This is a genomic window from Mesorhizobium sp. B2-7-1, assembly GCF_006440735.1.
GTDB lineage: Bacteria > Pseudomonadota > Alphaproteobacteria > Rhizobiales > Rhizobiaceae > Mesorhizobium.
Window position 1 is genome coordinate 1 of sequence record NZ_VFUA01000054.1, and the last position, 43,682, is coordinate 43,682.

A 43,682-nucleotide genomic window follows, 5' to 3' on the forward strand; every position below is an offset into this window, starting at 1 on the left:
GGCTCGGACCGGACGAATGGCTGATCATCGACGAGGCCGGCAACGATCCGCTCGCCGACTGCGCCAAGGTGACGGTGCTGCATTCGGCGGTCGGCATCTCGCATCGCAATGTCGGGATTTCGGTTGCCGGACCCGCGGCCGCCGTGACGGTCAATTCGGGCTGTCCGCAGGACCTGTCGCTCGAGGCTTTCCCGGTCGGAGCGGCCTCGCGCACCATCCTCGGCAAATCCGAGATCGTGCTGTTGCGCAGCGCGGCCGATGCGTTCCGGGTGGAATGCTGGCGTTCCTTCTCGGACTATGTCTTTACTCTGCTGTCGGAAGCGGCGAGCGACGCGGCGAACTGATCTCCACACTGCGCCGTCGCAAAGCCGCGCGCCAGGAACCATCGCCGGCCCTGTCCGTTTCCGCAGCTTGCGAGGGAGATTGCCGATGCCGTCCAGAACCGCGCCGAAGTCGCCCAAGAAGACAGCGGCAGTCCGTTCGCTGGAGCACGAAAGGCATCGCGAGGTCGAGGAAGAGGAACTCGAGGAAGGCCTCGAGGACACGTTTCCGGCCAGCGATCCGGTGTCGATCACCAGCAGCGCCATCCCCGGCTCGCCGGCGAAACCGGGCAAGGCCAAGACCGTGGCGGGAACGAAACAGCGCAAGAAATAGGTTTTGGGCAGGCCTCAAGGCGACAAAGCTGGAACGAAAAAGGGCGGCCAAGTGCCGCCCGTTTTCGTTGATTGTGCCGATAGCTGTTACAGGCCGGGCACGAACCACGGGCTGACGTCTATGCCGAGGCGTGGGCTCTTGGTCTGGGTCTTGGAGGCGTCCGCCTTCTCGACCGAGCCGGTCGCGGTGCAATCAAGATCCACATTGGCGTTGGTTTGGACGCAGGCGGCCGGGGCATGCTTGACCGGCTGGTTCGTGCCGGCAAAAGCGGCGCCCGAGAAAGCCAGCACGGCGGCGAGGGTGAGGATTGTCTTCTTCATTTTCCGTCTCCAGTCATCTCTTTTCGTACATGTACGATGCAACGTACAAATACGGCCACCGGAAACGGAATTCAAGAGAAAATCTGTACGTGTACGACAAATTTTTTGAACGTAGGAACGCGCCGCCGCGAATCAAGCCGACGGTGGCGCGAGAACGGCGAACCGCTCTAGCCGTTGTTTCACGCAATTCCGGACGGAAAACCGCTCACACTTTTCCTGGAATTACTCCAGGGGATCAGCAGTCGACCGGGGTTTCGGTGAGCGGCGGGATGTCCTGCTCGGACAGCGAGGCCATCATGAAGTTGCACATGCGCTTCACGTAAGCCTCGGGGTCGCCGAAAGGATAGAAGGGAAAGGTGATCAGCAGCGAAATCGTGCCGTGGCCGACCGTCCATAGCATGGTCGCGATGGCGCGCGGATCGCCCTTGAGCCTGCCGGCGGCGACGCAGGCCTCGACCCTGCTGATCAGCACCTTCATGGCCGGATTGCTCTCTTCCATGTCCTCATAGCTGCGGCCTTCCGGCAGCCGCGTTTTCTCGGTCATGAAGACGGTGCGGTACTCATTGGGATTGCCAAGCCCGAAGGCGGCATATTCGGTCATCACCGCCTTGAGCGCCTCGACCGGGTCGTCGGCGGGATGCTCCTCGATGCGCCGCGCGAGCGTCTCGAAGGCGTCTTCGGCCAGCGCGAAGAGGATGTCCTGCTTGTCGGCGAAATAGGAATAAACCGACATCGGCGCGTAGCCAACCCGCTTGGCCAGCTTGCGGATGGTGAGGCCCTCGTAGCCCTCTTCCTGCACCAGCTTGTGAGCCGCCGCGACCAGTTCGGAGCGAAGCTCTGCCTTCTGTTTTTCGCGGCGTTTCTGAACGCTCAGCGTCAATGTCCGCTGCCTTTGTCGTTGGTTGCCTGACGAAATTATATACGCTGTACGGAAACGGACAAGAGAGCGTTCCGGTTCCGCAACGTCCGCTCAAACTCTTCGGTTAACGCGGGTTGCGGGTGCAAGCCGCTCCCGGCATGCTCAGATCGCGCCAATGCCGCCGTCGAGCGCCAGCGCATGGCCGGTCATGAACGAATTGGCGGGGTCGGCGAGGAACAGGATGCCGGTCGTGATCTCGTCGACCTCGCCGACACGCTTCATCGGCACGCCGCGCGTGAGCTCGGCAAGCGCTTCGGCTTCGGGCGCTCCTGTGTGACGCACGAAGCCATCGACCATTGCCGTGCGGGTGTGGGCCGGGCAGACCGCGTTGATGCGTATCCCCTTGCTGGCATATTCCACGGCCGCCGAGCGCGTCAGTCCAACCACGCCATGCTTGGCGGCGGCATAGACCGACAGCTTCGGCGCGCCGGAAAGGCCGGCGACCGAGGCGATGTTGACGATGATGCCGCCCTTGCCGCTTTCCTTGAATTGCCGCTCCATGCGCGGGATCTGGTGCTTCATGGCGTAGAAGACGCCGAGCAGGTCGACTTCCACCACCCGGCGCGCCTCTTCAGAGCTTACCTGCGGCAGGCGCACGAAGCTGTGCACGATGCCGGCATTGTTGACGGCGATGTCGAGCCGGCCGAATTTCTCGACGGCCAGTTGCACCAGATCCTCCGAAAGCTTTTCGTCGGCAATGTTGCCGGCAAGGTGGACTGTCTCGGCGTCCAGCGTTGCGGCGAAACTGCCGAGCGCAGCCTTATCGAGATCGGAGAGCACCAGCCGCGCGCCTTCGGCGGCGAAGGCCTTTGCCGCGCCGCTGCCGAGACCACCGGTCGCGCCGGTGATCAGCACCGTCATCCCATCGAAACGGCCCATCGCTCAGCTTTCCTTTCTTCAGTTCTTCCTGCCGATCAGCTCCGCAGCGCGTATCGCGATCAGCTTCACCGCCTGGCCGTAGGTCTTCGCCTTTTCCGGATTGGAAGCATTGCCGTCTAGCGCGCGGCGATAGACGCCCTGGCAGATCGCCGCCAGCCGGAAAAAGGCAAAGGCCAGGAAAAAGGGCCAGTTGTCGATCGCCTCGATGCCGCGCCTGCGGCAGTAAGCGGCGACATAGGCTTCCTCGGAAGGCAGGCCGGCAGCGGCGCGGTCGACACCGCCCAGACCGCGAAAGCCCGAGGCATGCGGCAGACGCCATTGCATGCATTGATAGGCGAGGTCAGCGAAGGGATGACCGAGCGTCGACAGTTCCCAGTCGAGCACAGCGATGACTTTCGGCGCGCCCGGGGCGAACATCATATTGTCCAGCCGGTAGTCGCCATGGACAAGCGAAACGCGGCCATCATCGGCCGGAATATGCGTTTCGAGCCACGCAATCAGCCCGTCGATATCGGTTATGTTTTCGGTTTCGGAGGCGCGGTACTGGCCGGTCCAGCGCGCGAGCTGGCGCTCGAAATAGCTGCCGGGCTTGCCGAAGTCGCCAAGGCCGACGGCGTCGACATCGACATCGTGCAGGGCGGCAAGCGTCGCGTTCATCGCGTCGTAGATCGCGGCGCGCTCCTCATTGCCGGAAACGTCCGGCAGCGACGGATCCCAGAAGATGCGGCCGTCGAGATATTCCATGACATAGAACATGCGGCCGATCGGCGATTCTTCACCCGACAGATGCAGCATGCGCGGCACCGGCACTGCGGTGCCGGCAAGCGCCCGCATGACCCGGAATTCCCGGTCGACCTGATGCGCGGATTTCAGCAATTGTCCCGGCGGCTTGGCGCGAAGCACATAGCGGCCGCTGGCGGCTGTCAAAAGATAGGTCGGATTGGACTGCCCGGACTTGAATTTTTCAATACCGGCAAGGCCGGCGAAGCCCGGAATACGCGCTTCGAGATAGGGCGCAAGCGCCGCTTGGTCTATGGCACCGGCCTCGCCGCTCATGCGTTCTCGGGCTGGCGTTCGATCAGCGTCAAAGTCAGCCAGCGGGCCGTCAGCGCCGGCTTCTTCGAACCCTCGATCTCGATGGTCACGTCATGCGCCGTCTGCACCCAGCCAGAGGGCCTGACCTTGACGTCGGCAAGCACGAAATGGGTGCGGATGCGCGAGCCGGTCTTCACCGGCGCCAGGAAGCGCAGCGTATCGAAACCATGGTTGACGCCCATCTTGCCATTTTCCAGCGGCGGCATGGTCTCGAAGGTCATGGCCGACAAAAGCGACAGCGACAGGAAACCATGCGCGATGGTGCCGCCGAACGGCGTCTCGCGCTGGGCGCGCTCCGGATCGCAATGGATGAACTGGTGGTCGTCGGTCGCATCGGCGAACTGGTCGATCATGCGCTGCGTCACCGTTCGCCAGGGCGAGACGCCGACCTCCTTGCCGACGCTTGCCAGAAGCGTATCGAGACTGATCGGTTCCACGCTGATGTCCTCCGCACCCCCGCCCGGATTACGATTCCCAGAACCGGACGCCTTATTCCTTGAACCCCGCCCGGATTCCCTGAATCGGGCGTCTTATTCCTTGAATAACGTCATTCCATGCTGCACCGACTGGCCGCCGTCGATGGGCAGGATGGCGCCGGTTACATAGCTCCCGGCACGGCTGCACAAATAAAGCGTTGCGCCGGCAATGTCATCCGCCACGCCGATGCGGCCGAGCGGAACATGGTTACCAACATGTTTCGACTGCTCCTCGGTCGCGGTGGCGAAGGCCGTCATGCGGCTCTGGAAAGGACCCGGCGCAAAGGCGTTGACAGTGATGCGGCGGGCGGCGAACTCGATCGCCAGCGTGCGCGTCAAATGATGCACCGCCGCTTTCGAGGCCGCGTAGGAATAGGCGTCGTCGGCCAGCGGCTGGGTGCCCATCACCGAGCCGAGATTGATGACGCGGGCAGGATCCTGGTCGCTCGCGGCGGCGTCGAGCAACGGCAAAAGCTCCCGCGTCAGGTGGAAGACGGCGGTGACGTTGACGCCGAACACCTTGGCCCAGGCGTGGTAGGGGAAATCCTGCAGCGGCGCGCCCCAGGAAATGCCGGCATTGTTGACCAGGATATGCAGGCGCTGCGTGCGCGCCTTGGCCTCGGCGACGAGCGCCGCGATGCCTGCTTCGCTGGACACGTCGCCGGCAAAGCCGTCGGCATGGCCGGAGCCGCCGAGCGCGTTCAATTCGTTGGCGACCTTGATGCAGTCCTCGCCCTTGCGCGAGGCAATCATCACATGGGCGCCGGCGCGGACCAAACCGGTCGCCACCATGCGGCCGATGCCGGTCGCTGCGCCCGTCACCAGCGCGGTCTTGCCGGCGACCGAGAACAGCTTGTCCAGATAGCTCATTGCATTCCTCCGCACACCTCTGCCAAACGGCGAGGGACTCGCGTTGACAAGGCTAGCCGAAGTACGGTCATCCTTGCCACGGGTAAAGATTTATCTTCGGAAAGGCTGGAAGCGATGGCGGACATGAATCTCGGCATGACCGAGCGGCTGAAGCCGATCCACCAGGGTGTGGCGGCCATGGTGCGCGACGAGATCGCGCCGCTTGGCGAAGAATTTCTCGCCGAAGTCGGCAAGGGGGGCGACCGCTGGTCCTACACGGCCAGGCAGACCGAAATCCTGGAAGGCTTGAAGAAGACGGCGCGGGAGCGCGGCTTGTGGAACTTCTGGCTGACCGATTCCAGGCGCGGCTACGGCCTTTCCACCGTCGAATACGCCTATCTGGCGGAGGAGATGGGCAAGACCCATCTCGGCGCCGAGACCTTCAACTGCTCGGCGCCCGACACCGGCAATATGGAGGTGCTGGAGCGCTACGGCTCGGAAGCGCACAAGCGGGACTGGCTGGAACCGCTGCTCGAGGGGAAAATCCGCTCGGCCTATCTGATGACCGAGCCGGACGTCGCCTCCTCGGACGCCACGAATATTTCGATGCGCTGCGAGCGGCAGGGCGGCGATTATGTGCTGAACGGCGAGAAATGGTGGGCGTCGGGCGCTGGCGATCCGCGCTGCGCCATCTATATCGTCATGGTGAGGACCGGATCGGACGAGGAGCCGCAGCATCGCCGGCATTCGATGATCCTGGTGCCCTCCGACAGCAAGGGCATCACCAGGCTGCGGCCCATGCAGGTCTATGGCGACGACGACGCGCCGCACGGCCATATGCATCTGAGATTCGAGAATGTGCGGGTGCCGGCGGCGAACCTGATCCTCGGCGAGGGCAGGGGTTTCGAGATCGCGCAGGGGCGGCTGGGGCCTGGCCGCATCCATCACTGCATGCGCGCCATCGGCCAGGCCGAGATGGCGCTGGAGATGCTGTGCCAGCGCTCGGTGCGGCGCGAGGCCTTCGGCCAGTCGCTGGCAAAGCTCGGCGCCAATTTCGACATCATCGCCGAATGCCGGATGGAGATCGAGATGGCGCGGCTCTTGTGCCTGAAGGCCGCCTGGATGATCGACCAAGGCGATGCGCGCGCCGCCGCGCCCTGGATCAGCCAGATCAAGGTGGTGGCGCCCCGCGTCGCGCTGAAGGTCACCGACGAGGCGGTGCAGATGTTCGGCGCGCAAGGCATCAGCCAGGACACGCCGCTCGCCCGCTCCTGGACGCATCTGAGGACATTGCGGCTGGCTGACGGGCCGGACGCCGTGCACCGGCGCCAGGTGGCGCGCACGGAACTGAGGAAATACACGCAGGAGAAGGTCTGACAGCCATGGCGCTTCCATCCGAAATGCGGGGCTTGCTGCTCGTCGGCCACGGTTACACCAGGACGCCTTCGGCGGCCGCGCTGGAGGCGATGGAGCCTTACCTCCGGCCCGGCAGCATCGCGGTGCCGGAGCCGGGGCCGACACAGGCGCTGATCAAGGTCAGCCTCGCCTCGATCAACCCGTCCGACATCGCCTTCATCAAGGGCCAGTACGGCCAGCCGCGGGTCAAGGGCCGTCCGGCCGGCTTCGAAGGCGTCGGCGTTGTCGTCGCCACTGGCGACGACGCCTATGCCCGGAGCCTGGCGGGAAAGCGCGTTGGCTTCGCCACCGGCGTGTCGAACTGGGGCGCATGGGCGGATTATGCGGTTGCCGAGGCGGCGTCCTGCATCCCGCTCATCGACACGGTGCGCGACGAGGACGGCGCCGCGATGATCGTCAATCCTCTGACCGCCTTGGCTATGTTCGACATCGTCAAGCAAGAGGGCGAAAAAGCCTTCGTCATGACCGCGGGCGCCAGCCAGCTCTGCAAGCTGATCATCGGGCTGGCGAAGGAGGCAGGTTTCCGGCCGATCGTCACCGTGCGCCGGGACGAGCAGATCCCGCTTTTGAAGGAGCTCGGCGCCGCCCATGTGCTCAACGAGAAGGCGGCGGATTTCGAGGCGACGTTGCGCGAGGTGATGAAGGCCGAGCAACCGCGCATCTTCCTCGACGCGGTGACCGGCCCGCTGGCTTCGACCATCTTCAACGCCATGCCGAAACGCGCCCGCTGGATCGTCTATGGAAGGCTCGACGCCGAGCCGACGGTGATCCGCGAGCCCGGCCAGTTGATCTTCCAGCACAAGCGTGTCGAAGGTTTCTGGCTGGCGGAATGGATGCGGCAGTTCCGCGACAGGCTGGGTCCGGCGGTGCTGGAGGCGCAGAAGCGCTTTTCCGACGGACGCTGGTCGACCGACGTCACGGCGGTCGTGCCGCTGGGTGAGGCGATGGCGCGATTGCCGGCCGAGCTCGCCAAGCCCAATGGAAAGGTGTTCATCAAGCCGTGAAGCAATCCGGCGCCGATCGCGGCCGGTGGGATCGGAGCCGATGCCTTCGAACACAAAGCCGTGATCGGTGAGAGGGCGGCGGAAAAATGTCGTTGTTCCAACGTCCTTTGCGTCGCGCCGGTAACAGTCACGCTTGGATGTTCTATTTCATTTCGTTGTGATATCTCGCCGGCGGTGAAGGCCGGGCGGCGATGGGAAAGCCGCCCTGGTCGGAGCGCGGGGTGTGCTATGACGGTAACCAAGCCGGTTTTCGACCGTTTGGGGTTTTGGCTTTGGGTCGGGGCGTTTGTGATTGTGCTTGGCCTGGCGCTGTGGTCGCCCAATGCGCGTTCGGTGGTCCATATCTATAGACATGGCAGCGAAGCTTTCCTGGACCGCCAACCGCTGTACCAGGTCGAAGTCGCCATGGGCTATCTGTACGCTCCCGCCTTCGCCGTCCTCTATGTTCCCCTGCTGAAGCTCGGGCCGCATCTGGGCAATATTTTGTGGCACATGCTCGGCTTTTCGGTGCTGACCTTTGCCGCGATGCGTCAGGTGCGCAGGCTCGGCGGCCAGGAGCAGACATGGCTGCTGTCCTTCGGTCTTTTCCTTGCCCTGCCGGTGGCGCTGGCAGCGCTTCGCAACGGTCAGGCAACGATCTTGCTCGCCGGGGCGTGCTGGTTGCTGACGCTGTCGACACTCGAGGGGCGCCGGGCCGAAAGCTTCTTCTGGGCCACGCTTGCGATCATCGCCAAGCCGACCGCGATCATCATGCTGCTTCTGGCGGGGGCGCTGCGTCCCAGGCTGATACCGGCGCTGGTGCTGGCGGTCGTTGTCGCTTTGGCCATCCCTTATGGCTTTGCGCCGACCGACTACATCAACGCGCAGTACCATGATTTCTTCCTGCTGCTGACGTCGATGACCGTCGACCCAACCGGCCCCTTCGTTCCGGCCGACTTCACGGCGCCTTTCACGCGGTTCGGGATGCCGATCCCTGAGTCCGTGGCGACGATCGTGCGCGTCGTCGCTGGTCTGCTCACACTTTGGCTGGTGCTCCAGTTCGACCGCAGGCTGGACTCCAACATCAGCGGGCTGGCTATCTTCCTCGCCGCGGCATTCTACATGTGCGTCTTCAATCCGCGGGTCGAGCAGAACACCTATGCCATGGTCGCGGTGCCTGCCGGTCTCTCCATCGCCCTTTTGTGGCGGGAGAAGGGAGCCGGGACCATGTGCTGGTTTTTGGCAATGCTCCTCTTCGTCACCGGACTGACCAGTGTCGATCTGCGACTGCACGATCTTTTCCACCTGTGGTTCCGACCGATCAGCATCAGCATAATTGCCTCGATGCTCATCGGCTGGTTCTGGACGCAAGACAGACGGAAGGTGCCTGCCGCCGGAGCCGTCGCGCATGGCTGAGATGCTCGACATCATCGCGCCGTTCTTCAACGAGACCGAATCCGCGATCGCCTTCGTCGGGTTGCTCGACAGGCTGGAAGTGGCCGTGGCGGAGCGTTTCGGCATGACGGTCCGCAAGATACTCGTCGACGACGGCAGCCGCGACGGCAGCGCCGAGACGTTCGCGGCCGCGCTCTCCGGCTCCTGGGAGATCGTGCGGCTCAGCCGCAATTTCGGCAAGGAAGCGGCGGTGCTCGCCGGCCTTGACCATTCCCGCGGCGACATGGTCCTGATCATGGACTCCGATCTCCAGCATTCCATGGACATCAGTCTGAAAATGATCGGCGAACTGGTCGAGCATCGGGAGATCGATGTCGTCTACGCGCAGAACGACCGGCGCGAGGGAAGCTGGCGGCGCAGCCAGTTGGCGCGGCTGTTCTACAGGCTGATCAACAGCAGCCAGCGTTTCGATATTCCCGAGAATGCCGGAGATTTCCGCGTCATGCGCGGTGCGGTGGCGCGCGCCTTGACCAGCGTGCGGGACAAGCGGCGTTTCAACAAGGGCCTGTTCGCCTGGGCCGGCTTCCGCCAGAAGGCGGTGCTGTACTCGCCGGAAAACCGCGCCGGCGGCACGTCGAAATGGACCAGGTTCAACCTGATCGCATTCTCGCTGGAAGGGTTCACTTCGTTTTCCGTGATCCCGCTGCGCGTCATCAGCCTCATCGGATTGCTGGCGGCGTTTGCCGGTCTGGCCTATGGCGTGAAGGTGCTCTTCGAGGTGCTGTTTTACGGCATCGCCGTGCCCGGCTACCCCAGCATCATGGTCGCCGTCGTGCTTTTGGGCGGCCTCAACCTGGCGCTGCTCGGCCTGATCGGCGAGTATGTCTGGGTCACGCTCAGCGAAAGCAAGGACCGGCCCGTCTACATCGTGCGCGACGTGCTGCACGGCAATGCCGCAGAGCAGGTCGCGCACGACAAATGACCAGGTCGATCCGACTGATCGCCGACGATTACGGCCTGGCGCCGGGGGTATCGAGCGCGATCCTCGACCTCATCGAGCGTGGCCGCCTGACCGGAACCGGATGCATGACCGGTTTTCCCGAATGGGACGAGGCGGCGGCGCGCATCAGGCCGTTCCGCCAACAGGCCGCTATCGGGCTGCACCTGACCCTCACCGACCAGATCGCCGTGACCGGTGCGTCCAGCCTGGCGCCGGAAGGCAAGTTGCCCGGGCTCGCCTCGCTTGCCCTGCCGATGCGGCGCGGGCGCATCGACGAGCAGGACGTCCATGCCGAGCTCGACGCGCAATACAGCCGCTTCGTCGAAGCGCTGGGCGGCCCGCCTGACTATATCGACGGACACCAGCATGTGCATTTTCTTCCAGCGGCACGCCGTTGGTTGCTCGCCCGTTTTGAGCGAAGCGCGCACAAGCCGGCGCTACGAGGCGCGCCCGGGCTCGCCGGCCTGGATGCCAAGATCGCGGCGATCGCCGCTCTGGCCGCCGGTTTCAACAGGTCGATGCAACGGGCCGGTTTCAGCGTGATGACGCCGCTTTCCGGGATCTATGACTGGCGCCAGCCGGAGAAATTCGCCCCAACGCTGCGCGCCGCAGTCGATACTTTGCCCGAACAAGCCGTGTTCATGTGCCATCCGGGCCACGTCGATGACATTTTGCGCGGGCGCGACCCGATGCAGGGCGTGCGCGAAGTCGAATTCGGCTTCCTGGCCTCCGGCGATTTCGGCGCCAGCCTCGACAAGGCCGGAGCCCGCGTCATGGACGGCCGTGCATGAGCAGCGCCGGCCAGCCGCAGCGTTCGACCGGCAACAAGATAGTCCGTTTCGCCCTGGTCGGGCTGGTCAATACCGGCATCGACCTCGTCGCTTTTTTCCTGCTGCTCAAGCTCGCGGTACCGGCTTTGGCCGCCAATATCGGCGCGTGGTTCGCCGCGGTTCTCTTCTCCTTCGTGGCGAATGGCTTCTGGTCGTTCGAACGGGACCCGGATATCCGGCTGCACCGCTCCTTCCTGCGCTTCGTCTCGCTGGGCGCGCTGATTTCGCTTGGCGTTTCCAGTCTTTCAATCGCCGTCCTGGCCGGGACCATCGGCGTGTGGCCGGCAAAGATCATCGGCGTCGTGGTGGCCGCCGTGCTGAATTTCCTGGCGGCGCGCTGGTCGATCGAGGGCCGTTTGTTGAAGTAATCTACTCGGCCGGCTCCGCGTCGATATAGACCGCTTCCTCGAGCTCGCGCTTCAGCCGGGCTTCCTCATGCGCCTTGGGCGTGACGAAGCGGCCAAGCAGCAGATAGGCGACCGGGGTCAAGAACAAGGTCGAGACGGTGGCCAGCCCCAGGCCGCCGACGATGACCCAGCCCAGCGCCACGCGCGCCTCGGCGCCTGCGCCGGCGGCCAGCACCAGCGGCACGCCGCCGAGCACGGTGCAGATCATGGTCATCATAACCGGGCGCAGGCGAATGGTCGACGCCTGTTCGATCGCTTCGCGCACGCCCAGCCCACGGTCGCGCAGTTGGTTGGCGAACTCGACGATCAGGATGCCGTTCTTGGCCATGACGCCGACCAGGAGCACCAGGCCGATCTGGCTGTAGGCGTTGAGGCTGGTGCCCGACAGAAGCAGCGCGAAGATGGCGCAGGCAAGCCCCAGCGGCACCGTCGCCATGATGATGACGGCGCTGACGAAGCTCTCGAACTGGGCCGCCAGCACCAGGAGGATGATGATCAGCGCAAAGCTGAAGACGGCGATCATGGCGTTGTTGCTCTCGCCGAGCGTGGCGGCTTCGGCGAGCGGCAGGATGCGCGCGCCCGGCGGCAGCAGCGGCGTCGCGATCGCCTCGGCCCTGGTCAGCGCCTCGCCGAGCGCGAAGCCGCTGCCGAGGTTGGCGGTGATCGCGACCGAGGGCTGCTGCTGCTCGCGCGTCAGCGACGGCGGTACGGCGCGTTCGGTCAACGTGGCGATGGTCGACATCGGCACGAAGCGACTGTCGGAAGTCTTCAGGAAGATGTTTTCGAGATCCGTCGGATCGTTGATCGGGTTGGTGGTCGAGACCAGCTTCACGCCATAGCTGCGGTCGGCGATGTAGACGTCGACGACATCGTTGCCGTCGAGCATGGCCTGCAGCGTGTCGGCGAGCCCGGTGATGTCGATGCCGAGATCGGAGGCGCGCTCGCGGTCGATGGCCACCGCCAACTGCGGCTGCGTCGGATCGACGGAAAGCCGCGGCGTCTGGAAGCGCGGGTCCTGACGCATCTCGTCGACGACCTTCACCGCCGCTTCGCTCAGCGCCTTGCGGTCGTTGCCGACCAGCGCGAATTGCAGGCCGTTGCCGGCGCCGCGAATGCCGAGGCTGTTCGGCTGCACCGGGAAGACGCGCACGCTCGGCACCTGCTTCGTCAGGCGGCTGATGTCGGCCATGATCTCCTGCTGGCTGCGGCTGCGCTCGTCCCAGGGCGCCAGCGTCATCACCATGAAGCCCGAATTGTAGGAGCCGTTGTTGCCGGCGTTCTCGAAGGTCGAGCGGATCTCGCCGGAATCGCGCAGCGGCTGGATCAGTCGCTCGATCTTGCGCATCTGCTCGGTCGTGTAGTCGAGGCTGACGCCTTGCGGCGCGTTGATGCGCAACAGCACCACGGCGCGGTCTTCCGTGGGTGTCAGTTCCTGGCGGATGGTGCCGAACAGGGTGAAGGCGGTACCGGCGAAAATCAGCGCGACCAGCACCACGATCCACGGCGCGTCGAGGCAAAGACGCAGGCAGCGCTTGTAGAGCCCGTGCAAGGCGCCGCCGATGCCGGTGCCGCCTTCATGGTGAAGCGACGCGGTGGTCAGCATGCGCGAGGCAAGCATCGGGCAGAGCGTCAGCGCGACCACGCAGGAGAGCAGCACCGACATCGCCAGCACGAAGCCGAATTCGCGGAACAGGCCGCCGGTCTGTCCCGGTAGGAAGGAGATCGGCACGAAGACGGCGACCAGCGTCAGCGTGGTGGCGACGACGGCGAAGAACACTTCCTGGGTGCCGAGCACCGCCGCGGCGCGCGGCCCCATGCCTTCGTTGCGGCGGCGCACGATGTTTTCCAGCACGACGATGGCGTCGTCGACGACAAGGCCTGTCGCCAGCACCAGCGCCAGCAGGGTCAGGATGTTGACGGAGAAGCCGGCGAGATAGATGGCCGCGATGGTGCCGATCATGGCCACGGGCATCGATAGGCCGGGGATCAGCGTCGCGCGCCAGTCGAGCAGGAAGGCGTAGATGACGATGAGCACGATCGAGACCGACAGCGCCAGCGCGATCTCGACCTCGTGCACGGCGCCGTCGACGAAGACGGCATCGTCGCTGGTCACCTTGATGGCCATGCCCGCGGGCAGCGTCTCCTGAAGTTTCGAGACGGCGGCCCTCACGCCGGTCGAGATGTCGAGCGTGTTCGATTCCGCCTGGCGGATGATGCCCAGCCCAATGCCGGTCTTGCTGTCGGAGCGCAAAGAGGTCTGGCCGATATCGGGGCCGAGCGTCACGGTGGCGACGTCGCGGATACGAGTGGCGCCGCCGATGACGATGTTCTCGAACTCCTCCGGCGTGGTCACGTCGGCGGTCGTGCGCACGATGAGGTCCTGGTTCGTCGTGGTGATCGAGCCGGCCGGGGAATCGAAGGCGACCGAGGCAAGCGCCTTTCTCAGGTCGGCGACGGTGAAGCCCTGGCTCGCCAGCTTGTTCTGGTCGACGTCGATGCGGAAGATCTTGTCGCGGTCGCCGGAGACCTGGACGTCGGCGACGCCGGGAACCGCGGCGAGCTCGTCCTCGATGCGGTCCTGGACCAGCACAGTCATGTCCTGGACCGACATGGTGTCGGAAGTGACCGCCAGCCGCATCACCGGGTCGGAGTTCGCGTCGGCCTTGACGATACGCGGTGCGTCGGCGGTTTCGGGAAGCTGGTTGGTGATGCGGCTGACGGTATCGCGCACGTCGGAGGCGGCGACGTTGAGGTCGACGCCGTCATTGAACTCGATGGTGACGCGGCTCTGGCCGAAGGAGGAGGTGGACGAAATCGACTTGACGCCGGAGACGCGCGCGACGGCGCCTTCGATCGCGTCCGTCAGCTCGCGGTCGACGGTTTCGGCGGCCGCGCCCTCAAAGGTGGTGTTGACGGTGATGACGGGCCGGTCGACATCCGGCAATTCGCGGATCTCGACGCCCCAGAAGGCGGCAAGTCCGGCAACCGCGATCAGCGTGTTGAGCACGAAGGCCATGACCGGCCTGCGGATGAAAAGCGCGGTCAGGCCCGATCCCGAGGCGGCGTCGCCGGCGCTCATGAGCCTTCGGCCTCGGCGGCGCGATCCTGGCCGGCGATGCGGACATCGCCGCCTTCGCTGACGCTCTGCGTGCCTTCAGTCACCACCATGTCGCCGCTCACGACCGGCGCATCGATCAGCACCGTCTCGGTGTTGCGCTGGATGATGCGCACCGGAACACGCTTGGCCTTGCCGTTGGCGACGGCCCAGACATAGGCGCCGTCGGTGCCCCACTGGATGGCGAGCGGGCTGACCGCCGGATAGGTATCGCCGGGGAACCGCATGCCGATCTGGAAGGACATGCCGGCGCGCAGCGAATCGGCGGGGTTGGCGATCGTCGCCTTGACGAGCAGGGTGCGGCTGTTCTCGTCGATGTGGTTGTCGATGGCCGAGACGGTGCCGGTGTAGACCTGGTTGGGGTTGGCCAAGGGCGTGGCCGACAGCTGGGCGCCGACCTTGACGGCGGCGGCGAAGCGTTCCGGCACCCAGAAATCGACCAGGATCGAGGAGCGGTCATCGAGCGTGGCGATCGCCGACTGGCTGGTGACGTAGTTGCCGGCGGCGATCGGCAGGATGCCGACAGTGCCTTCGATCGGCGCCACGACCGAACGGCGCTCGAGCGCGAGCTCGGCGTCGCGCAGCGCCAGCCTGGCGTTGGCGAGCGTCACCTGGGCATCGGCGACGGCAACGGGCGTGGCCGCATTGGACGCCCTGAGCGATTTTACCCGGTCGAGCTTGGACTGCGCATCCTCGATCGCCACCTGGGCGCGGTCGCGCGCGATCACTTCCGTTTCGGAATCGAGCCTGGCGATGACATCGCCCTTTTCGACATGCGTGCCGGACTGGACCAGCAGCTCCGTCAGGCGTCCGGACGAGTATGGGTTGACGGTGACGGTGGCGTTGGCGCGGCCGGTGCCGATCGCCTGCAGCCTGTCGTTGATGGTGGCGGTGCCGGTGGGAGAAGCGACGATGGTCACGACCTGGCCGGCGCGGTTGCGTCCGGACTGGCCGGTGCCGGCGGCGCTTTCCGTCGCGGGGGGTGTCGCGGCGATGACGCCGTCCATTCCCCAGCGCGCCAGTGTCTCCGGCGCGCCGGGATAAAAGCGCGCCCAGGCGGCCACGGCGGCGACCAAAATCACAAGCGCTGCAACAATCTGTTTCCAGCTCGACATCGACACTCCAGCGGCAGGACTCGTCTGCCGGATTCCCAATGGAAGCAGGCGCTTCGACGATACGGGCTGGGGGCAAAAACCGGCCACGCCACACCCCGATATCAGCGGTTTATGGCAATTATCACGCAATCGTGCACATTAAATCTCGGTAACGTGAGGTCCGGATATGGTTCGGACCCTTGCGTTTTGCCGCGTTTCGCCAGCGGCAACCGGCTTTCACCGGGCTAGGGCGTCTCACCGTTTTTCGGAAACGGCGAACCGCTCTATCTCCTTGTTTTTACGCAATTCCGAACGGAAAATCGCTCACACTTTTCCTGGAATTGCTCTAGCGAAGGCTTTCGAGGTCGCGGATGCGCTTGGCGCCGGCCGCTTCCAACTGCCTGGTCACGGCGCCGATCAGGGTTTCGGCGACCACGAACAGAGCGGCGGACGAATCCCACGCCGAAGGCACCGCAGTCCGCCCGGCGATCACATGGCGGGCAAAACGGGCGATCGGCGACAGCCACTGGTCGGTGAAGAGAATGATCTGCACGCCGCGGTGATGGGCCTTCTCGGCAAAGCGGACCAGGCTTTCCTGGTAACGGCGGATGTCGAAGATCACCAGGACGTCGCGCTTGCCCATGTCGATCAGGCGGTCGCGCCAGATGCTCTCCTGGCCGGCGAGGTGATAGACATCCGGCTGGATGATGGCCAGGTGAGCGGCCATGTAGCGCGCCAGCGGATCGGTGAAGCGACCGCCGATCAGGAAGGTCTTGCCGCGCCGCTCGGCAAGCCGCGCGGCTATGTCGGCAAGCTGTTTGTCGGTCAGGTGCCGGAAGGTCTCGCGCATATTGTCGAGCGTCGCCTCGAGCATCGGCGAGGCTGCGCCGCCGACCGAGCCTGGATTGAGCGTGCGCGAGGCCGGCGATTGCAATTGCGCCGCCAGCTCATCCTGCAGCGCCGACTGGAACTCGGGGTAATTCTGGAAGCCTAGCCTGGCGACGAAACGCAAGATCGTCGGCGAGGACACGCCGGCCGCGGCCGAGAATTCGGCGACCGTCTTCAGCCCGGTCAAAGGATAGTTGGCAATCAGCGTCTGGGCGGCGCGGCGCTCGCCGGCCGGCATCGAGCCGATGCGGTCCGAGATCAGTTCGGCAATGCTGGAAATCATGTTTTCCCCCCGCCCGTTGACCCGCCGCCGCCGTTTTCCCGAATTCGCGTTTGACAAAGCCGGGTAAACTGTATGAAATCATTCACACGGACGCAATGAGACAAAATACGTAACATAAGATACAGCGTTCCGCAGGGGACGATATGGAGAAAGCTCGGCCCGCTAGCCTTGCCCCGTCCGAGACCGCGAGGGTGACCAATCCCGGCGGCTCCAGCCCCTTCGTCTTCACCTGCGATCACGCTTCCAACTTCCTGCCCGCCGAATTTGGAACGCTTGGCCTGCCGGCCGAGGCGCTTTCGCGCCATATCGCCTGGGACCCGGGCGCGCTTCCCGTCGCCAGCCGCATGGCCGAGGCGCTCGACGCGACCTTGATCGAGACGCGCGTGTCGCGGCTCGTCATCGATTGCAACCGGCCGCTCGACGCGCCGGACCTCGTCCCGCCGGTCAGCGAGACGACGGCCATTCCCGGAAATTCGAACCTGTCCGACAAGCAGCGCGCCGCGCGCATCGACCTTGCCTGGCGTCCGTTCCACGACTCGATCGCCGAGATCGTCGAGCGGCGGCTGGCGCGCGGCCAGGAGACGCGGCTGGTGTCGGTGCACTCCTTCACGCCGGTCTACAAGGGCAAGAGCCGGCCATGGCACATCGGCATCATCCATGATGACGACCGCCGCCTGGCAACGCCCCTGGTCGCGGCGCTGCAGCGGCTTGCCGGCGTCGCCGTCGGCGTCAATGAACCCTATTCGCCGGCCGACCGCGTCTATTTCACGCTGGAACGGCATGCGCGTTCGCGCGGCCTTGCCTGCGCGATGATCGAAATCCGCAACGACGAAATCGCCGGCGAGACCGGGCAGCGGAAATGGGCGGATCTGCTCTCCGGCATTTTTTCCAATCTGGAGCCCGAGGAGGCCAGGGGCTCCCGACGAAGCGCAATGGGAAAGTCAGCACAATCGGCCAGCTAAGAAAATAAGGGGACTTCCAGATGGCTACACCGGATCACACCGACAAATCGGAGGATGTAAGGATCCTTCACAGCATGGGTTACGCCCAGGAATTGGCGCGCCGCATGAGCGGCTTCTCCAACTTTGCCATTTCCTTTTCGATCATCTGCATCCTGGCCGGCGGCATCACGTCTTTCCCGCTGGCAATGGCCACCGGCAGCGGTTTCGAGGCCACCGTCGGCTGGATCATCGGCGGCGTCTTCGCTCTTGTGGTCGCTGCTTCGCTCGGCCAGATCGGCTCAGCCTATCCCACCGCCGGGGGCCTCTATCATTGGTCCTCGATTCTCGGCGGGCGTGGCTGGGGTTGGGCGACGGCCTGGATCAACCTGCTCGGCCTGATCTTCGTCGTCGCGTCGGTGAATGTCGGCGTCTATCTGCTCTTTCAGGGTCTCGTCGCGGGACCGATCTTCGGCTGGGACACCTCGACCTGGGGCTTCTGGCAGCAGACGCTGGCGGTCGTTCTCATCACCGTCACCCAGGGCCTCTTCAATCATCTCGGCATCAAGACGACAACGATGTTGACCGACTTTTCCGGTTACCTCATCCTGGTTGTCGCGGTCATCCTGACGCTGACCTTCCTGATCTGGGGCGCGCATGGCTTCGAGCTGTCGCGGTTGACGACCTTCGTCAACACGACCGGCGATCTCGGCGGTGGCTATGTTCCGACGGCCCGCACGGCGCTCGTGGCCTTTCTGATCGGTCTTCTTTATCCGCTTTATACGATCACCGGCTTTGATGCTTCGGCCCACACCGCCGAGGAAACGCACAATGCCCGTGTCGCGGTGCCGAGAGGCATGATCCACGCGGTGTTGTGGTCGCTCGTCTTCGGCTTCGTCATGGCGGTGTCCTTCGTGCTGGCGAGCCCCGATCTGGTGGCAACCGCCAAGGACGGCGGCAATGCCTGGTTCAACCTGTTCAACAACCTGCCGGCGCCGACCTGGCTCAAGGCCCTGCTCGGCATCGCCATTGTGCTGTCGAACTATCTGTGCGCGCTCGCCGGGCTCACTTCGACCTCGCGCATGATCTTCGCCTTCTCGCGTGACGGAGGCCTGCCGGGGTCGTCTTTTTGGAAGCAGGTTTCGCCGACCTGGCGCACGCCGGTGCCTGCCATCTGGCTGGGCGTCGTGCTGGCGATTGCCGCCACGCTCTATTCGCCGGCTTTCGCGGCGCTCGCAGCCGGCTGCGCTCTCTTCCTCTATGTCTCCTACGCCATGCCGATCGCAGCCGGACTTCTTGCGGAAGGCAAGACCTGGACAGAGTTCGGTCCGTTCCGCCTCGGCGTCTGGTCAAAGCCTTTCGCCATCGTCACCGTGCTCGGCGTCCTGGTGCTGATGTATGCCGGCATCCAGCCACCCTTCGACATCCTGATCAACTACGCCGTCGGACTGATCATCCTGCTCGTGGCGCTGTGGTTCGGTATCGAATCGCGCCGCTTCAAGGGCCCGCCGATCGGCGCCGACATCGCTCGCCGCGCGGCGGAGATCGCGGCCGCGGAAAAAGCCGTCGGCCAGACAGCAGGCTAACGGCAAAGCAATATCGCCCGGTCGGCTCAGGTCGATCGGGCATCGATATGCAGGACCGGCCAGCCAAGAACCATAGGGGAATGCCAACATGACGACACCGGGTTATACAGAGTCGGACAAGGCGGAGGATGTAAAACACCTCCACAGCATGGGCTACGCCCAGGAACTGGAACGGCGGCTCAGCCGCTTCTCGAATTTCGCGGTTTCGTTCTCGATCATCTGCATCCTGTCCGGCGGCATCAATTCGCTGGCCCAGGCGACGTCGGGCGCAGGCGGCATCGGCATCGGCATCGGCTGGCTGGTCGGCTGCTTCGTCTCGCTCACCTTTGCCGTCGCCATGTCGCAGATCAGCTCGGCCTATCCGACGGCCGGCGGCCTCTATCACTGGGGCTCGATCCTCGGCAATCGCGGCACCGGCTGGGTGACGGCCTGGCTCAACCTGCTCGGCCTGATCACCGTGCTCGGCGCCATCAATGTCGGCACCTGGACCTTCTTCCTCGGCGCCTTCGGACCGGCGCTCGGCATCGAGGGCACGCTGACCAACCAGATGATCTTCCTGGTCATCATCACCGGCGCCCAGGCGCTGATCAACCATCTCGGCATCAAGCTGACGGCCAGGCTCACCGACTTCTCCGGCTATCTGATCTTCTTCGGCTCGATCCTGATCGCGGTGGTCTGCCTGCTTTCGGCCGAGACTTGGGATTTCAGCCGCCTCTTCACCTTCCATAACTATTCGGGCGACTCCGGCGGCGGCGTGTGGCCGTCTGTCTCGAACGCCTGGGTGTTCGCGCTCGGCCTGCTGCTGCCGATCTACACTATCACCGGCTATGACGCCTCGGCGCACACGTCGGAGGAAACCATCAAGGCGGCGTCTTCGGTGCCGCGAGCCATGGTCATGTCCGTCATCTGGTCGGCCGTCTTCGGCTATCTGTTCCTGGCCGCTTTCGTGCTGATGATCCCGAACATGGACGATGCCGCCAAGCAGGGCTGGAACGTGTTCTTCTGGGCTTTCGACCAGCGCGTCAGCCCCGGCCTCAAGGAGTTCGTGTATCTCGTGGTGTTCGTCGCGCAGCTGCTGTGCGGTCTGGCGACCGTCACCTCGGCCTCGCGCATGATCTTCGCCTTCTCGCGCGACGGCGGCTTGCCCGGTTCGTCGGCACTCGCCAAGGTCAGCCCGACCTACCGTACCCCGGTGGCGGCGATCTGGACGGCGTCGATCCTGTCGGTGCTGTTCGTCTGGGGCTCGACGCTGGTCTCGGTTGCCGGCACCTCTGCCTACACCATCGTGGTGTCCTGCACCGTCATCTTCCTGTTCCTGTCCTTCATCGTGCCGATCGTGCTCGGCATGCTGGCCTGGGGCACGCCGAAATGGGACAAGATGGGCCCGTGGAATATGGGCCGCGGCATCTTCATGCTGTTCGGCGTTCTCTCGATAATCTCGATGATCCTGATCTTCGTCATCGGCATCCAACCACCGAACGACTGGGCGCTCTACATCACCGTCGGCTTCTTCGTCCTGACGGCGATCGTCTGGTTCGCCTTCGAGCGCAACCGCTTCCAGGGCCCGCCGCTCGGCGACATCATCGCGGCCCGCCAGGCGGCGATCAAGGCGGCCGAACAGGCGGTCGGCGAGACCGGCCACTGAGACTTCGCTTCATGGCCATGGCCGGCGCAACGCCGGCCATGGCCATGTTTCTCCCTTTCAATCGAAAAGCGCTGGAGTGCCAAAGGAATGGCCGGGAATTTCTCGTTCGATCAGTTGAAGAAGGCGGTCTCGAATGGCGAGATCGACACGGTGCTGGCCTGCATCGTCGATATGCAGGGCCGGCTCGCGGGAAAGCGCTTCCTGGCTCAGTATTTCGTCGATTCCGCGCATGGCGAGACGCATGGCTGCAACTATCTCTTGGCCTGCGACATCGATATGGAGCCGGTGCCGGGCTACAAGGCGGCGAGCTGGTCGAAGGGCTATGGCGACTTCGTCATGAAGCCGGACCTGGCGACGCTGCGGCGCATTCCATGGCTGGAGAAGACGGCGCTGGTCATCTGCGACGTGCTCGACCATCACACGCATGAGGATCTTGGGCACTCGCCCCGGGCGATCCTGAAGAAGCAGGTCAAGCGACTGCAGGAGCGCGGCTATATCGGCTATTTCGCCTCCGAGCTCGAATTCTACCTGTTCAGCGAGACCTACGATTCCGCCCGCAAGAAGCAATGGCAGGGGCTCGACAGCGCATCGCCTTATATCGGCGACTACCAGATCGGCATCACCTCGAAGGAAGAGGGCGTCATGCGCCGGCTCCGCAACGAGATGGAAGCCGCCGGCATCCCGATCGAGAATTCCAAGGGCGAATGGGGTCCCGGCCAGGAAGAGATCAATGTGCGCTATGCCGAGGCGCTCGACATGGCCGACCGCCACGTCATCCTGAAGAACGGCGCCAAGGAGATCGCCGATTCCGAGGGCAAGGCCATCTCCTTCATGGCCAAGTACAATTATGGGCTCGCCGGCAATTCCAGCCACATCCACAATTCGCTGTGGAGCGCCGACGGCAAGACGCCACTGTTCTTCGACAAGAAGGCGGATTGGACGCTGTCCACGCTTGGCCAGCAATGGGCGGCCGGGCAGCTCAAATACGCCAAGGAGTTCACCTGGTTCCTGGCGCCCTACATCAATTCCTACAAGCGCTTCCAGGCCGGCACCTTCGCGCCGACCAAGATCATGTGGAGCGAGGACAACCGCACCGCCGGCTTCCGGCTCTGCGGCGAGGGCACCAAGGGCATCCGCATGGAATGCCGCATCGGCGGCGCCGATCTCAATCCCTATCTCGCCTTCGCCGCCCTGATCGCTTCCGGCCTCGCCGGCATAGACGAGAAGCTGGAATTGCAGAAGCCGTTCGTCGGCGACGCCTATCAGGCATCGCGCCTGCCGGAGATCCCGAAGACGTTGCGCGACGCCACCGAGACGCTGGCCAAGTCGAAGATGCTGAAGCGGGCCTTCGGTGACGACGTGGTCGAGCACTATGTGCACACCGCCCGCTGGGAGCAGTTCGAATACGACCGTCGCATCACGGATTGGGAACTGCACCGGGGGTTCGAGCGGTACTAAAGCTGTAATCTGCGTTGACCGAGCTTAATTGAGGCTGTAATTATTCAGTTAAGCTTAGGGAGCGCGAAATGGGAAAATATTCGCCTTTGCGTACGTATCTCATGGCTCAGACCCGTGAACGGGTTCCGATGTCGTTCAAGGATATCGAGAGGCTACTTGGTGAGAAGTTGCCGGCGTCCAAGCAATATCCGGCTTGGTGGAGCAACAATCCCAGCAACAATCCGATGACAAAGGAATGGCTCGCTGCGGGGTTTCAGACGGAGTCGGTCAATATCGCCGGCGAAAATCTGGTCTTTCGGCGTGCTCCGCAAGGAAGTGCTCAAGCCTATCGCAAATCTTCCGGCGGGCGAGTCGGGGAAAGGAGTTCGGGGCACCGGCCAGGCTTTATGGAGGATAAGGTGGATTTCAAGAATGCTCCAAATATGAGCGGTAAGAGTGAGGACTATATCGTGCCGACGCGCGGCGCCGATCCGCTGTTTGGATGCATGGCCGGGACGCTCACGCTTCTTCCGGACGTCGACTACACCGCCCCCGCGGATCCGGACTGGGGCAAAGTGTATGACGACTGACGGAATATTGCTGGACACGTGTTTCATGCTGTGGCTGTCGACCGAACAGCCGGTCACAAGAGTGGCGGTCGACAAAGTGGCCAGCACGCGAAAGAACGGTGGCGTCATTGCCGTTTCGATCATGTCGGCTTGGGAGATCGGAATGCTCGTCTCCAAGGGCCGGCTTCCGTTCATCAAGTCGCCGCTCGCCTGGTTCGAAGGGTTCGTGAAAGCGGGCGCAACGAGCGTGGAGGGGATCGACAGCGAGCTTCTGGTGGAGTCCTCGTTCCTGCCTGGCGCCGTTCATAACGATCCGGCGGACCGGATCATCATAGCGACGGCCCGTTCGAGGAACCTGGAAATCATCACCCGCGATCGCGCCATCCTTGCCTATGGCGCGGCCGGCTTTGTCAAAACAGTACCTTGTTGATTTGGAGATGCCTTCTTGGAAACCGTAAAACTCAAATCCCCGATCGACGGCTCGATCTATGCCGAACGGCCGATCGCTACGGACCAGGCGATCAACGCTGCGGTCGAGCGTGCCCGGGCGGCGCAGGAGAAGTGGGCCGAGACACCGGTCGTCGAGCGCGGCAAATACATGCTTGCGATGCTCGAGGCGCTGGTCGCCATGACCGACGAGATCGTGCCCGAGATCGCCTGGCAGATGGGGCGGCCGGTGCGCTATGGCGGCGAGTTCGGCGGCGTCAAGGAACGCACCAACTATATGGTCGAGATCGCCGAAGCAGCGCTGAAGCCTGTGCTGGCTTCCAATCCGAAGGACGGCTTCCGCCGCTATGTGAAGAAGGTGCCGCTCGGCGTCGTGTTGGTGATCGCGCCCTGGAACTATCCCTATCTTACTGCGGTCAACACCATCGTGCCGGCACTGATGGCGGGCAGCGCCGTCATCCTCAAGCACGCAGTGCAGACGCTGCTGGTCGGCGAGCGGTTCAGCCAAGCCTTCGACAAGGCGGGCCTGCCAAAGGGCCTGTTCCAGAACCTGGTCATGAACCACGCCCAGACCGAGAAGCTGCTCGGCTCCGGCAAGATCGACCATGTCAATTTCACCGGCTCGGTCGGCGGCGGCCGCGCCATCGAGAAGGCCGCTGCCGGCACCTTCATGACGCTTGGGCTCGAGCTCGGCGGCAAGGACCCGGCCTATGTGCTGCCCGACGCCAAGATGGACCACGCGGTTGCCAACCTGGTCGACGGCGCCTTCTACAATTCGGGCCAGTGCTGCTGCGGCATCGAGCGCGTCTATGTGCATGAGAAGGTCTATGACGAGTTCGTCGAGGGTTTCATCGCCGAGACGAAGAACTATGTCGTCGGCAATCCGCTGGAGCAGGCGACCACCATGGGTCCGATGGCGCAGGCGCGCTTCGCCGACCTGATCCGCGAGCAGAAGGCCGAGGCGCTGCGCAAGGGCGCCAAGGCGCATATCGCCATGAAGGTCGAGAACGACAGGGCCGGCTCGCCCTATCTGGCACCGGAAGTGCTGACCGGGGTCGATCACCAGATGAGCGTCATGCGCGAGGAGAGTTTCGGCCCCATCGTCGGCATCATGAAGGTGCGAGACGACGAGGAGGCGATCGCCCTGATGAACGACAGCCCCTATGGGCTGACGGCCTCGATCTGGACGCGCGACACCGAGCGCGCGGTGGCGATCGGCGACCGCGTCGAAACCGGAACGGTGTTCATGAACCGCTGCGACTATCTCGACCCGGCGCTGGTTTGGACCGGCGTCAAGGACACCGGCAAGGGCGCGGCGCTCTCGGCCATCGGCTACGACAACCTGACCCGGCCGAAATCCTATCACCTGCGTGAAGCGATCTGACCTTTCGAAAGACAAAAAATGTCCAAGCTCATCTCCAAATGGAACTACCCCACCACCGTCCGCTTCGGCGCCGGCCGCATCAAGGAACTGCCGGATGTGCTGGCTGCCGCCGGCATCAAGCGCCCGCTCTTCGTCACCGATCCCGGCCTGGCCAAGCTGCCGGTCGTCGCCTCGACGCTGAAGATCCTCGACGACGCCAAGGTTCCCTATGGCGTGTTTTCGGAGGTGAAGCCGAATCCGGTCGAGTCCAACCTCACCGCGGGCATCGCCGTGTTCAAGAAGGGCAAGCATGACGGCGTCATCGCCTTCGGCGGCGGCTCGGCGCTCGACCTCGGCAAGCTGATCGCCTTCCAGGCCGGACAGACACGGCCGGTGTGGGACTTCGAGGACGTCGGCGATTGGTGGACGCGCGCCAATTCCGATGCGATCGCGCCGATCATCGCGGTGCCGACCACGGCAGGAACCGGCTCCGAGGTCGGCCGCGCCGGCGTCATCACCAATGAGGCGACCCACACCAAGAAGGTGATCTTCCATCCGAAGCTTCTGCCGGCGATCGTCATTGCCGATCCGGAGCTGTCGGTCGGCATGCCTGCCTTCATCACAGCCGGCACCGGCATGGATGCGCTGGCGCACTGCCTGGAGGCCTATTGCGCGCCGGGCTACCATCCGATGGCCGACGGCATCGCGGTGGAAGGCATCCGGCTGGTGTTCGAGAACCTGCCCAAGGCCTTCGCCAACGGCAAGGACCTCGTAGCGCGTGCCCATATGATGAGCGCCGCCGCCATGGGCGCCGCCGCCTTCCAGAAGGGGCTGGGCGCCATCCATTCGCTGTCGCATCCGATCGGCGCGCTCTACGACACCCATCACGGCATGACCAATGCCGTGTTCATGCCCTATGTGCTCGCCTTCAACAGGGAGAGCATAGAGGAGCGCATCGCCCGGCTCGCCGCCTATTGCGGCATCAAGGGCGGCTTCGACGGCTTCGCCAAGGCGATCATCAAGCTGCGCAAGGAGCTCAAGGTGCCGCACGCGCTGCCCGGCCTGATCAAGGGTCTCGACATGGACAAGAAGCGCAAGGCGCTGATCGCCGACATGGCGGTGGTCGACCCGACCGCCGGCGGCAATCCGGTCAAGCTCACCAAGAAAGCGGCGCTGACGCTGCTCGAAAATGCGATCGCCGGCTCGGTCTGAGAGCCGGCTTTCAATGCCGAAGAGTTGAATGAAGGGGCGTTCCAGAAGGGAAGGGAGATGGCAAAAGGCAAGGTGGCTAACCATTAGCCGGAAAATTAAGCGCGGGCTAATTGCTACAGTCCGTTAAAAAGAGTTAACTTTTTTGGCCGCGGGGCTCCGGTTTCAAAAAGCCTTCATCTGGCTGTCACACGAAAACGATACCCGCATCGCAGGCGCTTAAACGCGCCAGTTCAACGGAGAGAACACATGTTCAAGTTCACGGGGAAAGTGCTTTCCCTCTCGGCCGCGGCGCTCTTCGCGTCGACGGTGATTTCGTCCGCCGACGCGCTGGACGATCTCGTCAAGGCCGCGAAGGCGGAAGGCCAGCTCACCACCATCGCGCTTCCGCATGACTGGTGTGGCTATGGGGCAGTGATCGACGCTTTCAAGGCTAAGTATCCAGAAATCAAGATCAACGAACTCAACCCGGACGCCGGCTCGGGCGACGAGGTCGAGGCGATCAAGGCCAACAAGGACAACAAGGGTCCGCAGGCGCCCGACGTCATCGACGTCGGCCTCTCGTTCGGCCCGACCGCCAAGGCCGACGGCCTGCTGATGCCTTACAAGGTGTCGACCTGGGACTCGATCCCGGACAGCGCCAAGGATGCCGACGGCGCCTGGTACGGCGACTATTACGGCGTGCTGTCGTTCATGGTGAACAAGGACCTGATCAAGGAATCGCCGGCCGACTGGGCCGACCTGCTGAAGCCGGAATTCGCCAACTCGGTCGCGCTCGCGGGTGACCCGCGCGCTTCGAACCAGGCCATCCAGGCGGTCTACGCCTCCGGTCTGTCGTCGGGCGCTGCCGCCGGTGAAGCCGCCGGCACCGCTGGCCTCGACTTCTTCAAGAAGCTCAACGCCGCCGGCAACTTCGTTCCGGTCGTCGGCAAGCCGGCGACGCTGGCCCAGGGCCAGACGCCGATCCTGATCAACTGGGACTACAACGCGCTCGCCGGCCGCGACACGCTGAAGGGCAATCCGCCCGTCGACGTGATCGTGCCGAAGACCGGCGTCGTCGCCGGCGTCTATGTGCAGGCGATCAGCGCTTACGCGCCGCATCCGAACGCCGCGAAGCTGTGGATGGAGTACCTCTATTCCGACGAAGGCCAGATCGGCTGGCTGAAGGGCTACTGCCACCCGATCCGCTTCAACGATCTCGCCAAGAACGGCAAGATCCCGGCGGACGTGCTGGCCAAGCTGCCGCCGGCCGAGTCCTATGCCTCGGCCGCTTTCCCGACGCTCGACGAGCAGGGCAAGGCCAAGGAAGCCATCAGCAAGAACTGGGACGCCACCGTCGGCGCCAACGTCAAGTAAGACTTGAAATGCGCCGGGCGGCCGCTTGGCCGCTCGGCTTTCCCTCGAAGACGGTGCCTGGCGCATGACCGATCTATCGCTTTCAAATCAGTCTATTGCCACGAAGCCCGCGCCGCCGACCGAGGCGACCGCTTTCCGTCTGCCGACGCAATGGATCGGTGTGGCGCCGTTCTTCGTCTTCACCCTGATGTTCCTGATCATGCCGACGCTCTATCTCGTCATCGGCGCGTTTCAGACCGGGGAAGGCGGTTTCACGCTCGACAACATCCTGCAGTTGGTGAGCGATCCTTCGATCAGCAATTCCTATTGGGTTTCGATCAAGATCAGCTTCTGGTCGGCTATCGTCGGCGCATTCGCCGGATTGGCGATCGCCATCGCCATAGTGCGCGGCGGCCTGCCCAGCTGGGTGCGCTCCGCGACGCTGACCTTCTCGGGCGTCGCCTCGAATTTCGCCGGCTTGCCGCTGGCCTTCGCGTTCATCGCCACGCTCGGCCGCGTCGGCATCGTGACGGTGCTGTTGCGCGACATATTCAACCTCAACATCTACGCGTTGGGGTTCAATTTCCTGACCACGTGGGGCCTTATCGTAGTCTATCTCTTCTTCCAGATCCCGCTGATGGTGGTGATCATCGTGCCGGCCATCGACGGCTTGAAGAAGGAGTGGAACGAGGCGGCGGCCACGCTTGGCGCGACCCAGTGGCAGTACTGGCGCATGGTGGTGATACCGGTGTTGTTTCCGAGCTTCCTCGGCACCGTGATCCTTCTGTTCGCCAACGCCTTCGGCGCCATCGCGACGGCCTACGCGTTCGCCGGCCCGCAGCTCAACATCGTCCCCATCAAGCTCTATTCACAGATCAACGGCGACGTGCTGCACAATCCGCAACTCGGCTACGCGATCGCCTTCGGCATGATCGTCATCACCGGACTGGCGAACGTCTTCTACATCTGGTTCCGGACCCGCTCCGAGAGGTGGCTGAAATGAAGTCGGGCAAATTCTGGGCCTGGGTCGTCTTCGGCATCGGCACGGCCTATTTCTTCATTCCGCTGCTGGCGACGTTCGAGTTCTCGTTGCGCATGCGGCGCGGCGTCCATTCCTTCGACGCCTACCAGGTCGTGCTCGGCGACCCCCGCTTCCAGGCAACGTTCCTGTATTCGGTGATCGCTGCGATCTTCACCATCATCCTCGGCGTGCTGGTCGTGGTGCCGGCGGCCTATTGGATCCGACTGCGGCTGCCTCAAATCAGGCCGATCGTCGAGTTCATCACACTGCTGCCGCTGGTCATTCCGGCGATCGTCATCGTCTTCGGCTATATCCGCATGTACGGGTCGAGCTCGCCGCTGCCGTTCCTGGCCAGCGATCTCGGCGCAAGCGCCCTCCTGGTGATCGGTTACGCGACGCTGGCGCTGCCCTATATGTACCGCGCCGTCGACACAGGCCTTCGCACTATCGACGTCAGGACGCTGACCGAGGCGGCCCAGATCCTGGGCGCAGGCTGGACCACGATCATAACCCGCGTTATTCTGCCCAATGTCCTGATCGCGGTGCTGTCGGGCGCGTTCCTGACTTTCGCCATCGTCATCGGCGAATTCACGATGGCGAGCCTGCTCAACCGTCCGGCGTTCGGGCCGTATCTGCAGAACATCGGCGCCAACCGCGCCTATGAGCCGGCGGCCCTTGCCATCATCGCCTTCGCCATTACCTGGGGCTGCATGTCGCTGATCCAGATCCTGTCCCGTTTCGCGCCGAAATCGGCGAACCGACCGAATTGACCTGAGAGAAAAGCCATGGCCGAGCCATTCCTGTCCATCCAGCATGTGCGCAAGTCCTACGGCGCCAACACCGTCGTGCAGGATTTCAATCTCGATGTAGAGCCCGGCGAGTTCGTCTCCTTCCTCGGCCCGTCCGGCTGCGGCAAGACGACGGTGCTTCGCATGGTCGCCGGCTTCGAGGAGCCTTCGGCCGGCAAGATCGTCGTCGCCGGCAAGGATATCACCAGGCTGAAGCCCAACCAGCGCAATGTCGGCATGGTGTTCCAGGCCTATGCGCTGTTCCCGAACCTGACCGTGGCGCAGAACATCGCCTTCGGCCTCAAGGTCGCCGGCATGTCCAAGGCGGATTCCGACAGGCGCGTCGCCGAGATGCTCGACATCATCAAGCTGCCGCAAATGGCCGACCGCTATCCCTACCAGTTGTCCGGCGGCCAGCAGCAGCGTATCGCGCTCGCGCGGGCGATTGCCCCGAAACCCAAACTGCTTCTGCTCGACGAGCCGCTGTCGGCGCTCGACGCCAAGGTGCGCGTGTCGCTGCGCGAAGAGATCCGCTCGATCCAGAAGAAGCTTGGCATCACCACCATCTTCGTCACGCATGACCAGGAAGAGGCGCTGTCGATCTCCGACCGCATCGCGGTGATGTATGGCGGCAAGGCCGAGCAGGTTGGCACGCCGTTCGAGATCTACAACCGGCCGGCCACCAAATTCGTCGCCAACTTCGTCGGCACGCTCAACGTGCTCGAAGGCACGGTGACCGATGCCGGCGCTGGCAGGGTGCGCGTGAACAGCCAGGAGGTCGCTCTCAAGGGCAAGCTCAACGGCTCGAAGTCCGGCGATACGCTGTCGCTGGCGCTCCGGCCCGAGGCCATCTCGCTGGCGCGCCAGCCCGGCCACGACACCAGCCTGTCGGGCGAGATCGCCGAAGTGCATTTCCTCGGCTCGGTCATCCGCGTGCGGGTCGGCATCGGCGGCAACACGGTGTCGCTCGACACCTTCAACAATTCGACGACGCCGCCGCCGGTCGTCGGCGACAAGGCCGATATCTCCTTCGCGTCCGGAGACATGCTGGTCCTGCACTAGGCCATGTCGATATTCAGGTGAGGCCGGCCTGCAAATGGCGGCTTCCTGCGCTTCCGGTGCTCACGTACGAAAAGTACGCTCCGCTCCGGTTCTCGGAAACCACCATTTTCGACTCGGCCTGACCTGAATCTCAACACAGCCTGAGCCAACTGGACTGAAGCTCTTTGAGCATGTGCATATAGCCGGCCAATATCGACGCGTCCGACAAATCAACAGTATCCTGGCTCGGGGTACTGCCAAGCTTCGCGCTTCGCCGCTACGATAAGCCATGGCGCTGTTCGAACTCACCCTTGTCCTGCTTCTGATCGCCGTCGCGCTGACGGCGCTGTCGCGACGTCTGGAGGTTCCCTATCCGTCGCTGCTGGCGCTTGCGGGCGTTGGGCTGGCCTTCGTGCCGGGCGCGCCGACGATCGAGATCGATCCCGAACTGGCGCTTGCGCTGTTCATCGCGCCGGTGCTTCTCGATGCCGCCTATGACACGTCGCTGCGCGACCTGAAGCGCTATCGGCTGTCGCTGGCGCTTTTGGCGCTTGGCGCTGTCGTCTTCACCACGGTGGTCGTTGCCTTTGTCGGCTGGAAGATGGCCGGCCTGCCGATCGCGGCGGCGATCGCGCTCGGCGCCATCGTCGCGCCGCCTGATGCGGTCGCGGCAAGTGCTGTGCTCAACCAGTTCAAGGTGCCGCACCGTCTCACCGCGATCCTGCAGGGCGAAAGCCTGCTCAACGACGCCACGGCGCTGTTGATCTACCGGATATCGGTTGCGGCGGCAGTCGGCACCCTCATGCTGAAGGACGCAGTGCCCGTCATCCTGCTTGCAACGGTCGGCAGCGTCGTCGCCGGCTATCTGTTCGGCCGAGTGTCGCTGCTCACGCTGACGCGCATCGAGGATGCGGCAAGCAGCACCGTGGTGCAGTTCGCTGGAACCTTCGCCGTCTGGATCATTGCCGACAAGCTGGGCCTCTCCGCCATCATCACCATCGTCGTCTATGCCATCACCATCGCGCGCACCGCGCCGCGCCGGATGTCGGCGAGGCGCCGCGTCAGCACCTATTCGGTCTGGGAGTCGGCCGTGTTCGTGCTCAATGTGCTGGCTTTCGTGCTGATGGGCCTGCAGGCCCGGTCGATCGTCGGGCGGCTCTCCGGCGACGGCCAAGGCGAGGCCTTTCTCTTCGCCGCAACGGTGCTGGCCGCCGTCATCGTGGCGCGTCTCGTCTGGGTGATGGGGTACGTTGCGGTGATAAGGCAGTTCACGCGTTTCGACGACGAAGGGCAGAAGCGGGATGCGCCGACATTTCGCGGCGCGGTGCTGGTCGGCTGGTGCGGCATGCGCGGGCTGGTTACGCTGGTGGTCGCGATCGCGTTGCCGGCAGACTTCCCCGGCCGCGACCCGATCGTGCTTGCCGCCTTTGCGGTCGTCCTCGGAACGCTCGTGCTGCAGGGCATGAGCCTGAAGCCGCTGCTGCGTTGGCTCAATTTCGACCGGGATACGACGATCGATCGCGAGGTAGCCGAGGCGCGCGTCGCCATCATGCAGGCCGCGCTCGACGTGCTGAACCGCAAGACCTCGGCCGCTGCCGCGGTCGTGCGCGAACAGTACGAGGCTCAACGCCGGGTCGCCGAAAATCCCGACGACGCGCAAGCCGCAACGGAATACGACCGGCTGCGCCTCTACGCCATCAAGCGGCAGCGCGACAGGCTGGAGGAGCTGCGCGGCAACGGCACGATCGGCGACGAGGCCTATCATCGGTTGGAAGAGGAGATCGACTGGTCGGAACTGGCGGCGTCGCCTGCCGGAAGCTTCCAGCCGCTGACGACTTACTAGAGCGCCGGTTCGCCGATTTCCATTGGACTATTTCCCCTTGCCCTGGCGGTCCATTGCAACACTGCCGGCTGGGCGCTACTGCGATCACCAGAAGTGAGCCGGTTAATCAATGAAGCTGATCAGCTACAACATCCAGTACGGCTACGGCAGCGACGGGCGCTACGATCTCACGCGAGCCGCCAGGCTGATGGACGGCGCCGACATCATCGCGCTGCAGGAGGTCGAGCGGCATTGGCAGCGCAGCAATGAGGACGACCAGCCCGAGATCCTGTCCAGGCTGCTGCCCGACTATTACTGGGCCTACGGCCCCGCCTTCGACATGGACGCCAGCGAGAAGCGGGATGGCCGCATCGTCAACCGCCGTCGGCAATTCGGCACGATGGTGCTGTCGAAGCTGCCGATCGCCTGGTCGCGGCTGCACACGCTGCCGCTGCGGCGCACGGCAAGACCGCTCAACACCCGCAACGCGGCGCTGGAATGCATGATCCGCACGCCGGCCGGACCGGTGCGGGTGCTCTCGCTGCATCTGGCGCATATCGCGGCCGAAGAGCGGCTGGAGCAGATCGATTACTTGCTCGCCGAGCATCGCCGCGCGCCATCGGACGGCGGTCCCTGGAGCGGCGTCGACGACGAGCCGCAGCGCAACTGGTCGAACGGCCAGACGGAACCGGAAAATCCGTTGGCGGCGATCTGGCTGGGCGACTTCAACATGGAGCCGGGCAGCGCCGAACACGGCCGTATCGTCGGCTCGACGCCCTATCACCGCGGTGCCGCTTATATCGACGGATTTGTCGATGCCGCGGCGGTTGCCGGCGAGTCCGGGCCGGGCTTCCATACGCACGAAAAGATCATCGACGGCAGGCTGGCGAAACGACGGCTCGACCATTGCTTCATCGGCGGCGGGCTGGCCGATCGTGTGCGTTCGATCCGGGCCGATGTCGGCGAGGTCGCCTCGGATCATTTTCCGCTCAGGATCGATATCGATCTCGAAACGCCTTTCGGCTCGACAAGATCCATGAAACCGGGGTCGATGAAACCGACATGACGCTGTTCGTCTTCCTCGCCGTGCTTTCGGCGGCCGCCATGCACGCGATCTGGAACGCGCTGGTCAAGGTGCATCTCGACCGCTTCATGTCGATCACGCTGATGACGCTCGGCATGGGCTTTGCAGCACTCTTCGCGCTGCCTTTCGTCGAGGTTCCCAAGGCCGAAGTCTGGCCCTACATCATTGCCTCGGTGATCTTCCACATCGGCTACCGGACCTTCCTGGTCGGCGCCTACAAGGCAGGCGATTTTGCCCAGACCTATCCGCTGGCGCGCGGCACCGCGCCACTGCTCTCGGCGCTTGGCGGCATCTTCGTGGTCGGCGAAGTCCCGGCGCCGTTCGCCATTTTCGGCATACTGCTGTTGTCGGCCGGCACGCTGGTCATGTCGTTCCGGGGCGGTGCGCATCTGGAGAAGCTCAATCTGCGCGCGGTCGGCTTTGCGCTCGGCACGTCGATCTTCATCGCCAGCTACACGCTCTCCGACGGCAGCGGCGCGCGGCTGGCGGCAACCGCGCAGAGCTATGCCGCCTGGCTGTTCGTCTGCGATGCGTCGTCGGCGCTGCTCCTGTGCATGGTCTTCCGCGGGCCGCGATCACTGCCTGTGCTGGCGCGTGACTGGAAGGCCGGATTGTTCACCGGCGTGCTCAGCGGCGCGGCCTATTGGATCGTGATGTGGGCGATGACCAAGGCGCCGATCGCCTCGGTCGCGTCGCTGCGCGAGACCTCGATCCTGTTCGCCATGCTGATCTCGGTGCTGGCGCTGGGCGAGAAAATGACGGTCTGGCGGGCGGCCGCGGCGCTCGGCATCGTTGCCGGCGTCGCAGCGCTCCGACTCGGATAGGGCGGTTCGTCGCCGAGCCTGACCGTTCACACTTTTCCTGGAACGGCCCCAACCTCATGGTCCAACACGGTCATCACCTGGCCGCGCTTCTCAGGGCTGAAGCGGATGACCACGATGATGCAGACAGCGACCACGCCGGCGAACAAGGCCAGCGCATAGCCGTAGCTGCCGCCGGGAGCCTCGGCGATGCCGGCCTGGTAGGGGCCGCCATAGGATGCCGCCAGATTGCCGGCCTGGTAGATGAAACCGGGCAAGGTCGCGCGCACCGCGCCTGGCGAGAGCTCGTTGAGATGCACCGGAATGACGCCCCAGGCGCCCTGCACCGCCACCTGCATGACGAAGGCGCCGACCGCCAGCATGAAGGGTGTGGTCGAATAGGCCCATAGCGGCAGCGCCGGCAGGGCGATCACACAGGCGAGCGTGATGGCATTGATGCGGCCGATCTTCTCGGACAGCGCGCCGAAGGCCAGTCCGCCGACGATGGCGCCGATGTTGGCGACGATGGTGATCCAGCTCACCGTGTGCGGGTCAAAGCCATGCTGCTTCTTCAGGAAGGTCGGATAGAGGTCCTGCGTGCCATGGCTGAAGAAGTTGAAGAACATCATCAGCACCACGGCATAGAGTGCGATGCCCCAGTGCTTTTGCAGCGTCTCGAGCAATCCTGGCTTCACATGCTGGCGAGCCTCGAGGAAGGCTGGCGATTCCGGCACATGCGAGCGGATGAAGAGCACGATCAGCGCCGGTATGAAGCTCAGGAGGAACATGGCACGCCAGCCGAAGGTGAAGTCGCCGATCTTCTGGCCGTAGAGCAGACCGTAGACCACCGCGGCCAGCAGATAGCCGGCCGGATAACCGCATTGCAGGATGCCCGAGACCATGCCTCGCGCGCTCGGCGGAATGGATTCCATGGCAAGCGAGCTGCCCAGGCCCCATTCGCCGCCCATGGCGATGCCGAACAGGGCACGCAGCGCCAGGAATATGCCGAGGTTCGGCGAGAAGGCGGCCAACGCGCCGATCACCGAATAGCTGACGATGTTCAGCATCAGAATCGGCTTGCGGCCATATCTGTCGGCAAGCATGCCGAAGAAGAACGCACCGATGAAGCGCGTCGCCAGTGTCAGGAACAGTGCTTTGGAGACCGCCGGCACGTCGGTCTGGAACTCAGCGGCAATATCGGTGAGCAGGAAAGTCAGAAGGAAGAAATCAAAAGCGTCGAGCGTCCAGCCGAGGAACGATGCGGTTACGGTTTTCTTCTGTTCGGTGGTGAGGTTCAAGGCGGTCCTCCTTTGTATCCCCCAAAGGAACGATATGTTTCATAGGGTGCAAAAGAGAACGGGACAGCCGCCGGTTTTAAGCCGGCGAGCGGTCACATTTGCGTCACCTCGAGATCAATGACCATCAGCCCGTCGGTGCCGCCCTTGAGCGCGGCGACCAACCGCGCGCCGGCGCGCTGATGCGCCTCGTGAACGAGATAGGCGTCGCGGGTCGCGGCATCGTCAAAGTCGATGGTGAAGCCGTGGCCGAAGCCGCGCGCGAACGGCTCCGGGCTGACATTGGCGCTGAACTCCACCTTGCCCATGCCGTCGACGACGGTGCGCAACGCTTCGAGATCGGCATGGATCGCCGCGCGCTCGGTTGCAGGAACGTCGTCGCGAAAGCGGAAGAAGACGCAATGCCGGATCATCATTTGTTCCTCAAGCCGCCTGGTTGCCCTTGAACACGGCCGGCGGCAACGGCTCGCGGCCGAGGATGAGGTCGGCGCCCTTTTCACCGACCATGATCGTCGGCGCATTGGTATTGGAGGAGGGGACGCGCGGCATCACCGAAGCGTCGCAGACGCGCAGGCCCTCGATGCCGCGCAGCCTGAGATCCGGCGTCACCACGGCCATCGCATCATGGCCCATGCGGCAGGTGCCGACCGGATGGTGGTCGGTCTTGGAGGTGCGGCAGGCATAGTCGAAGAGATCGGTGTCGCTTTGCAGGTTCGGCCCTGGCAGAACCTCGCGCAGCACATAGGGCTGCAGCGCTTTCTGCCGCATGATGTCGCGCGCCAGCCTGAGCCCCTTGATCGACATGTCGCGATCATAGGGGTCGGACCAGTAGTTCGGATCGATCAGCGGATGGTCGGCCGGGTCGGCGCTTTTCAGCCGCACGGTGCCGCGCGAGCGCGGGCGCAGGAAGGCGGAGTTCAGCGTCACGCCAGGGTTCTTCAGCTTCTCGACGCCGGCCTCGATGCCGGAGCCGAGACCGAGGTGGAACTGGATGTCGGGCGAGGCGGCGGTCGGATCGGCGTACCAGAAGCCGCCGGTCTCGAAGAGGCTCGAGGCGACGGGACCCTTCTTAAGCAGCAGATACTGAAGGCCCGCCCACATGGTGCGGTGCAGCTTGGCGTAATTGTCGTAGGTGTGGTCGCCGGTGCATTCGGCGATGACGAACAGGTCGAGATGGTCCTGCATGTTGGAGCCGACGCCGGGCAGGTCATGCACCGGCGTGACGCCAACCGACTTCAAATGGTCGGCCGGGCCGATGCCGGACTGCATGAGGAGCTTCGGCGAGCCGATGGCGCCGGAAGAGACGATCACCTCGCGTTCAGCGCGCAGGACGGTCTTTTCGCCGCCCGGTTTGTCGACGACCTCGACGCCGATCGCGCGGCCCTTCTCGACGACGACGCGGGTGACCAGCACATCGGTCCTGACGGTCAGGTTCTTGCGGGCGCCGATCGGCTTCAGATAGGCAACGGAGGCCGATGAGCGCCGCGCATTCTTTTGGGTCAGCTGATAGTAGCCGACACCTTCCTGGCTCGCGCCATTGAAGTCCGGATTGAAGGGTATGCCCATTTCCTGGCCGGCGCGGAAATAGGCCTCGCAGATCGGCAGCGGCGAGATCGGGTTCGACACCCCGAGCGGACCCTGGTCGCCATGGAAATCGTTGGCGAAGCGCTGGTTGTTCTCGGCGCGCTTGAAATAGGGCAGCACGTCGCGATAGCCCCAGCCGGTCAGCCCCTCTTCCTTCTCCCAGGCGTCGTAGTCGCGGGCGTTGCCGCGCGTATAGATCTGGGCGTTGATCGACGAACCGCCGCCGACGACCTTGGCCTGCGTGTACCAGAAGACGCGATCCTTCATGTGCTTCTGCGGCACGGTCGACCAGCCCCAGGAGGCGATGCCCTTGGTCATCTTGGCGAAGCCCGCCGGCATGTGGATATAGGGATGCCAGTCCTTGCCGCCGGCTTCGAGGAGCAAAACGGAATTGGACGGATCCTCGCTCAGCCGGTTGGCGAGAACGCAGCCGGCCGGCCCGGCGCCAACGATGATGTAGTCAGCCATGGTTCCTCACAAGCGCGGCACGGAGAGCGCGCCGTCGACATCGATGACCGATCCGGTCGAAAAGCCGAATTTGCCGGAGGCGAGCGCGGCAACGACAGCGCCGATGTCGCCGGCCTCGCCCCAGCGTTTGGCCGGCACCAGGCCACCCTCGATGAGCGCGTCATATTTGGCGGAAACGCCCGCCGTCATGTCGGTGCGGATGATGCCCGGCCGCACCTCGAACACGCCGATCGCTTCAGCGGCAAGCCGCAGCGCCAGGTTCTTCACCCACATCGAAAGCCCGGCCTTGGAGATGCAGTAGTCGGGTCGTTCCGGCGACGCCATGGCGGCGCTGACCGAGGTGATGGTGATGATCGACCTGGCTGAACCGGCAGGCGTTGCCAGCATGGCCTTGGCGACGGCCTGGCTAAGGAAAACCGTGCCGCGCAGGTTGATGTTCAGGGCGCGGTCGAAATTCTCCGGCCTCAGCTCCAGCAGATCGCCGCGCACCACGGCGCCGACGCCGGCATTGTTGACGAGGCAATCGATGCGCCCGAAGGTGTCCATGGCCGCTTCGACCAGTTTCGAATGGCCGGCGAGATCGGCGATGTCGCATTGGGCGTAGGCGAATTTCGCACCGCGCCCGGCGATCTTCTCGGCCAGCCCGTGTGCAGATTTTTCGGCAAGGTCGGCGACAAGGATGTCGAATCCGGCATCGGCCAATGCCTCTGCACAAGCGAGCCCGATGCCGCGCGCGCCGCCGGTGACGATGGCTGCGGGGCGGCTCATGCGGCAAGCTTCGTCTTGCGGATATGATCGGCAACGCGCAGCGCCTGGGCCACGATCGACAGCGCTGGGTTGACCGCGGCCGATGTCGGCAGGAAGCCGCCGTCGACGACGTAGAGGTTGCGGTGGTCATAGGCGCGGCAGAATGGATCGAGCGGCGACGTTGCCGGGTCGTTGCCCATCTTCACCGTGCCGCATTGGTGCGAGGGCGTGCGCTTGTCGAAGGGCCGCGACAGCACGATCGGATAGCCGCAGGCGCGAAGGTTCTCGCGCATGACCTTGCTCAGGCCTTCCAGCGACTGCATGTTGGAGCGGCGCCATTGCATGACGATCTCCTTGCCGTCGACCAGGATGCGGCTTTCGGGATCGGGCAGGTCCTCGCACATCAGGTACCAGTCGACCGCGTGGCCGGCCATGTAGTCGAGCGCGAATTTCGGCATCGTCTTCACATTGGCCTTGAGCATGTTGCCGTCGATCTTGCCGAGCAGCTGCACGTTGCCGAGCGGCTTGCCGCCCTTGCCGTCGGACAGGTAGTAGTCGTTGAGCATCAGCGTCTTCTGGTAGACGCTGTCGTTGCGGCGGCGCGGGTCGATCGCTAGCATCGCCGCCGAATTGTGGTTCATGAAATTGCGCCCGACCTGGTCGGAGCTGTTGGCAAGGCCCTTGCCCGTCGCGGAAGGCGAGCGCAGCAGGATGGCGGCCGAGTTGATCGCGCCGGCCGACAGGATGACGAGCTTCGGCGACAGTGTCTTCTGCGAACCGTTCTGTGTGTAGTGGATGGCGGTGATCGACTTGCCGTCCGGCGAGGTTTCGAGCCAGTCGACATGCGCGCCGGTTTCGAGGCGGATGTCAGGATTCTTCAGCGCCGCGGTCAGCGGGCCGGTCTGGGCGTCGATCTTGCCCTGGCCGGTGTTGGGGAACGCGTCCCAGCCGGTCTTGCCTTCCTTCAGCCAGGTCTCGATGTCGACGCCGAGCGGCAGCGACGCGGGATGCAGTCCAAGGCCCTTCAACTCGGCGCGGGCGCGCGCGATCGGCGGCTCGTCCGGCACCGGCTTGAAGGCGTAGGGAAGCGAATGGAACGGTTCGGTCGGGTCCTCGCCGAGCGTGCCGCGCACGCGAAAAAGCTGCTCGGCCTTGGAGTACCAGGGCTCGAACTCGTCATAGGAAAACGGCCATGCCGGCGAGACGCCGCCGAAATGCTCGAGCTCGGAGAAATCCTCCTTGCGGTAGCGGATCAGGACCGCGCCGAAGAACTTCGAATTGCCGCCGACATAGTAGTAGTTGCCGGGGTTGAAGGCAGCGCCGCCAGCCTCGCGCCACATCTCCTTCGGCCGGTAGTGCTCGTCGATGAAGATGGATCGCGTCGAGCGTGCATGCGGCGTCGCGGGCAGCGGCTCGCCGCGCTCCAGGATCAGGATCGAGGCGCCGCTGCCGGCCAAGCCGGAGGCGATCGTGGCACCGCCGATGCCGGAGCCGATGATGACGATATCCGGGTTTGTCATAGTCTAAGGATCTTTGTTTCGATGCATGTCGTCGCCCCAAAACCGGAGCCACTTTTGGGCGACATGCATCAGAGGATGCGCTTCTCGGTCGCCGGGTCGAAGAACACAGCCTTGCTGAGGTTGAAGGCCAAGGGCGTGCTGGTGCCGGGCTGGATCTTGGCATCGGCCCTGAGCCGCGCCACCACGCCCTTGCCGCCAAGATTGGTGACCGCGAAAGTGTCCGATCCCGCCGGCTCGACCACTTCGATGTGGCAGTCGGCGGTGGCAATGCTGGAGCCGTTGCGCTCGGCACCCTCCGGATCGGTCAGCGCTTCGGGTCGGACGCCGAAGATCACTGGCTTGTCCTTGAAAGCCGCAAGGCCGGCGGGCGCGCCGGGCATCGGCAGCACGATCGGCTGGCGCGCCTCGCGGTCGAGCACCACGGAAAGCCCGCTGCCATTGCCGTCGATCTTGGCTGGGATCAGGTTCATCGCCGGCGAGCCCATGAAGTCGGCGACGAAGATGTTGGTCGGGTTGTTGTAGATCTCGGCCGGCGTGCCGAACTGCTGCACCTCGCCGTCGCGCATGACGGCGATCTTGGTCGCCAGCGTCATCGCCTCGATCTGGTCGTGCGTGACATAGACGATCGTCGTGCCGGTCGTGGCGTGCAGGCGCTTGATCTCGATGCGCATGTCGACGCGCAGCTTGGCGTCGAGATTGGAGAGCGGCTCGTCGAACAGGAAGAGTTTCGGGTCGCGCACCAGCGCGCGGCCCATGGCGACGCGCTGGCGCTGGCCGCCGGAAAGCTGGCTGGGCTTGCGGTTGAGGAGGTGGCCGATCTGCAGGATCTTGGCCACCTTGTCGATCGCCGCCTGGCGCTGTGCCGCAGGCACGCCGCGCATCTCCATGCCGAAGGCGATGTTGCCGGCAACCGTCATGTTCGGATAGAGCGCGTAGCTCTGGAACACCATGGCGATGTCGCGCTTCGAAGGATGCAGGTCGTTGATCGCGCGGCCCTCGACGCGGATCTCGCCCTCGGTGATCTGCTCCAGCCCGGCGATGGTGTTGAGCAGCGTGGACTTGCCGCAGCCGGACGGGCCGACCAGGACGAGGAAGCCGCCCTTTTCGAGCTCGACATTGATGCCCTTCAGGATCTCGACATTCCCGAAGCGCTTCTTCAGCCCATCAATTTCCAGAAAAGCCATGGTCGTTCCTTCAGAAAATAGGGTCAGCCCTTGACCGCGCCGGCCATCAGCCCGCGCACGAAATAGCGGCCGGCGACGACATAGACGATCAGGGTGGGGAGGGCGGCGATCATCGCCGCCGCCATGTTGACGTTGTATTCGACGACGCCGGTCGAGGTGTTGACGACATTGTTCAGCGCCACCGTCATCGGCATCACGTCGCCGGTGCCGGCATAGGCGGAAGCGAACAGGAAGTCGTTCCAGATGTTGGTGAACTGGTAGATGACGGTGACGACGAAGATCGGCATCGAGTTCGGCAGCATGATGCGGCGGAAAATCTGGAAGAAGGAGGCGCCGTCGACCTGCGCGGCCTTGACCAGCTCGGTCGGGAAGGCCTCGTAATAGTTGCGGAAGAACAAGGTGGTGAAGCCGAGGCCGTAGACCACGTGAACGAAGGCCAGGTTCACCGTCGAATTGCCGAGGCCGAAGTTGAAACCCGTCGCGTTCTGCAGGGTGACGCCGAAGCGGCCGAGACTGCCGAGGATGGTTGCCATCGGCAGCAGCACCGACTGGAACGGGATGAAGCAGGCGAACAGCATCATCGCGAAGACCAGCGTGTGGCCGCGGAAGCGCCATTTGGTCAGCACATAGCCGTTCAAGGCGCCGAGCAGCGTCGAGATCAGCACCGCCGGGACCACCATCTTGATGGAGTTCCAGAAGTAGCCCTTGATGCCGGCGCAGGTGAGACCGACGCAGGTCTCGCCCCAGGCCTTGAACCACGGCTCGATGGTCGGCGATTGCGGCAGCGACAGCATGTTGCCGTTCTGGATCTCGTCCATGGTCTTGAACGAGGTGACCAGCATGACGAAGAGCGGCATCAGGTAGAAGATCGCGAACAGCGCGAGCAGGCTGTAGATGACGATGCGGTTGATCGTCCTGGCGCTCATGCCGCTCGAAGCCGGACGGGCAGGCGAGGTGACAGCGCTCATCGCGGCTTCTCCCTGAGCTCGGAATAGAGATAAGGCACGATGATCGCGGTCAGCGTCATCAGCATGATCACCGCACTCGCCGAGCCGACCGCCATTTCGTTACGCTTGAAGGTGAACTCATACATGAAGTTGGACGGCAGCCAGGCCGAGCCGCCGGGGCCGCCGCTGGTCAGCGCGACGACCAAGTCATAGGACTTGATGGCGAGGTGCGCGAGCACGATGAAGGCCGAGAGAAACACGGGCCGCAGCAGCGGAATGACGATGCGGCGGTAAAGCTGGAAGGTGGAAGCGCCGTCGATCTGCGCCGCCTTCATGATCTCGCCGTCGATGCCGCGCAAACCGGCCAGGAACATCGCCATGATGAAGCCCGAGGCCTGCCAGACGCCGGCGATCACCACCGTGTAGATGACGAAATCCTTGTTCTTGATCCAATCGAAGTGGAAGCTCGTCCAGCCCCATTGGTGCAGCGTCTGCTCGAGGCCGAGGCCGGGGTCGAGGAACCATTTCCAGGCGACGCCGGTGACGATGAAGGAGAGTGCCATCGGGTAGAGATAGATCGGCCTCAAGACACCTTCGCCGCGGATCTTCTGGTCGAGCAGGATGGCCAGGAACAGGCCGAGCGCCAGGCAGATACCGATATAGAGGAAGCCGAAAATGCCCATATTGGTAATCGAGGTGTACCAGCTCGACGGCGGGTCGCTCTCGAAGGTCCAGCGCCATAACCGCTGATAGGCGCGGGGGCCGGTGATGTCATAGGACGGGAAGGTCTTGGAATTGGTGAAGGACAGATAGATCGTCCAAAGGATGAAGCCATAGACGAAGACGATCGTCGCTGCGAAGCTCGGCGCCAATACGATCTTCGGCAGCAGGTCCTGCAGCCGCGACCGGACCGATGCGCCGGGACGGGCGTCGTGCTCCGGTGTCAGCTTGATCTGGGTTTCGGCAACTGTGCTCATCGGCTCGTCCAGTACCGGTTGGTCGGAGACGGCCCGGCGCTAAAACGCACCAGGGTCTTTCCCACACCTTTTTGTCGACAGGAGACCTCCCCCGCCGAAGCAGGGGAGACCTGAGTTCAAGCGAAGCTTACTTGGCGTCGTCGATCGCCTTGACCAGCTCGGTCACGGCTTCGTCGGAGGTCTTGATCTGACCATGGACGAACTTCGACACGACATCCTTGTAGGCGTTGGCGACGGCCGGCGGGGCGCCGTAGCCCTGCGCCAGCGAGCCGAACAGCGTGCCGCCTTCATTGGCCTTCTTCAGGTCGGCGATGCCCTTCTTGCCGCAAGCGTCGAAGTCGGTGTCCGGCACGTCGGTACGGGCCGGGACCGAACCCTTCACCACGTTGAAGGCCGACTGGAAGCTCTTCGAGAGCGTTGCGGTGGCCAGAGCGACCTGGGCGGCCTTGCGGTCGTCCGGAACGTTGAACATGCCGAACATATCGGAGTTGTAGATCACCGAGCCGTCGGTGCCGGGGAAGCGGTAGCAGAGGAAGTCGGTGCCCGGGGTCTTGTTGGCGGCGTGGAACTCGCCCTTGGCCCAGTCGCCCATGACCTGAACCAGCGCGTCGCCCTTGATGACCATCGCGGTGGCGAGGTTCCAGTCGCGGCCCGAGAAGTTCGGGTCGACATAGGTGACGAGCTTGGCGAGATTGTCGAACGACTTCTTCATCGTGTCGGACTTGAGCGACGCGTCATCAAGGTCGTTCATCGCCTTCTTGTAGAATTCCGGCCCGCCGGTCGACAGCACGACGGAGTCGAACATGGTGGCTTCCTGCCAGTTCTGGCCGCCCAGAGCGAGCGGGGTGACGCCGGCAGCCTTGGCCTTGTCGAGCAGAGCGATGAAGTCGTCGAAGGTCTTCGGCTCGGTGCCGCCGATCTTGTCCATCACCGCCTTGTTGATCCACAGCCAGTTGACGGAGTGGACGTTGACCGGAGCAGCAACCCACTTGCCGTCATAGACGGAGAACTTCTGCAGGGCGGCCGGAACCGACTTGTCCCAGCCTTCCTTCTTGGCGGTCTCGGTCAGGTCGCCCATGACCCCGGCGGCGGCATAGTCGAGCACGGTGTAGCCGAGCATCTGCGAGGCGGTCGGGTAGTTGCCGGCCGCGACCATCGCCTTCAGCGCGGTCATGGCGGCGTCGCCGCCGCCGCCGGCCACCGGCACGTCTTTCCAGGCATAGCCTTCCTTGGCCAGATCCTGCTTCAGCACGTTCAGAGCAGCCGCTTCGC

41 protein-coding genes are annotated in these 43,682 nt (G+C 64.1%); 23 read left to right on the forward strand and 18 right to left on the reverse strand.

Annotated elements, in window-relative coordinates; genetic code table 11:
• Positions 1-344: sarcosine oxidase subunit gamma family protein (locus FJ471_RS19855; protein WP_281408539.1), on the forward strand; the 344-nt coding region annotated here is incomplete at its 5' end.
• A gap of 85 nt (positions 345-429) precedes the next feature.
• Positions 430-654, forward strand: coding sequence for a hypothetical protein (locus FJ471_RS19860; RefSeq protein ID WP_140806045.1), 225 nt, complete (start codon positions 430-432; stop codon positions 652-654).
• An 86-nt stretch (positions 655-740) separates the two neighbouring features.
• Here FJ471_RS19860 and FJ471_RS19865 read toward each other — a convergent pair whose 3' ends face one another.
• From FJ471_RS19865 to FJ471_RS19890, 6 genes are all read right to left on the reverse strand, one after another.
• Positions 741-974, reverse strand: a complete 234-nt coding sequence (locus tag FJ471_RS19865; protein WP_140806047.1) for a DUF680 domain-containing protein — start codon at positions 972-974, stop codon at positions 741-743.
• A 235-nt stretch (positions 975-1,209) separates the two neighbouring features.
• Entirely contained in the window at positions 1,210-1,854 is a 645-nt protein-coding gene (locus tag FJ471_RS19870) for a TetR/AcrR family transcriptional regulator (protein WP_140806049.1), read from the reverse strand.
• A 141-nt stretch (positions 1,855-1,995) separates the two neighbouring features.
• Positions 1,996-2,772 carry an SDR family oxidoreductase gene (locus FJ471_RS19875; RefSeq protein WP_140806051.1) on the reverse strand — a complete coding sequence of 259 codons (777 nt, stop codon included), beginning with the start codon at positions 2,770-2,772 and terminating at the stop codon, positions 1,996-1,998.
• A gap of 18 nt (positions 2,773-2,790) precedes the next feature.
• Entirely contained in the window at positions 2,791-3,828 is a 1,038-nt protein-coding gene (locus tag FJ471_RS19880) for a phosphotransferase family protein (RefSeq protein WP_140806053.1), read from the reverse strand.
• Positions 3,825-4,310 carry a MaoC family dehydratase gene (locus FJ471_RS19885; protein WP_281408540.1) on the reverse strand — a complete coding sequence of 162 codons (486 nt, stop codon included), beginning with the start codon at positions 4,308-4,310 and terminating at the stop codon, positions 3,825-3,827. The genes FJ471_RS19880 and FJ471_RS19885 overlap by 4 nt, the downstream gene beginning before the upstream one ends.
• A gap of 87 nt (positions 4,311-4,397) precedes the next feature.
• On the reverse strand, positions 4,398-5,213 hold the full coding sequence (locus FJ471_RS19890; protein ID WP_140806057.1) for an SDR family oxidoreductase: 816 nt from the start codon (positions 5,211-5,213) through the stop codon (positions 4,398-4,400).
• A gap of 114 nt (positions 5,214-5,327) precedes the next feature.
• Between FJ471_RS19890 and FJ471_RS19895 the strand changes: the two genes are divergently transcribed.
• From FJ471_RS19895 to FJ471_RS19920, 6 genes are read left to right on the forward strand one after another with little or no spacing between them, the layout of a single operon-like run.
• Positions 5,328-6,569 (forward strand): acyl-CoA dehydrogenase family protein, encoded by a 1,242-nt coding sequence (locus FJ471_RS19895; protein WP_140806059.1) that lies wholly within the window; start codon positions 5,328-5,330, stop codon positions 6,567-6,569.
• A gap of 5 nt (positions 6,570-6,574) precedes the next feature.
• The gene (locus tag FJ471_RS19900; protein ID WP_140806061.1) at positions 6,575-7,612 is read left to right on the forward strand and encodes a zinc-binding dehydrogenase; all 1,038 of its coding nucleotides are present in this window, start codon (positions 6,575-6,577) and stop codon (positions 7,610-7,612) included.
• 60 nt (positions 7,613-7,672) lie between these two features.
• A complete protein-coding gene (locus FJ471_RS19905) occupies positions 7,673-9,007 on the forward strand; it encodes a glycosyltransferase 87 family protein (RefSeq protein WP_246684771.1) in 1,335 nt (444 codons plus the stop codon).
• Entirely contained in the window at positions 9,000-9,968 is a 969-nt protein-coding gene (locus FJ471_RS19910) for a glycosyltransferase family 2 protein (protein WP_140806063.1), read from the forward strand. The genes FJ471_RS19905 and FJ471_RS19910 overlap by 8 nt, the downstream gene beginning before the upstream one ends.
• A complete protein-coding gene (locus FJ471_RS19915; RefSeq protein WP_140806065.1) occupies positions 9,965-10,777 on the forward strand; it encodes a ChbG/HpnK family deacetylase in 813 nt (270 codons plus the stop codon). The genes FJ471_RS19910 and FJ471_RS19915 overlap by 4 nt, the downstream gene beginning before the upstream one ends.
• Positions 10,774-11,184, forward strand: coding sequence for a GtrA family protein (locus FJ471_RS19920; RefSeq protein WP_140806068.1), 411 nt, complete (start codon positions 10,774-10,776; stop codon positions 11,182-11,184). The genes FJ471_RS19915 and FJ471_RS19920 overlap by 4 nt, the downstream gene beginning before the upstream one ends.
• Before the next feature lies 1 nt (position 11,185).
• On the opposite strand, the gene FJ471_RS19925 is transcribed toward FJ471_RS19920, so the two are convergent.
• The 3 genes from FJ471_RS19925 to FJ471_RS19935 form a co-directional block, all read right to left on the reverse strand.
• Positions 11,186-14,302 (reverse strand): efflux RND transporter permease subunit, encoded by a 3,117-nt coding sequence (locus tag FJ471_RS19925; RefSeq protein WP_140806070.1) that lies wholly within the window; start codon positions 14,300-14,302, stop codon positions 11,186-11,188.
• Positions 14,299-15,453 carry an efflux RND transporter periplasmic adaptor subunit gene (locus FJ471_RS19930; RefSeq protein WP_140806072.1) on the reverse strand — a complete coding sequence of 385 codons (1,155 nt, stop codon included), beginning with the start codon at positions 15,451-15,453 and terminating at the stop codon, positions 14,299-14,301. Before FJ471_RS19930 ends, FJ471_RS19925 begins: the two co-directional genes overlap by 4 nt.
• 325 nt (positions 15,454-15,778) lie before the next feature.
• A complete protein-coding gene (locus tag FJ471_RS19935) occupies positions 15,779-16,603 on the reverse strand; it encodes a MurR/RpiR family transcriptional regulator (protein ID WP_140806074.1) in 825 nt (274 codons plus the stop codon).
• Between the two features lie 143 nt (positions 16,604-16,746).
• Between FJ471_RS19935 and FJ471_RS19940 the strand changes: the two genes are divergently transcribed.
• The 15 genes from FJ471_RS19940 (at position 16,747) to FJ471_RS20010 (ending at position 33,712) form a co-directional block, all read left to right on the forward strand.
• Positions 16,747-17,565 carry an N-formylglutamate amidohydrolase gene (locus FJ471_RS19940; RefSeq protein ID WP_140806076.1) on the forward strand — a complete coding sequence of 273 codons (819 nt, stop codon included), beginning with the start codon at positions 16,747-16,749 and terminating at the stop codon, positions 17,563-17,565.
• A gap of 20 nt (positions 17,566-17,585) precedes the next feature.
• The gene (locus FJ471_RS19945; protein ID WP_140806079.1) at positions 17,586-19,127 is read left to right on the forward strand and encodes an amino acid permease; all 1,542 of its coding nucleotides are present in this window, start codon (positions 17,586-17,588) and stop codon (positions 19,125-19,127) included.
• An 88-nt stretch (positions 19,128-19,215) separates the two neighbouring features.
• A complete protein-coding gene (locus FJ471_RS19950) occupies positions 19,216-20,772 on the forward strand; it encodes an amino acid permease (RefSeq protein WP_140806081.1) in 1,557 nt (518 codons plus the stop codon).
• 87 nt (positions 20,773-20,859) lie between these two features.
• The gene (locus FJ471_RS19955) at positions 20,860-22,230 is read left to right on the forward strand and encodes a glutamine synthetase family protein (RefSeq protein WP_140806083.1); all 1,371 of its coding nucleotides are present in this window, start codon (positions 20,860-20,862) and stop codon (positions 22,228-22,230) included.
• Positions 22,231-22,298: 68 nt separating this feature from the next.
• Positions 22,299-22,799: a hypothetical protein gene (locus tag FJ471_RS34865; RefSeq protein WP_181179595.1), complete on the forward strand. Its 501-nt coding sequence runs from the start codon at positions 22,299-22,301 to the stop codon at positions 22,797-22,799.
• Complete coding sequence (locus FJ471_RS19965) at positions 22,789-23,208, forward strand: type II toxin-antitoxin system VapC family toxin (RefSeq protein WP_140806085.1); 420 nt, start codon at positions 22,789-22,791, stop codon at positions 23,206-23,208. Before FJ471_RS34865 ends, FJ471_RS19965 begins: the two co-directional genes overlap by 11 nt.
• 15 nt (positions 23,209-23,223) lie before the next feature.
• Complete coding sequence (locus tag FJ471_RS19970) at positions 23,224-24,609, forward strand: aldehyde dehydrogenase family protein (protein WP_140806087.1); 1,386 nt, start codon at positions 23,224-23,226, stop codon at positions 24,607-24,609.
• A gap of 18 nt (positions 24,610-24,627) precedes the next feature.
• Positions 24,628-25,800, forward strand: coding sequence for an iron-containing alcohol dehydrogenase (locus tag FJ471_RS19975; RefSeq protein WP_140651450.1), 1,173 nt, complete (start codon positions 24,628-24,630; stop codon positions 25,798-25,800).
• A gap of 246 nt (positions 25,801-26,046) precedes the next feature.
• Positions 26,047-27,153 (forward strand): ABC transporter substrate-binding protein, encoded by a 1,107-nt coding sequence (locus FJ471_RS19980; protein WP_140806089.1) that lies wholly within the window; start codon positions 26,047-26,049, stop codon positions 27,151-27,153.
• A gap of 187 nt (positions 27,154-27,340) precedes the next feature.
• On the forward strand, positions 27,341-28,135 hold the full coding sequence (locus FJ471_RS19985) for an ABC transporter permease subunit (RefSeq protein ID WP_246684773.1): 795 nt from the start codon (positions 27,341-27,343) through the stop codon (positions 28,133-28,135).
• Positions 28,132-28,923: an ABC transporter permease gene (locus FJ471_RS19990; RefSeq protein ID WP_140806093.1), complete on the forward strand. Its 792-nt coding sequence runs from the start codon at positions 28,132-28,134 to the stop codon at positions 28,921-28,923. Before FJ471_RS19985 ends, FJ471_RS19990 begins: the two co-directional genes overlap by 4 nt.
• Positions 28,924-28,938: 15 nt before the next feature.
• Positions 28,939-30,003: an ABC transporter ATP-binding protein gene (locus FJ471_RS19995; protein ID WP_140806095.1), complete on the forward strand. Its 1,065-nt coding sequence runs from the start codon at positions 28,939-28,941 to the stop codon at positions 30,001-30,003.
• 268 nt (positions 30,004-30,271) lie between these two features.
• On the forward strand, positions 30,272-31,825 hold the full coding sequence (locus tag FJ471_RS20000; protein WP_140806097.1) for a sodium:proton antiporter: 1,554 nt from the start codon (positions 30,272-30,274) through the stop codon (positions 31,823-31,825).
• 109 nt (positions 31,826-31,934) lie between these two features.
• Positions 31,935-32,870: an endonuclease/exonuclease/phosphatase family protein gene (locus FJ471_RS20005; RefSeq protein ID WP_140806099.1), complete on the forward strand. Its 936-nt coding sequence runs from the start codon at positions 31,935-31,937 to the stop codon at positions 32,868-32,870.
• The gene (locus tag FJ471_RS20010) at positions 32,867-33,712 is read left to right on the forward strand and encodes an EamA family transporter (protein WP_140806101.1); all 846 of its coding nucleotides are present in this window, start codon (positions 32,867-32,869) and stop codon (positions 33,710-33,712) included. Before FJ471_RS20005 ends, FJ471_RS20010 begins: the two co-directional genes overlap by 4 nt.
• A 26-nt stretch (positions 33,713-33,738) precedes the next feature.
• On the opposite strand, the gene FJ471_RS20015 is transcribed toward FJ471_RS20010, so the two are convergent.
• The 9 genes from FJ471_RS20015 to FJ471_RS20055 all read right to left on the reverse strand — a co-directional run.
• Positions 33,739-34,986, reverse strand: a complete 1,248-nt coding sequence (locus FJ471_RS20015; protein WP_140806103.1) for an MFS transporter — start codon at positions 34,984-34,986, stop codon at positions 33,739-33,741.
• A gap of 92 nt (positions 34,987-35,078) precedes the next feature.
• Positions 35,079-35,396, reverse strand: a complete 318-nt coding sequence (locus tag FJ471_RS20020) for a Dabb family protein (protein ID WP_140806121.1) — start codon at positions 35,394-35,396, stop codon at positions 35,079-35,081.
• 10 nt (positions 35,397-35,406) lie between these two features.
• On the reverse strand, positions 35,407-37,035 hold the full coding sequence (locus FJ471_RS20025) for a choline dehydrogenase (RefSeq protein ID WP_140806105.1): 1,629 nt from the start codon (positions 37,033-37,035) through the stop codon (positions 35,407-35,409).
• A 6-nt stretch (positions 37,036-37,041) separates the two neighbouring features.
• Positions 37,042-37,803, reverse strand: coding sequence for a 3-ketoacyl-ACP reductase (locus FJ471_RS20030; RefSeq protein ID WP_140806107.1), 762 nt, complete (start codon positions 37,801-37,803; stop codon positions 37,042-37,044).
• Positions 37,800-39,302: a GMC family oxidoreductase gene (locus FJ471_RS20035; protein ID WP_140806109.1), complete on the reverse strand. Its 1,503-nt coding sequence runs from the start codon at positions 39,300-39,302 to the stop codon at positions 37,800-37,802. Before FJ471_RS20035 ends, FJ471_RS20030 begins: the two co-directional genes overlap by 4 nt.
• A 68-nt stretch (positions 39,303-39,370) precedes the next feature.
• Positions 39,371-40,486, reverse strand: a complete 1,116-nt coding sequence (locus tag FJ471_RS20040) for an ABC transporter ATP-binding protein (RefSeq protein ID WP_140806111.1) — start codon at positions 40,484-40,486, stop codon at positions 39,371-39,373.
• 23 nt (positions 40,487-40,509) lie between these two features.
• On the reverse strand, positions 40,510-41,454 hold the full coding sequence (locus tag FJ471_RS20045; RefSeq protein ID WP_140806113.1) for a carbohydrate ABC transporter permease: 945 nt from the start codon (positions 41,452-41,454) through the stop codon (positions 40,510-40,512).
• Positions 41,451-42,410, reverse strand: coding sequence for a sugar ABC transporter permease (locus FJ471_RS20050; protein WP_140806115.1), 960 nt, complete (start codon positions 42,408-42,410; stop codon positions 41,451-41,453). Before FJ471_RS20050 ends, FJ471_RS20045 begins: the two co-directional genes overlap by 4 nt.
• Positions 42,411-42,537: 127 nt before the next feature.
• On the reverse strand, positions 42,538-43,682 hold a 1,145-nt coding region (locus tag FJ471_RS20055; RefSeq protein WP_140806117.1), incomplete at its 5' end, for an ABC transporter substrate-binding protein.

What these genes read in the sequence shown, in the direction of transcription:
- FJ471_RS19950 (WP_140806081.1), top strand. Translation starts at nt 19,216, where the DNA reads ATGACGACACCGGGTTATACAGAGTCGGACAAGGCGGAGGATGTAAAA.
- FJ471_RS19920 (WP_140806068.1), top strand. Translation starts at nt 10,774, where the DNA reads ATGAGCAGCGCCGGCCAGCCGCAGCGTTCGACCGGCAACAAGATAGTC.
- FJ471_RS19965 (WP_140806085.1), top strand. Translation starts at nt 22,789, where the DNA reads ATGACGACTGACGGAATATTGCTGGACACGTGTTTCATGCTGTGGCTG.
- FJ471_RS19955 (WP_140806083.1), top strand. Translation starts at nt 20,860, where the DNA reads ATGGCCGGGAATTTCTCGTTCGATCAGTTGAAGAAGGCGGTCTCGAAT.
- FJ471_RS20040 (WP_140806111.1), bottom strand. Translation starts at nt 40,486, where the DNA reads ATGGCTTTTCTGGAAATTGATGGGCTGAAGAAGCGCTTCGGGAATGTC.
- FJ471_RS19985 (WP_246684773.1), top strand. Translation starts at nt 27,341, where the DNA reads ATGTTCCTGATCATGCCGACGCTCTATCTCGTCATCGGCGCGTTTCAG.
- FJ471_RS19935 (WP_140806074.1), bottom strand. Translation starts at nt 16,603, where the DNA reads ATGATTTCCAGCATTGCCGAACTGATCTCGGACCGCATCGGCTCGATG.
- FJ471_RS20000 (WP_140806097.1), top strand. Translation starts at nt 30,272, where the DNA reads ATGGCGCTGTTCGAACTCACCCTTGTCCTGCTTCTGATCGCCGTCGCG.
- FJ471_RS19945 (WP_140806079.1), top strand. Translation starts at nt 17,586, where the DNA reads ATGGCTACACCGGATCACACCGACAAATCGGAGGATGTAAGGATCCTT.
- FJ471_RS19860 (WP_140806045.1), top strand. Translation starts at nt 430, where the DNA reads ATGCCGTCCAGAACCGCGCCGAAGTCGCCCAAGAAGACAGCGGCAGTC.
- FJ471_RS19975 (WP_140651450.1), top strand. Translation starts at nt 24,628, where the DNA reads ATGTCCAAGCTCATCTCCAAATGGAACTACCCCACCACCGTCCGCTTC.
- FJ471_RS20050 (WP_140806115.1), bottom strand. Translation starts at nt 42,410, where the DNA reads ATGAGCACAGTTGCCGAAACCCAGATCAAGCTGACACCGGAGCACGAC.
- FJ471_RS20025 (WP_140806105.1), bottom strand. Translation starts at nt 37,035, where the DNA reads ATGGCTGACTACATCATCGTTGGCGCCGGGCCGGCCGGCTGCGTTCTC.
- FJ471_RS19890 (WP_140806057.1), bottom strand. Translation starts at nt 5,213, where the DNA reads ATGAGCTATCTGGACAAGCTGTTCTCGGTCGCCGGCAAGACCGCGCTG.
- FJ471_RS20020 (WP_140806121.1), bottom strand. Translation starts at nt 35,396, where the DNA reads ATGATCCGGCATTGCGTCTTCTTCCGCTTTCGCGACGACGTTCCTGCA.
- FJ471_RS20035 (WP_140806109.1), bottom strand. Translation starts at nt 39,302, where the DNA reads ATGACAAACCCGGATATCGTCATCATCGGCTCCGGCATCGGCGGTGCC.
- FJ471_RS20010 (WP_140806101.1), top strand. Translation starts at nt 32,867, where the DNA reads ATGACGCTGTTCGTCTTCCTCGCCGTGCTTTCGGCGGCCGCCATGCAC.
- FJ471_RS19925 (WP_140806070.1), bottom strand. Translation starts at nt 14,302, where the DNA reads ATGAGCGCCGGCGACGCCGCCTCGGGATCGGGCCTGACCGCGCTTTTC.
- FJ471_RS19990 (WP_140806093.1), top strand. Translation starts at nt 28,132, where the DNA reads ATGAAGTCGGGCAAATTCTGGGCCTGGGTCGTCTTCGGCATCGGCACG.
- FJ471_RS34865 (WP_181179595.1), top strand. Translation starts at nt 22,299, where the DNA reads ATGGGAAAATATTCGCCTTTGCGTACGTATCTCATGGCTCAGACCCGT.
- FJ471_RS19880 (WP_140806053.1), bottom strand. Translation starts at nt 3,828, where the DNA reads ATGAGCGGCGAGGCCGGTGCCATAGACCAAGCGGCGCTTGCGCCCTAT.
- FJ471_RS19940 (WP_140806076.1), top strand. Translation starts at nt 16,747, where the DNA reads ATGGAGAAAGCTCGGCCCGCTAGCCTTGCCCCGTCCGAGACCGCGAGG.
- FJ471_RS19895 (WP_140806059.1), top strand. Translation starts at nt 5,328, where the DNA reads ATGGCGGACATGAATCTCGGCATGACCGAGCGGCTGAAGCCGATCCAC.
- FJ471_RS19930 (WP_140806072.1), bottom strand. Translation starts at nt 15,453, where the DNA reads ATGTCGAGCTGGAAACAGATTGTTGCAGCGCTTGTGATTTTGGTCGCC.
- FJ471_RS19910 (WP_140806063.1), top strand. Translation starts at nt 9,000, where the DNA reads ATGGCTGAGATGCTCGACATCATCGCGCCGTTCTTCAACGAGACCGAA.
- FJ471_RS19865 (WP_140806047.1), bottom strand. Translation starts at nt 974, where the DNA reads ATGAAGAAGACAATCCTCACCCTCGCCGCCGTGCTGGCTTTCTCGGGC.
- FJ471_RS19915 (WP_140806065.1), top strand. Translation starts at nt 9,965, where the DNA reads ATGACCAGGTCGATCCGACTGATCGCCGACGATTACGGCCTGGCGCCG.
- FJ471_RS20030 (WP_140806107.1), bottom strand. Translation starts at nt 37,803, where the DNA reads ATGAGCCGCCCCGCAGCCATCGTCACCGGCGGCGCGCGCGGCATCGGG.
- FJ471_RS19900 (WP_140806061.1), top strand. Translation starts at nt 6,575, where the DNA reads ATGGCGCTTCCATCCGAAATGCGGGGCTTGCTGCTCGTCGGCCACGGT.
- FJ471_RS19980 (WP_140806089.1), top strand. Translation starts at nt 26,047, where the DNA reads ATGTTCAAGTTCACGGGGAAAGTGCTTTCCCTCTCGGCCGCGGCGCTC.
- FJ471_RS20045 (WP_140806113.1), bottom strand. Translation starts at nt 41,454, where the DNA reads ATGAGCGCTGTCACCTCGCCTGCCCGTCCGGCTTCGAGCGGCATGAGC.
- FJ471_RS19995 (WP_140806095.1), top strand. Translation starts at nt 28,939, where the DNA reads ATGGCCGAGCCATTCCTGTCCATCCAGCATGTGCGCAAGTCCTACGGC.
- FJ471_RS19875 (WP_140806051.1), bottom strand. Translation starts at nt 2,772, where the DNA reads ATGGGCCGTTTCGATGGGATGACGGTGCTGATCACCGGCGCGACCGGT.
- FJ471_RS20005 (WP_140806099.1), top strand. Translation starts at nt 31,935, where the DNA reads ATGAAGCTGATCAGCTACAACATCCAGTACGGCTACGGCAGCGACGGG.